General features: G+C 41.3%; 56 protein-coding genes (2 of these 56 only partly in view). 2 read left to right on the top strand and 54 right to left on the bottom strand.

Going from position 1 to position 57,671, the window contains the following annotated elements; all coding sequences use genetic code 11:
- From IQ10_RS01100 to prfA, 33 genes are all read right to left on the bottom strand, one after another.
- Nucleotides 1-1,153: the 5' portion of a sodium:solute symporter family protein gene (locus IQ10_RS01100; RefSeq protein ID WP_144448636.1), read on the bottom strand. The gene continues 509 nt to the left of window position 1, outside the view; the window shows 1,153 of its 1,662 coding nt (coding positions 1-1,153); its start codon is at nt 1,151-1,153; the stop codon falls past the left edge of the window.
- A 74-nt stretch (nt 1,154-1,227) separates the two neighbouring features.
- The gene (locus tag IQ10_RS01095) at nt 1,228-1,530 is read right to left on the bottom strand and encodes a DUF4212 domain-containing protein (protein ID WP_144448635.1); all 303 of its coding nucleotides are present in this window, start codon (nt 1,528-1,530) and stop codon (nt 1,228-1,230) included.
- A 400-nt stretch (nt 1,531-1,930) separates the two neighbouring features.
- Nucleotides 1,931-2,107, bottom strand: coding sequence for a hypothetical protein (locus IQ10_RS18110; protein WP_199757364.1), 177 nt, complete (start codon nt 2,105-2,107; stop codon nt 1,931-1,933).
- Nucleotides 2,108-2,501: 394 nt separating this feature from the next.
- The gene (locus IQ10_RS01090) at nt 2,502-3,314 is read right to left on the bottom strand and encodes an ABC transporter ATP-binding protein (RefSeq protein ID WP_144448634.1); all 813 of its coding nucleotides are present in this window, start codon (nt 3,312-3,314) and stop codon (nt 2,502-2,504) included.
- Nucleotides 3,315-3,405: 91 nt separating this feature from the next.
- Nucleotides 3,406-4,383: a nuclease-related domain-containing protein gene (locus tag IQ10_RS01085; RefSeq protein ID WP_144448633.1), complete on the bottom strand. Its 978-nt coding sequence runs from the start codon at nt 4,381-4,383 to the stop codon at nt 3,406-3,408.
- 245 nt (nt 4,384-4,628) lie between these two features.
- On the bottom strand, nt 4,629-5,549 hold the full coding sequence (gene spoIIQ, locus IQ10_RS01080; RefSeq protein ID WP_144448632.1) for a stage II sporulation protein SpoIIQ: 921 nt from the start codon (nt 5,547-5,549) through the stop codon (nt 4,629-4,631).
- Nucleotides 5,550-5,925: 376 nt separating this feature from the next.
- Entirely contained in the window at nt 5,926-6,954 is a 1,029-nt protein-coding gene (gene spoIID / locus IQ10_RS01075; protein WP_144448631.1) for a stage II sporulation protein D, read from the bottom strand.
- A 237-nt stretch (nt 6,955-7,191) separates the two neighbouring features.
- Nucleotides 7,192-8,517 carry a UDP-N-acetylglucosamine 1-carboxyvinyltransferase gene (gene murA, locus IQ10_RS01070; protein WP_144448630.1) on the bottom strand — a complete coding sequence of 442 codons (1,326 nt, stop codon included), beginning with the start codon at nt 8,515-8,517 and terminating at the stop codon, nt 7,192-7,194.
- Between the two features lie 42 nt (nt 8,518-8,559).
- Complete coding sequence (locus tag IQ10_RS01065; protein WP_158639948.1) at nt 8,560-9,333, bottom strand: YwmB family TATA-box binding protein; 774 nt, start codon at nt 9,331-9,333, stop codon at nt 8,560-8,562.
- 92 nt (nt 9,334-9,425) lie between these two features.
- Nucleotides 9,426-9,662, bottom strand: a complete 237-nt coding sequence (locus IQ10_RS01060) for a DUF1146 family protein (RefSeq protein ID WP_144448628.1) — start codon at nt 9,660-9,662, stop codon at nt 9,426-9,428.
- Nucleotides 9,663-9,882: 220 nt separating this feature from the next.
- Nucleotides 9,883-10,284 (bottom strand): F0F1 ATP synthase subunit epsilon, encoded by a 402-nt coding sequence (locus IQ10_RS01055; protein WP_144448627.1) that lies wholly within the window; start codon nt 10,282-10,284, stop codon nt 9,883-9,885.
- 96 nt (nt 10,285-10,380) lie between these two features.
- Nucleotides 10,381-11,796 (bottom strand): F0F1 ATP synthase subunit beta, encoded by a 1,416-nt coding sequence (atpD, locus tag IQ10_RS01050; RefSeq protein WP_144448626.1) that lies wholly within the window; start codon nt 11,794-11,796, stop codon nt 10,381-10,383.
- A 172-nt stretch (nt 11,797-11,968) separates the two neighbouring features.
- Entirely contained in the window at nt 11,969-12,826 is an 858-nt protein-coding gene (gene atpG / locus IQ10_RS01045; protein WP_144448625.1) for an ATP synthase F1 subunit gamma, read from the bottom strand.
- 99 nt (nt 12,827-12,925) lie between these two features.
- On the bottom strand, nt 12,926-14,437 hold the full coding sequence (atpA, locus tag IQ10_RS01040) for a F0F1 ATP synthase subunit alpha (protein WP_144448624.1): 1,512 nt from the start codon (nt 14,435-14,437) through the stop codon (nt 12,926-12,928).
- Between the two features lie 22 nt (nt 14,438-14,459).
- Nucleotides 14,460-15,008, bottom strand: coding sequence for a F0F1 ATP synthase subunit delta (locus IQ10_RS01035; RefSeq protein ID WP_144448623.1), 549 nt, complete (start codon nt 15,006-15,008; stop codon nt 14,460-14,462).
- Nucleotides 15,005-15,496, bottom strand: a complete 492-nt coding sequence (gene atpF / locus IQ10_RS01030) for a F0F1 ATP synthase subunit B (protein WP_144448622.1) — start codon at nt 15,494-15,496, stop codon at nt 15,005-15,007. Before atpF ends, IQ10_RS01035 begins: the two co-directional genes overlap by 4 nt.
- Nucleotides 15,497-15,687: 191 nt before the next feature.
- Nucleotides 15,688-15,903 carry a F0F1 ATP synthase subunit C gene (atpE, locus tag IQ10_RS01025; RefSeq protein WP_144448621.1) on the bottom strand — a complete coding sequence of 72 codons (216 nt, stop codon included), beginning with the start codon at nt 15,901-15,903 and terminating at the stop codon, nt 15,688-15,690.
- A gap of 75 nt (nt 15,904-15,978) precedes the next feature.
- On the bottom strand, nt 15,979-16,692 hold the full coding sequence (atpB, locus tag IQ10_RS01020) for a F0F1 ATP synthase subunit A (RefSeq protein ID WP_144448620.1): 714 nt from the start codon (nt 16,690-16,692) through the stop codon (nt 15,979-15,981).
- A 5-nt stretch (nt 16,693-16,697) separates the two neighbouring features.
- Nucleotides 16,698-17,090: an ATP synthase subunit I gene (locus IQ10_RS01015; protein WP_144448619.1), complete on the bottom strand. Its 393-nt coding sequence runs from the start codon at nt 17,088-17,090 to the stop codon at nt 16,698-16,700.
- Nucleotides 17,087-17,317, bottom strand: coding sequence for an AtpZ/AtpI family protein (locus tag IQ10_RS01010; RefSeq protein WP_144448618.1), 231 nt, complete (start codon nt 17,315-17,317; stop codon nt 17,087-17,089). Before IQ10_RS01010 ends, IQ10_RS01015 begins: the two co-directional genes overlap by 4 nt.
- Before the next feature lie 232 nt (nt 17,318-17,549).
- Complete coding sequence (locus IQ10_RS01005) at nt 17,550-19,814, bottom strand: S8 family serine peptidase (RefSeq protein ID WP_144448617.1); 2,265 nt, start codon at nt 19,812-19,814, stop codon at nt 17,550-17,552.
- A 191-nt stretch (nt 19,815-20,005) separates the two neighbouring features.
- Entirely contained in the window at nt 20,006-21,151 is a 1,146-nt protein-coding gene (wecB, locus tag IQ10_RS01000) for a non-hydrolyzing UDP-N-acetylglucosamine 2-epimerase (protein WP_144448616.1), read from the bottom strand.
- A gap of 24 nt (nt 21,152-21,175) precedes the next feature.
- The gene (gene upp, locus IQ10_RS00995) at nt 21,176-21,805 is read right to left on the bottom strand and encodes a uracil phosphoribosyltransferase (protein ID WP_144448615.1); all 630 of its coding nucleotides are present in this window, start codon (nt 21,803-21,805) and stop codon (nt 21,176-21,178) included.
- A gap of 377 nt (nt 21,806-22,182) precedes the next feature.
- Nucleotides 22,183-23,427: a serine hydroxymethyltransferase gene (glyA, locus tag IQ10_RS00990; protein ID WP_144448614.1), complete on the bottom strand. Its 1,245-nt coding sequence runs from the start codon at nt 23,425-23,427 to the stop codon at nt 22,183-22,185.
- A gap of 143 nt (nt 23,428-23,570) precedes the next feature.
- A complete protein-coding gene (locus IQ10_RS00985) occupies nt 23,571-24,125 on the bottom strand; it encodes a TIGR01440 family protein (protein WP_144448613.1) in 555 nt (184 codons plus the stop codon).
- Between the two features lie 16 nt (nt 24,126-24,141).
- Complete coding sequence (rpiB, locus tag IQ10_RS00980; RefSeq protein ID WP_144448612.1) at nt 24,142-24,579, bottom strand: ribose 5-phosphate isomerase B; 438 nt, start codon at nt 24,577-24,579, stop codon at nt 24,142-24,144.
- A gap of 90 nt (nt 24,580-24,669) precedes the next feature.
- Nucleotides 24,670-25,122, bottom strand: a complete 453-nt coding sequence (locus IQ10_RS00975; protein WP_199757363.1) for a low molecular weight protein arginine phosphatase — start codon at nt 25,120-25,122, stop codon at nt 24,670-24,672.
- A 125-nt stretch (nt 25,123-25,247) separates the two neighbouring features.
- Nucleotides 25,248-25,790, bottom strand: coding sequence for a manganese efflux pump MntP (locus IQ10_RS00970; protein ID WP_144448611.1), 543 nt, complete (start codon nt 25,788-25,790; stop codon nt 25,248-25,250).
- Between the two features lie 139 nt (nt 25,791-25,929).
- Nucleotides 25,930-26,970 (bottom strand): L-threonylcarbamoyladenylate synthase, encoded by a 1,041-nt coding sequence (locus IQ10_RS00965; RefSeq protein ID WP_144448610.1) that lies wholly within the window; start codon nt 26,968-26,970, stop codon nt 25,930-25,932.
- Nucleotides 26,971-27,178: 208 nt separating this feature from the next.
- Nucleotides 27,179-27,631 carry a GNAT family N-acetyltransferase gene (locus IQ10_RS00960; protein WP_144448609.1) on the bottom strand — a complete coding sequence of 151 codons (453 nt, stop codon included), beginning with the start codon at nt 27,629-27,631 and terminating at the stop codon, nt 27,179-27,181.
- A 57-nt stretch (nt 27,632-27,688) separates the two neighbouring features.
- Nucleotides 27,689-28,321 carry a stage II sporulation protein R gene (gene spoIIR / locus IQ10_RS00955; RefSeq protein WP_144448608.1) on the bottom strand — a complete coding sequence of 211 codons (633 nt, stop codon included), beginning with the start codon at nt 28,319-28,321 and terminating at the stop codon, nt 27,689-27,691.
- Between the two features lie 74 nt (nt 28,322-28,395).
- Entirely contained in the window at nt 28,396-29,265 is an 870-nt protein-coding gene (gene prmC / locus IQ10_RS00950; protein WP_144448607.1) for a peptide chain release factor N(5)-glutamine methyltransferase, read from the bottom strand.
- A gap of 1 nt (nt 29,266) precedes the next feature.
- A complete protein-coding gene (prfA, locus tag IQ10_RS00945) occupies nt 29,267-30,337 on the bottom strand; it encodes a peptide chain release factor 1 (RefSeq protein ID WP_144448606.1) in 1,071 nt (356 codons plus the stop codon).
- Nucleotides 30,338-30,514: 177 nt separating this feature from the next.
- Between prfA and IQ10_RS00940 the strand changes: the two genes are divergently transcribed.
- On the top strand, nt 30,515-31,825 hold the full coding sequence (locus IQ10_RS00940; RefSeq protein ID WP_144448605.1) for an FAD-dependent oxidoreductase: 1,311 nt from the start codon (nt 30,515-30,517) through the stop codon (nt 31,823-31,825).
- Nucleotides 31,826-31,972: 147 nt separating this feature from the next.
- Here IQ10_RS00940 and IQ10_RS00935 read toward each other — a convergent pair whose 3' ends face one another.
- From IQ10_RS00935 to IQ10_RS00885, 11 genes are all read right to left on the bottom strand, one after another.
- Nucleotides 31,973-32,443 carry a hypothetical protein gene (locus IQ10_RS00935; protein ID WP_144448604.1) on the bottom strand — a complete coding sequence of 157 codons (471 nt, stop codon included), beginning with the start codon at nt 32,441-32,443 and terminating at the stop codon, nt 31,973-31,975.
- Nucleotides 32,444-32,604: 161 nt separating this feature from the next.
- The gene (locus tag IQ10_RS00930; RefSeq protein WP_144448603.1) at nt 32,605-32,835 is read right to left on the bottom strand and encodes a hypothetical protein; all 231 of its coding nucleotides are present in this window, start codon (nt 32,833-32,835) and stop codon (nt 32,605-32,607) included.
- A 20-nt stretch (nt 32,836-32,855) separates the two neighbouring features.
- Complete coding sequence (locus IQ10_RS00925) at nt 32,856-34,367, bottom strand: sodium:solute symporter family protein (RefSeq protein ID WP_144448602.1); 1,512 nt, start codon at nt 34,365-34,367, stop codon at nt 32,856-32,858.
- Nucleotides 34,368-34,756: 389 nt separating this feature from the next.
- Entirely contained in the window at nt 34,757-35,374 is a 618-nt protein-coding gene (locus tag IQ10_RS00920) for a thymidine kinase (RefSeq protein WP_144448601.1), read from the bottom strand.
- A 205-nt stretch (nt 35,375-35,579) separates the two neighbouring features.
- Nucleotides 35,580-35,825, bottom strand: coding sequence for a type B 50S ribosomal protein L31 (locus IQ10_RS00915; protein WP_144448600.1), 246 nt, complete (start codon nt 35,823-35,825; stop codon nt 35,580-35,582).
- A gap of 135 nt (nt 35,826-35,960) precedes the next feature.
- The gene (gene rho, locus IQ10_RS00910; RefSeq protein ID WP_144448599.1) at nt 35,961-37,235 is read right to left on the bottom strand and encodes a transcription termination factor Rho; all 1,275 of its coding nucleotides are present in this window, start codon (nt 37,233-37,235) and stop codon (nt 35,961-35,963) included.
- A 476-nt stretch (nt 37,236-37,711) separates the two neighbouring features.
- A complete protein-coding gene (gene glpX / locus IQ10_RS00905) occupies nt 37,712-38,677 on the bottom strand; it encodes a class II fructose-bisphosphatase (protein WP_144448598.1) in 966 nt (321 codons plus the stop codon).
- A gap of 38 nt (nt 38,678-38,715) precedes the next feature.
- Nucleotides 38,716-39,999, bottom strand: a complete 1,284-nt coding sequence (murA, locus tag IQ10_RS00900) for a UDP-N-acetylglucosamine 1-carboxyvinyltransferase (RefSeq protein ID WP_144448597.1) — start codon at nt 39,997-39,999, stop codon at nt 38,716-38,718.
- A 159-nt stretch (nt 40,000-40,158) separates the two neighbouring features.
- Nucleotides 40,159-40,797, bottom strand: coding sequence for a fructose-6-phosphate aldolase (gene fsa / locus IQ10_RS00895; protein ID WP_144448596.1), 639 nt, complete (start codon nt 40,795-40,797; stop codon nt 40,159-40,161).
- A 146-nt stretch (nt 40,798-40,943) separates the two neighbouring features.
- Complete coding sequence (fba, locus tag IQ10_RS00890; RefSeq protein ID WP_144448595.1) at nt 40,944-41,807, bottom strand: class II fructose-1,6-bisphosphate aldolase; 864 nt, start codon at nt 41,805-41,807, stop codon at nt 40,944-40,946.
- A gap of 281 nt (nt 41,808-42,088) precedes the next feature.
- Nucleotides 42,089-42,448, bottom strand: coding sequence for a response regulator (locus IQ10_RS00885; protein ID WP_144448594.1), 360 nt, complete (start codon nt 42,446-42,448; stop codon nt 42,089-42,091).
- A gap of 268 nt (nt 42,449-42,716) precedes the next feature.
- On the opposite strand from IQ10_RS00885, the gene IQ10_RS00880 reads away from it, so the two are divergent.
- Complete coding sequence (locus tag IQ10_RS00880) at nt 42,717-43,244, top strand: DUF2529 family protein (RefSeq protein ID WP_144448593.1); 528 nt, start codon at nt 42,717-42,719, stop codon at nt 43,242-43,244.
- 90 nt (nt 43,245-43,334) lie between these two features.
- Here IQ10_RS00880 and pyrG read toward each other — a convergent pair whose 3' ends face one another.
- From pyrG to IQ10_RS00830, 10 genes are all read right to left on the bottom strand, one after another.
- Nucleotides 43,335-44,933, bottom strand: a complete 1,599-nt coding sequence (gene pyrG, locus IQ10_RS00875; RefSeq protein ID WP_144448592.1) for a CTP synthase — start codon at nt 44,931-44,933, stop codon at nt 43,335-43,337.
- Nucleotides 44,934-45,149: 216 nt separating this feature from the next.
- On the bottom strand, nt 45,150-45,668 hold the full coding sequence (rpoE, locus tag IQ10_RS00870; RefSeq protein WP_144448591.1) for a DNA-directed RNA polymerase subunit delta: 519 nt from the start codon (nt 45,666-45,668) through the stop codon (nt 45,150-45,152).
- Nucleotides 45,669-45,876: 208 nt separating this feature from the next.
- Nucleotides 45,877-46,932 carry an HD-GYP domain-containing protein gene (locus tag IQ10_RS00865; RefSeq protein WP_144448590.1) on the bottom strand — a complete coding sequence of 352 codons (1,056 nt, stop codon included), beginning with the start codon at nt 46,930-46,932 and terminating at the stop codon, nt 45,877-45,879.
- Between the two features lie 110 nt (nt 46,933-47,042).
- Nucleotides 47,043-50,306 (bottom strand): fused isobutyryl-CoA mutase/GTPase IcmF, encoded by a 3,264-nt coding sequence (gene icmF / locus IQ10_RS00860; protein ID WP_144448589.1) that lies wholly within the window; start codon nt 50,304-50,306, stop codon nt 47,043-47,045.
- A gap of 17 nt (nt 50,307-50,323) precedes the next feature.
- Entirely contained in the window at nt 50,324-50,923 is a 600-nt protein-coding gene (locus IQ10_RS00855) for a TetR/AcrR family transcriptional regulator (protein ID WP_144448928.1), read from the bottom strand.
- Nucleotides 50,924-51,025: 102 nt separating this feature from the next.
- Nucleotides 51,026-52,168: an acyl-CoA dehydrogenase gene (locus tag IQ10_RS00850; RefSeq protein WP_144448588.1), complete on the bottom strand. Its 1,143-nt coding sequence runs from the start codon at nt 52,166-52,168 to the stop codon at nt 51,026-51,028.
- Between the two features lie 14 nt (nt 52,169-52,182).
- Nucleotides 52,183-53,325 carry an acyl-CoA dehydrogenase gene (locus IQ10_RS00845; protein WP_144448587.1) on the bottom strand — a complete coding sequence of 381 codons (1,143 nt, stop codon included), beginning with the start codon at nt 53,323-53,325 and terminating at the stop codon, nt 52,183-52,185.
- 69 nt (nt 53,326-53,394) lie between these two features.
- Nucleotides 53,395-54,249 (bottom strand): 3-hydroxybutyryl-CoA dehydrogenase, encoded by an 855-nt coding sequence (locus IQ10_RS00840; RefSeq protein WP_144448586.1) that lies wholly within the window; start codon nt 54,247-54,249, stop codon nt 53,395-53,397.
- A 36-nt stretch (nt 54,250-54,285) separates the two neighbouring features.
- Entirely contained in the window at nt 54,286-55,464 is a 1,179-nt protein-coding gene (locus tag IQ10_RS00835; protein WP_144448585.1) for an acetyl-CoA C-acetyltransferase, read from the bottom strand.
- Nucleotides 55,465-55,633: 169 nt separating this feature from the next.
- On the bottom strand, nt 55,634-57,671 hold the 3' portion of the coding sequence (locus tag IQ10_RS00830; RefSeq protein ID WP_144448584.1) for a heterodisulfide reductase-related iron-sulfur binding cluster. Its footprint extends 65 nt past the window's final position; the window shows 2,038 of its 2,103 coding nt (coding positions 66-2,103); its start codon lies beyond the right edge, outside the window — the gene reads right to left on this strand; it ends in the stop codon at nt 55,634-55,636.

Below are 57,671 nucleotides of genomic sequence, written 5' to 3'. Positions count from 1 at the left end.
TAATAAGCAAGCCACCTGCTGTAGAAAGTGCTGCTGCCATCGCACCTGCTGCGACTAAACCGATAACAAATACACCAAGGTTAGCAATCTCTGGTGTTGCCATTACGACAATATCGTTCGAAATAACAATCTCTGCCCATTGAAGAATGCCGTCACCATTCGTATCAGCTACTTGAAGGCGACCGGTGTTAACCCATGTCTCTGTCCAAGCTGGAAGCTGATCAATTGGTTGTTCTGCTACTCGTGTCATAAGAATGAAGCGAGAGAACGCTGCATAAGCTGGAGCTGATAAATATAGAAGTGCAATAAAGATAAGTGCCCATGCGCCACTCCAACGAGCAGCCTTCATTGTTGCTACCGTATAAAAACGAACGATAACATGTGGAAGCGCCGCCGTACCCACCATGAGTGTGAACATTAAGGCAATAAATTGTATTTTTTCACTTTCTGCAAATGGCGCAAAATATTCAGTGAACCCGAGCTCTCTGTCTAATGCACCAATCTCATTTATAACATTTCCATAAGTTAACCATGGAAGAGGGTTATTCGTTATTTGAAGCGACATAAACACAATCGGAATAATATAAGCAACAATTAAAATGATGTATTGCGCTACCTGTGTCCATGTAATCCCTTTCATACCACCAAGCGTTGCATAGATGGCGATAACAAAAACACCGATCATCGTGCCATACATTGCTTCAATGTTAAGAATTCGGCCAATAACAACGCCTGTACCTGACAATTGGCCAATGATATAGGTGAAACTGATGATAATTGTAGCAATGGCAGAAATTAACCGAGCCGCATTACTATCAAATCGGTCACCGATAAATTCTGGTACAGTATAACGACCATATTTTCGAAGCTGTGGAGCAAGTAAAAAAGTAAGGAATAAATAACCTCCAGTCCAGCCCATAATATAAGCTAAACCGTCGTAACCTAAAAGCATAACTGTACCAGCCATCCCAATAAAGGATGCGGCACTCATCCAGTCACCACCAATTGCCATACCATTCCAAATTGGCGGCACTCCGCGACTAGCTACATAGAAATCAGATGTTGCCTTTGCTCGATTATAGACAGAAATAGCAATATAGAGTCCAAACGTTGCTAAAATAAGTAAGACGGATACGAGTGATTGTTGATCCATTTCGTGTGACCCCCTAACATGTCGTTGAATATTCTCGCTTACAGCTGATTCCTGAAATATTTATTTATCTTCTTTTAATGATCTAATACTTTTCCTGAGCTTACTCTCGCATTTTGTTCCTCATCAACTCCGAATTTCTTATCAATTTGATCACTAATGATTGCATTAGCAAAGAGTAAAGCAACGAAGGTAATCACTGCCCCTTGTGCCCCCATGTAATAATGTGCTGGCATTCCCAAAATGGTAAAAGTAGAGAAGGCTTCTGCAAATGCGACAACCCCAAACGAGACAAGTCCTCCAATAATAAGACAGACAACAACCAACGTGTTTCTGGCACGAAAGTACGCATCAGCTATACTTTTGTCAATTTTTCTCATGAGAATTTCCTCCTTTTTCATCATTAAAGCTACTTTCTAGCTTACAAATTATTCATTCGGGGCATCGCCTCCTTTACAGAGTTCCATTTTGTGAATGTTAAGCATGACGGTGATGTGTAGACATTTGAGGTCCAATATAGTGGCAAGAGTGACATTTACTTAGAGGTATACGCTTAGATGCAATTTTTACATTGACAAAAGCAATTAGTGGAATAAAGACTAGAAAAAAATTATGCACAGTGATTGCTAGGATGATTGCGACTAGCCAAGGTAGACTACTAACTAAAAAGACGTAGCGCCATTTCGGGATTGCCCTCCATTCTTTTTCATGACATTTAGGGCATACTGCCGAGTCGGTCTGTTTTTGTATAGGTGTTTTTTGCTTCATAACCAACATCCTTTAACGTAGTGAAAAGATAAAGCGAATCGTCTCAAAAAAGCCCAGTGGAACCATGGCAACCTGAATCATCATAAAGCCAAAGATTGCAACAAATGGAACAGACAACAGTAAAGGCTTTTTCAAACGAAAAGCGAATATAATCGAAAGCACTGTAATAGCCAAGAAGACATAGATCATTTTGCTCTCTCCTTTGTAAGCGTTATCATTTTTGTTAATGAATTATTTTGTTGAATTCTTAAACCATACGTATGTAGAGTCTTATTCAAACTATGCTATAAAAAGTAAAGCAGGAGGTGCTCAGAAAAAATTTCTTCATATTAAATCGTCGTTACAGTCCACATTATTTCAAATATTCAGATACATGTCAAGAGATTGACACATTATAAAAATTCATAATAAAAAGATACAAATCACCTTGACAAAAAAGAGGACAACTAATTCGATCTTCCCATATCTTTGGACTACAATATCCAGTACCTATGTTTCATTTTGACACAATACATAGTGTTCTTTAATTAAGAAGAGATTTTATTTGCTATCCTCTTTTTCCTTTTATATTCTTAAAAAATAGTTAATTTTTACTATGCTTAATTCGAATCCACGGCCGGTCGTCCTCCCATTGCAAAGCAATCGGAACGCGAAACGTCTCTGCTAACAATGGCTCTGTTAGCGTTGCCTTCTTTTCACCTGATCCAACGATATGACCCGAATGTAATAAAAATGTATGGCTAATAGATGGAACAATTTCTTCAATATGGTGAGTGACATATATTAATGTCGGTCCTTCCGTTGACTGATTCATCCGCTCAATTGTCGCCAGTAGTTCTTCTTTTGAATAAATATCAAGGCCATTACAAGGTTCATCAAGAATCAGAAGCTTAGGATTTGCCATTAATGCACGTGCAATCATCGCTTTTCTTTTCTCCCCTTGAGAAAGAGAAGGAAAGAACTGATTAGCAACATGAGTAATCTTAAATTGTTCGAGCAGCTGCTCTCCTCTTTTAATATCTGCATTTGTTATGTCTTCGTATATACCAACTGACGCATATTTTCCACTTAACACGATTTCGAGCGCCGTATCTCGCGGACGCGTTTGAAACCGTTCATCTAAAGCTGTGCTGACCCAACCGATGGATTTCCGCAGCTCTGGAATGTTTACTTGTCCGAACCGCTTTCCAAACACAGATACTTCTCCAGCACTTGGCCAGGCATATCCTGTAATCATTTTTAAAAGCGAGGTCTTGCCAGATCCATTTAACCCGAGTAAGGCCCAGTGCTGATTCTGTTCAACTTGCCATGAAACATCGCTGAGAATCTGCTTGCCACCTTGCTTCCAAACGATATCTTTCAGTTCAATTACCTGATTTGTTTTTTGTTGACTCATTTTTACACTCCTAACCTAAACGTCATTCAAAAAGATCTTGGTGTATAACTTATTTGCGATTTTTGTCTAAAGTCCTGCTTGAATACGTATATTACAAATCCTCCTCCTTAAATGAAAGTGAATAGACTCTTCCTTTATTCGTTCCAGAGTAAGTTATGTTTAATGATCGAAGCAATCTAGTTGTCGCTGCGGCATTATTCATGAGAAGGAACTTTCTTGTCTCTCCGTTCGTAATCGTTGGTTTAACGAGAAGTAAATAGTCTTTTAAAGCTGGAATATGAGCAGTTTTGTCTTTGATGTGACATGCGGAGCAAAACCATGTACCTTGAGTTCGAATCATAGGAAGATGGTTACATTTTGTGCAATAGACACCTTTTTGCAGTTGTTCTTGCATGATTTGATATTGCTTTAAGATAGGAGGGTTATACGAGGTATCATGTTTTTTTAGATGGCGTATCACTTTTTTCATTTCGTTAATAGAAAGAGCTTCATTATTATAGAGGCTTTCCAGCTGTTCCACTTTTAAAGGGAGGAAATCACGACGAATGACCTTTTTCGATAAATAGCGATTTTCGGAGGAGGTACGAATCACTGTCTTCGGATTACTGATCACAATTAACGAACATACGGGAATATTAGCTACTTTTTGCTTTACTAACCACTTTTCTAATTGCGACTGCTGACGCTGGATCTGGAGGAGGGGATCTGGAAAGGATTCTTCATAACCATTATGAGTTCGAATTAATTGATGAAATTGTTGGTCAAAAAAGATCGTTCCAGAAATATTTTTAATTTCGAGAATGAGAAAAAAGAATGGAGACAATATGAGCGTATCGATTTGAAAGTAATGTTGATTCAGTTGAAGCCTGAGGTCGTGAAAAATGAAGTACTGTTTCTCTGCAAGAAAGCTAAGTGGATAGTCCATTGATTGCTCCCCTTTGTAACCAGCAATGCTTTTTGCTAATTGCTCTTTGATAAGGGGGTATTTGAGGTGTTTTGGAGGCGTTCTCCGCAGTAATGCTTGTAGCTTTTGAAGATGGAGTGGTTTTTTTCGGGGTTTGACGATCAAATAATCACTTCCTATTATCGTTATGTCGCTTTTATTTCGAGATAAAGGGCTTAGATTCCTGCTAAGAGGGCATTTTTTCGTGTAGGCTCGGATTTATCATCCAAGTTCGAGGTTTTATCGACGTTTTTTTAAATATATCGACGTTTCCGAGCATTTTATCGACGTTTTTTCGAATATATCGACGTTTCGACACAACGCGACAAAAAGCCTAACCCATAAATGGAGCTAGACTTTGTAGACTGCTATTAGCTTTGTTCAGTTGCGCCTTCTTCAGGAGCGTCTTCCTTTGGCGCTTGTTCTTTTTCAGGAGCAGCTTCTTGGTCATCTTTAGGAGCCTGCTCTTCGTCAGTTGCTCCTTCTTGGCCTTCTTCTGGAGCCTGCTCTTCATCAGTTGCTCCTTCTTGGCCTTCTTCTCCTTCAGCTGGCTTCTCTTCCTCTTTTTTACCTGCGAGATCCTTTATGGAATCAATCGGCTGCTCTAAGACATCATTTGGATTCACAGGCACGCCATTTTGACGAACTTCAAAGTGAATATGAACACCCGCTTCTTCGTTATAGATGTTACGTCCTGCTTGCCCTAACACATCGCCTTGCTTTACAGTTGCGCCTTCTTCGACTTCAATTGATGCTAGGCTGTGGTAGTGTGTAACAACGCCGTTATCGTGATTAATTTCAACGACATAGCCAAGTAACGCATCTTTTTCTGCCTTTTCAATAGTACCACTAAGAGCAGCGGTTGCATTAAAGCTTTCTCCCTCTACCTGCGCTAAATCAATCCCTTTGTTCGGGTAGTACGTATTATTGTAGTAGACAAGAGCTTCTTGCTGTTCTTCGGCAGATGCATTCACATCATAAAAATGACCGATAATGCTAACATCACTTTCTTCTTCAACAGGCATTTTAACGACTTCTTGTGACGTAGTAACCTCAACTGCGTTCTCACCATACGGATCCATCGCTGTTCCGTGCTCAGACTCTGTGACTTCTACACCATCTTTTGGTGCCGACAACTCATCTTGTCCTTGCATCAAAAATACTGAACTTAAAATTCCAGCTGCCGCTATTAAGTATAGAGCAGGTAATAACCAGCGCTTACGTAATAGACGTTTCATTTTTAATGGACTTTCTTCAGATTTAGAAGAACGTTTATTTTCTTCTTCTCTCATTTCTCATCACCTCTGCAACCATTCTGATCAGAATAGCCAAAATGTATACATGAGGTGGAAATTTTTTTTAATTAGTTTTCGACAAAGACGGGTTTTTATGCATAAGAGAAGAAAAAAGTTCATGTAGGATGAGTTTCTCTTAAGATATTCTACCGAAATGGGTCGTTATTTAACGGTCAACTTATTTTAAAGCCTAGGTTTGTGATAATTCGGTCTAATGCAATGGTTTTTCGGTCTAACGCAGTGGTTTTTCGGTCTAACGCGGCAGTTTTTCGGTCTAACGCGGCTACTTATCGGCCAAACGACAGAATCCGCTAAACTTCGCCCTATCAAAAAGAAAACGCATGGCATCCCATGCGTTCTCTTCTTTATATCCTTACTCGTTTCTCGCGGTTAACTCTGCAACATATGGATCAAGGGCTTGAATGTCGATGCCGCGGTAATAATGACGGACAATCTCTTGATAGTTCTTTCCTTCTTTCGCCATACCATCTGCACCATATTGGCTCATTCCTACACCATGCCCCCATCCTCTTGTCTGGATCATCACTTGGTCTCCTTGACGCTGCCATTGGAAATCCGATGAATCGAGCTCTAGCTTATCTCGGACTTCACGACCGCTTAATTCCTTCCCATTTATATTCACTTTTGCTACCCGTCCGCCGTCCGTTCTCTTAGCAATGGTCCCAACTGAGCTGTTATCCGCTACTGTGACCCCTAACTTTTGCTCAAATTCAGTAATCGGCACCGCTTTTTCAGAAGTAAATCTTGGTGATGATTGATCCCAAGGGCTCGCAACACTTCTTAAGTAGGGAATTTCATTTTGCCAATAATCTTCTGAGTTCTCGGTATAGCCATTACTAGTCGAAAAAAATGATGCAGTAATCGGCTCACCTTCAAACGTTAAAACCTTCCCTTGAGTTGAGAGAACCGCTTCTTCAATTCGAGCCATCTTCCTCTCGTAATCAGCGCCCCATAGAGCTTTTAATTCGTCTTCATTGTGGTAAACCTGGTGCATAACAGAATCCGTTACCATTGCATCATCTGGCAGTTGAATGTCACCAGGGTGAAGCATCTGCTTGATTATGTAGGTTCTTGCTGTTAGAGATTGGGCTTTTAGTGCTTCCATTTCAAATTCGGCAGGCATCTCAGAAGCAACGACCCCTATTACATATCTTTCAAGAGGGACATGTTCAATTTGCTCTGTTTTACTACGAAACACACTGACAGTCACATCTTTTTCTGGATTGTAAGGCTTGTTTACTTGCTTTTCTTCGACATGCGGTGTGGTAGCTTGCATGGGCACTATGTCCTCACTCGGACCTGAAACAACGTGCACGAGCACTGTAGGTACGATAAGAACGATCGTACAAAGGAGAATTACTGCCATAATAAGTCGTTTCATGTCAAAGCCTCCATCAAATCATAGTCTTAACCATTGTATGAAGGCTTGGCGGACATTAGAACGTTTTCCAACTAGATGACTAAACCATACTTATCCATCGCCATGTTATCATGTCAAAAGCCCAAATGGCAGTTACACTTGGGACTTACATTTTTAACTACGTCGATACATCTTTATGATAAAAATGTAAAAAAGAAAAAAGCCCTATTTGGACTTTTTCTTAACAAATAATTATGATTAAACCAAATTAGAATCCAAACTAAGTGGAGCAGCAGATTTGATGTCTTCGATGTCTGTTTCAACTGTTTCCTTCACGCGTTCTACATCTGCACCAAGGGCTTGTAATTTACCCGCTAAGTCCACATACCCACGATCAATATGCTTTAATTCTGTCACGCGTGTGATCCCATCAGCAACGAGTCCTGCAATAATTAATGCAGCACCTGCTCTTAGATCTGTCGCAGCGACTTCAGCACCTTGAAGTGCATTTGGCCCTGTTATAATAGCTGAGCGTCCTTCTATCTTAATATTAGAGTTCATTCGACGGAATTCTTCGACATGCATAAAACGGTTTTCAAAAACCGTCTCCGTAATGACGCTCGTTCCTTCTGCTTGTAAAAGTAACGCCATCATCTGCGCTTGCATATCTGTAGGGAAACCTGGATGAGGCATCGTCTTGATATCAACTGGCTTTAACTTTTTCGGACCAATGACTCGAAGACCATTCTCCACTTCGGTAATGGTTACTCCCATTTCTTCCATTTTTGCAATAAGCGGGCGAAGATGCTCTGCTACCGCTCCTTCTACAACAACATCACCTTGTGTGATAGCAGCTGCAACCATGAAAGTACCTGCTTCAATACGATCTGGGATGACAGAGTGCTCTGAACCAATTAATTCTTCGACACCTTCGATACGGATAATACCTGTACCAGCACCGCGTACTTTTGCTCCCATTGCATTTAAATAGTTAGCTAAGCAAACAATCTCTGGCTCTTCAGCAGCATTTTCAATTACCGTTGTGCCATTTGCCATCGTGGCTGCCATCATAATATTTTGTGTGGCACCTACACTTGGGAAATCAAGATAAATCTTCGCACCTTGAAGTCTGTCTTTGATGCTGGCTTCAATAAACCCATTTCCGATCTCAACAGTTGCTCCCATCGCCTCAAAGCCCTTTAAGTGTTGATCAATAGGACGTGATCCGATCGCGCATCCACCTGGCAAGGCTATACGAGCTTTTCCAATTCTAGCAAGAAGTGGCCCCATGACAAGGAAAGATGCTCTCATTTTTCGAACATATTCAAATGGCGCTTCTGTCTTTAGTACACCTTCAGCGTTCACTTTAAATGTCCCGTCTTCATAATCAACCTTAATATTTAAATTACGTAAAACTTCTTTCATCGTGTATACATCTGCCAATGATGGCACATCATATATATGGCTCGTGCCACGGCTAGCTAAGATTGAAGCAGCAATAACAGGTAACACAGCATTTTTTGCACCTTCTACCTTAACATTGCCGCGTAGCTGATTGCCGCCCCGGACAATAATTTTCTCCAACGTATTCCCCTCCGCGTCTAAATTATAGTCTCTTCTCTATCATCAATATTCAGTCGTAATAATAGGCGTTCCTATTGTCACTGTTGTCCGACCGCCCATTCGTTCCTCTTGTCTTAAGGCCACTTGGACGTTCATCTTGTTTTCTTTTGTTTTTAGTACTGGTGACCAAGCAGGGTTATACGCTGAAACCGACACAAATGTCTCTTCATCAAGCGCTTCAACTGTCTTTGCACCAAGTGCTTTTATCCATTTTTCGGCGTATTCTATGTTGGATATTTGTTTTGTAACCACAGGTTGATGAGCAGCTTTAATCTGAACATAAACATCTGCGTTATTCAATCCTAAAAGCTGGGCACGTTCTTCCAACATATCGTACATTTTGTTAAATTCAAGCTCCGAAGTCATTAATCCAATAACCTCATACGTAATAAGGTACGTATAATCATCTTGACTCGGACTTAAATAAGCAAAAAGTTGTACAGATTCGGTTGTTTCGTGTGATAAGTTATCGTATGTAAATTGCACCACCCATTCGTTTCCCTTAAGAGAAACATCTGTCTTTTTCCAATCATGTAACTGTTTTGTCCATGAATCGACTAGTTGGGCAAACTCTTCTTTATTACGAATCGTATCTTTTCGTTCGTCCCTCATGCGTACTTGCCATTCATGTATAGCTAAATTTTCCTTCTCAGCTAATTGATACATATCTGTTAAAGATTGTTGGTAAGACTGGATATTGATTGCGTTGCTCTGTACATGCATATACCCTAACATCGATAAAACAAAACCTAATACAACAAATTTCCATGCAGCCATTTTTTCTCCTCCCCGAGAAAACCTACTTATTAACATTTTGACCCTAGGGAGGTTATACATACATGGAAGTTGTAGTCATCACTCGACAAGATTTATTCCCACATATATCTGAGCATCAGTGAAGAGTTTAAATAGTCGAGAAAAAATTGACTAACCAAATGAGCAATGGCAATTGTCACAAAAATCATCAAAACTTTTGCCTTTGGACCCTCTGGTTCTCTTACAAATAGATCAAATCGAAAAGATTGTAATGCCCACCACGTAATGGCTAGGAAAAAGACATTCACGACAATATGTATTGCGGCTTGTTGACCAAATCCCTCAAACACAGTCATTACCCCTTTTCATTGATAAGATCTTAAAATGGAATGCTAAATTATTTTTGTAATACTTATTAGATATAAAGCAATCCATTCTCCATAGTAACGGATTCTTTTAAAAAAATCTACAGCTAAATGGCAGAATTCTTCTAGTTGTTCGGACCTATTTTTTCAAAAAAAGACTCAATCCGACACTAAAAATGCAAAAAAATAAGGCGCAATATGCGCCTTATTTCCCTGTTACATCTAAACGATTGATCGCTCTTTTTAGAGCAAGTTCAGCTCGCTTTTGATCAATTCCATCTTTTTGTACTGCATTAAGACGTTGCTCTGCACGTTCTTTTGCTTGACGTGCACGATCAACATCAATCGCTGAAGGCAACTCAGCTGCCTCTGCCAAAATCGTCACCTGATCAGGACGAACTTCTACAAATCCGCCACTCACAGCTACCTTTTCCACAGTGGAGCCTTTTTTTAAGCGCACTGCTCCTACTGTTAATGGAGCAACTAACGGTATATGTCGTGGTAAAATACCTAGTTCGCCCTCTACGGTACGAACACTCACCATATCAACATCTCCGTCATACACCTTGCCATCAGGAGTAACAACATTTACATGAATCGTCGGCATGTGAAAACCCTCCCTAATAGCAATCCCGGGTTTTGAAAATAAGGACTTTTCTCTTTAAACTTATCACAGAACTTTTCCTCTATGATTTATAAAGATTTAAGCCATTTGCTTTGCTTTTTCAACTACTTCTTCAATACGACCAACAAGACGGAATGCATCTTCTGGAAGGTCATCGTGTGTTCCCGCTAAAATTTCCTTGAAGCCTTTAAGCGTTTCTTTAACTGGTACATAAGAACCAGGTTGACCAGTAAACTGCTCAGCTACGTGGAAGTTTTGAGATAAGAAGAACTGAATACGTCTTGCACGGTGTACGATAAGCTTATCTTCTTCAGATAATTCATCCATACCAAGGATTGCAATAATATCCTGAAGTTCTTTATACTTCTGAAGTGTTTGCTGAACTTGACGTGCAATGCTGTAATGCTCTTCTCCAACAATTTCAGGAGAAAGGGCACGTGAAGTTGAAGCAAGTGGATCTACCGCAGGGTAAATACCCATTTCAGATAATTTACGCTCAAGGTTTGTCGTTGCATCTAAGTGAGCAAACGTCGTCGCTGGAGCTGGATCAGTATAGTCATCGGCTGGTACATAGATCGCTTGGATCGATGTAACAGAACCAACCTTTGTCGATGTGATACGCTCTTGTAATTGACCCATTTCCGTTGCTAGTGTTGGTTGATAACCAACGGCAGATGGCATACGACCAAGTAGGGCAGATACCTCTGAACCAGCTTGTGTAAAGCGGAAAATGTTATCAATGAACAAAAGAACGTCTTGTCCATCACGATCACGGAAATGTTCAGCCATTGTCAAACCAGATAGGGCAACACGCATACGTGCTCCAGGTGGCTCGTTCATTTGACCAAATACCATTGCCGTCTTCTTAATAACGCCAGAATCCGTCATTTCATGGAAAAGGTCATTTCCTTCACGTGTACGCTCACCAACACCAGCGAATACTGAGATACCGCCGTGCTCTTGAGCAATGTTATTAATAAGCTCTTGAATAAGAACTGTTTTACCTACACCAGCTCCTCCAAAGAGACCGATCTTACCACCTTTGATATAAGGAGCAAGCAAGTCAACAACTTTAATACCCGTTTCTAGAATTTCAGTTGTTGTAGAAAGCTCTTCGAATTTTGGTGCTTCACGGTGAATTGGATCACGCTTAGCATCAGCTGGAATTGGGTCATTTAAATCGATTGCCTCACCAAGTACGTTAAATACACGTCCTAAAGTGACTTCACCAACAGGTACGGAAATTGGTGCTCCTGTATCAACAGCTGCTGTACCACGTACAAGACCGTCTGTTGAGTCCATTGCTACCGTACGAACTGAGTTGTCACCAAGGTGCAAGGCAACTTCAAGTGTAACGTTAACATCAACTGCATTTTTCTCCGATCCTACTTGTCGAACGACTAATGCGTTGTTGATTTCAGGTAACTGGCCGTTATCGAATTTTACGTCAACAACTGGACCCATTACTTGAGTAATACGACCTGTGTTATTCATTATATCCCTCCTATTGGCTATTCGCCGTATTCTGAGGATGTTTTAGCATCCATTCTTTGTTGATGTATTGGAGGAAAACCTTTTAGTGTTTCAAGGTAAAAGGGCCCCTCCTATTGGCTATTCGCCGTATTTTGAGGATGTTTTAGCATCCATTCTTTGTTATATCAATACGCTATTCAAGCGCTGCGGCACCGCCGACGATCTCGGTGATCTCTTGAGTGATCGCAGCTTGACGAGCTCGATTGTATTTCAATGTTAAATCATCGATGAGAGCAGATGCATTGTCTGTTGCTGAACTCATTGCCGTCATACGTGCACCGAATTCACTCGCTTTTGCATCAAGCAACGCGCCGAAAATAAGGCTTTCTGCATATTGTGGCAATAAACGTTCTAAAATGGCTTGCTCAGACGGTTCATATTCATAAGCGCTTGTATTTGTACCTTCTCCAACATCTGTTAGCGGCAAGAGCTTCATTTCTGTTACTTCTTGTGTAATCGGGCTAACAAAATGATTGTACCAGACGTATAGCTCATCAAAAACTTCATCGGCAAACATTTCAACTGTTGTTTTAGCAATATTTTTAATATCGTTAAACTCTGGTTGATCAGGAAGTCCGATAACCTCTTGGATGATTGGCAAATTACGCTTTTTGAATAAGTCACGCCCAATACGACCCATGACGACAATTCCATACTCATCTGGTGATTTGTGACGTTGTTTAATCGTTGTAAGAAGCGAGCGGACAAGACTAGCGTTGTAACCACCAGCTAATCCACGGTCAGACGTAATGACAATATAACCTGTCTTCTTTACTGGACGCTCTTGAAGCATCGGATGAGAAACTTCTGTCCCAGAAGACGCAATACTTGCCACAACCTCACGAATTTTATCCGTATAAGGTAAGAAAGACTGTGCATTTTGCTGTGCACGATTTAGCTTGGCAGCTGAAACCATTTGCATCGCCTTTGTAATCTGCTTTGTCTTCTTAGTCGACGTAATTCGCCCTTTTATATCTCGCAATGAAGCCATTTTCTTTCACCACCTTTTCGCAAAACTAGCAGAGGATATTCAAAAGCTCGATTTTCACAGCTGTTAGAATCGCTCTTTCTGAATACGCACTACTGGGCATTAGTTGCTAGATACGTTAAATCCTTTTTTGAATTCCTCAATTGTCTCCTTGAGCTCATCCTCATCTGGAAGGTTTCCAGTTGTACGGATATGGTCAAGTAAATGCTTCTTATTGTGGTCAAAGAATGTAAACATTTCTGACTCAAAACGAAGAACGTCTTGAACTGGGATATCATCTAAGAATCCTTTTGTTAACGCATAAATAATTGCAACTTGCTTCTCAACAGGTAGTGGTTGATGAAGGTCTTGCTTCAAGATTTCAACAGTACGCTGTCCACGATTTAATTTCGCTTGTGTCGCACGATCTAAGTCTGAACCAAATTGAGCAAATGCCTCAAGTTCACGATAAGCTGCTAAATCAAGACGCAATGTTCCAGCAACCTTCTTCATTGCTTTAATTTGCGCTGAACCACCAACACGAGATACAGATAGACCTGCGTTAACCGCTGGACGAACACCTGAATAGAACAAATCAGATTGTAAGAAGATTTGTCCATCTGTGATGGAAATAACGTTCGTTGGGATATAAGCTGATACGTCACCTGCTTGCGTTTCGATGAAAGGAAGTGCAGTAATTGAACCGCCACCCTTTGCATCACTTAGCTTTGCAGCACGTTCAAGTAAACGGGAGTGTAGGTAGAATACATCCCCTGGGAATGCCTCACGACCTGGAGGACGACGTAGCAATAGGGAAAGCTCACGATAAGCAGATGCTTGTTTTGATAAGTCATCATAGATAACAAGTACGTGCTTGCCGTTGTACATGAATTCTTCACCCATTGATACCCCTGCATAAGGTGCTAAGAAGAGCATCGGTGCTGGGTCAGATGCACTTGCAGAAACGATAATCGTATAATCAAGTGCTCCGCGTTGACGAAGTGTTTCAACAACACCTGCAACTGTTGAATCTTTCTGACCAATAGCAACATAAATACAAATCATATCTTGGTCTTTTTGGTTAATAATCGTATCAATCGCAATCGCCGTTTTACCTGTTTGACGGTCACCGATGATTAATTCACGTTGTCCACGACCAATTGGAACCATTGTGTCAATTGACTTGATACCTGTTTGTAGTGGTTCATGAACTGATTTACGATCCATAACGCCTGGTGCTTTATATTCAATTGGACGAGTCTTAGAAGTCGCAATTGGACCTAGTCCGTCAATCGGTTGTCCAAGTGAATTGACTACACGACCAAGTAATTCTTCCCCTACTGGAACTTCCATGATGCGACCAGTACGTTTAACCTCGTCACCTTCACGAATTTCCTTGTAAGGACCTAAAATAATGATACCGATGTTATTCTCCTCAAGGTTCTGAGCCATCCCCATTACCCCGTTTGAGAATTCAAGAAGTTCACCAGCCATGACATTTTCAAGACCATGAGCAAGTGCGATACCGTCACCAACGCGGATAACTGTACCTACATCTTGTACTTGAACATCAGACTGAAAATTTTCAATCTGCTGTTTAATGAGAGAGCTAATTTCCTCTGGTTTGATGCTCATTTTCATTCACCCCTATCTTCTACTAGCGTGTACCGGCAATAAGTTGACGCTCCATACGATCGAGCTGCGCCTTCACACTACCGTCATAAATGCGATCTCCGATGCGAATCTTAATCCCACCAATGATCTCTGGATTCACTACATTTTTTACAACAAGCTGAGATTTCCCTACTTTTTTAGCAAAAACCATCGCAATTTGTTGTTGTTCTTGCTCTGATAATGGCTGTGCTGAATATACTAAAGCTTCTGCCTTATCTTGAGCTTCGTATGCTAATGCTTGAAATTTATTAATCATTGGAATAAGAATATCCATGCGTTTACGGTCAACGAGTAAATAGAACGTATGTAGGCTCGTTTCACTTAAAGTTTGACCAAAACTCTTTTGAATAAATTCTTGTTTTTGTGCATTTGTTACCTTTGGATGCGTTAAGAATTGTGTAAACTCTGGAGTCGACTGTGCAACTTCCTTCGCAACTTGTAGTTCTTGATTGACATCCTCTAGGATATTTTTTTCCTTCGCAAGCTGAAAAAGGGCATCTGCATAGCGATTAGCTATTGCTTGGTTGCTCATAGCTCCTCGCCTACCTCTTTAAGATACTCTTGTACAAGCTTCTCTTGTTCCTTTGCATCAAGTTCTTTTTCAATCACCTTTGTTGCAATAAGAACTGAAAGACTTGCTACTTGCTCACGAAGCGAAGCAACAGCTTGTTCCTTCTCACGTTGAATTTCTGCAAGTGCAGAATCTTTTACACGTTCAGCACTTTCTCTAGCTTGCTGGATAATATCTTGACCTTGTTGCTCACTAAGCTTTTTCGCCTGTGCAATAATTTCTTGTGCTTCAAGGCGCGCTTTCTCTAACTCTTTACGTTGCTCAACAACAAAGGCTTCAGCCTCTTTGCTTTTTTGTTCAGCTTGATCAATTTGTTCATTGACCATTTGCTCACGCTTTTCCATGATACCCATTAAAGGTTTAAGGGCAACTCGCTTAAGGAAATAGAGTAGTACTAGAAATGCAACTAATTGATAAAGTGCAGATCCCCAGTTAATATCAAAACCCACGTGGATTCACTCCTTTCTTGGATGTGAAAATTAAAAACGTATGTTTATTTTCATACATAAATAGTTCCATTTGTGTTCAAGTCTTGCATACAATGCTTTTTAGCTAGTGATACATAAGGAATGGCGCAGGTTCGAAGCCGAACACTGTCGCCATTTTATGTATACATTTCTCGCACAAGGCGAGTGTTAAATTATTGTTGGAATAACAATAGGAAAGAAATAACGATCGCGATGATCGGCACGGCTTCCGCAAGAGGTACACCAATGAACATAAGTGTTTGTAAAGTACCGCGAAGTTCTGGTTGACGAGTTACACCTTCAAGAGTTGCTTTAACGATAAGTGCTACTGCAATCGATCCACCTACTGCTGCTAAACCTGCTGCAATTGCAGCTCCTAGTAATGACATGATTTAATTTCCTCCTTAAATGTATAGGTATAAGTTTTTTATATAATGTCCTAAGAAAGGACGGTGTTAACGGTATTAATGATGTTCAACTTTATGCGCCATGTAAACCATTGCGAGCATGGCAAAAATGTACGCTTGCAATGTTCCAATAAACATACCAAATGCTTGCCACACAATAAGCGGCAGGAAAGCTCCAAAGAAGCCTACTAAACCTGAGGTCCCAAGACCAACAAGTAAAATCATTAGGATTTCTTTTGCATATACGTTACCGAATAGACGCATACCAAGCGTTAACGTATTTGCAAATTCTTCAATAATCTTAAATGGTAATAGAAATGGTACTGGTCGGACATAGTCCTTAAAGTACTCGCCCACACCTCTAATTTTAATCCCATAATAGTGGGTCATAACAACGACAAGTGCAGCCATCGTTAATGCTAAGAGTGGATCTGAAGTTGGTGATTTCCACCATACCTCATGCGTTCCTGGATTATAAATTTCGAACGGAATTCCTAACATATTCGCCACAAAGACATAAAATAAGAGCGTAAACGCAAGGGCGGTAAACTGTCCACCCACTTTCCAGTCCATATTCGCCTTAATAATTCCGCGAATGAAATCAACTGCCCATTCAAGGAAATTTTGCAGACCAGTTGGTCGCATTGCGAGCTGACGAGTCCCAAAATAGCAAAGCAAGAACACGATTAAGCATGTAACAGTTGTCATTAGAACTGTAGACATGTTAAAACTCAGCCCCATAAACTTCCATATAGGTGCTATGTGATCCATTTGTTTCACCTCTTTCTAACAAATTGAACAAGCATATCTGCCATAATAATGGCATAAATCAGGGCAAACCCTGTAATGACTGAAATTAAATGTAGTTGATCTGGGAAGTTAAGTGCCAGCCATACACACGTAATGGCCATAGTGATTCGAATCACTACACCAAAGCCAGCAATAAAAAAAGAAAATAATGAGTAGTTCTTTACCTTCGTCGCAATATCTCCAACCGCCTTTGCTTTTTGAAAGGTTGTCCAAAGATTAAAAAAACTAAAGGCAAGTCCAACAATAAGACCGAGGAATTGCGGTTTGAACGGGCTAATAAGATAGCCTATAACAAAGAGCAAAATAAAAGTTGTTACAACAATTGCATAATGTTTCATTTTTCCTTCAAGTGAAGTCATTGCTCTTTACCGTCTCCTAGAAAAGGTTTGACAGATTTATAGACACCGTAAAACCCTGTGAAAAGTCCCAACAAAAGACAGCTGATTAGGAAAAATGGTTTGGCACCAAACTGATTACCGAGCCATAACCCAGTGAAAACACCACCTACAGCCCCTCCAACAACATAGGAAGAAATGATAGAAACCAATGCCATAGCGCGCCATGGACTTCGTTTTCCATCCGACATATAATCGTCTCCCCTCAACCTTTTGCTGAGCTTCAAAATCCTTACTTCTACATATGTAACCCTTATCATTATATCCTTTGTAATCGTACAATAGGGATACCCTTGTGTCAATGCGTTTTCTGACATATTCCGTTTAGATTATCTCACATAGTTTCTAAGTTCACATAACTGTCAAAAAAAATGTAAAAAAACCCTGCTTTATAACCTTTCATCATAAAGCAGGGATCAAGCATTAGTTGATTCCTTGATTTTCTGGAGGTAACACCTCACCGATCGTAATCCATGATTCAATTGTGTCTTCTTTTCCTTCTTGGCTGGCATACACTAATGCTTTATACGTTCCATCTGGCAAATCAAGATCCTTCCATTCTCCGCCGACCATTCCACGACCAATATTATGCTTTACATCGAGGAAGCGAATAAATTCAAAGGTGTCTGGATCATATAGGGCTATCCCCATTTCATCTGCTCCTCCTGGTAGATAAAGCTCATAGCGATATTCTCCAGGAGCATCACCATGCCCAAAATTAAAGGCCATGACACGAGGGTAATCTGGTTCTTCGATAAAGAAAACATATGGAACAACGATCTGTTCCTCCCCTCCATCAATCACAATATCACCATGATGAATTCCTTCATCTAATACAGCAGGAAAGAGATCTAAGCGAATGGTCATTTCCTTACTTTCGCCAGGTTCCAACCTTGTCGCAAATGGTACTTCCCATTGCAAGCCATCAGGTGCTGCAAAGGGTGGCACTACATGATATGTGCGAGTCCTTTGATCGTGATTTTCAATCGTGAAAGATACCTCTCTTATTTCCCTAGGGTCATTTTTCGACCATTTCCCAAACGTTAAAGCTCCTGGATAGGCTAGCGTTGTCGCATCGAGCGCTTTATCAATTTGCAAGCGTCCCGCCCCTTGTTCATATGGTAGGTAAGGCTCGCCATCATCTTTCACTAGCTTTTTAGCGGTATTCATTAGTGCCGCTTTAATTTGTTCTGGCGTCCAATCAGGATGAGCTTGTTTTATTAAAGCCGCAGCACCTGCTACGTGCGGAGCTGACATGCTCGTACCATTTAAACCCAAGTATCCTTTTGGCACTGTACTATCAATTGCAATCCCTGGAGCAACCAAGTCAGGCTTTACCTCCCACGTTTGTGTAACAGGGCCCCTTGAACTAAATGGCGCAATATAGTCTTCTTCATTTCGGTAAATCGTTCGAATAAATAGGTCATCTTTTGCAAGGTCAAGCTGTTCCTTCAGCCAATCTCCATCTTCTTTTGAAATACTAACAACCGGTAATTTCACACCAATCTCAGCTGCTCCGACAAAATCACCCGGTAAATTATTGTAAATAATCGCTGCCGTTGCTCCCGCTTCATATGCCAGTTTTGCCTTTTCTGAAAACGGAATAAGTCCCCTTTTTATGAGTACAATTTGACCATCTGCATTCACATTTTCCCAATCTTTTTCCACGCCGTATCCTACATCCATTAAAGCAAAGTCTCTTTTTAACGACCACGGCAACGTTCCTCCAATCGGAAACAATGTGACTTCACGATCTTGTCCAGCAACCGTCACATAGGGTGTCTTAATTGGTGGGGCCGATGCACCAACAGAAATCGCTTTTGTTGATGTACCAGGTGAGCCTACTGTCCACATTTCTGGTCCGCTATTTCCATTAGAAGTAACAGCAACAATTCCTTCTTCAACAGCACGATCAAGCGCAATACTCGTCGGCCAATCAGGCCCGTTAACTGTATTTCCTAAAGAAAGATTAATTACATCAGCCCCGTCCTCGATTGCTTTCTCAATGGCTTCAATAACTTGCTCTGTTGTCCCCTGCCCCCCTGGACCAAGTGCTCTATATGCATATAAACTAGCTTCTGGAGCAACACCTTTTACTTTTCCATTCGCTGCAATAATTCCAGCTACATGTGTACCATGCAAAGTTGGTGGACCTTGCGACGCAATCGTTTCCATCGGGTCATGGTCATAGTCGATCACATCATAGCCACCTTTGTAATTACGCTTTAAATCAGGATGACGATAATCAATCCCTGTATCAATGACTGCCACCTTCACACCTTTACCCGTCAGACGTTCGCCATTTCGATCGAGCATGCCTCTAACATCATCCCCTCCCACGAACGGTACGCTACCATCAAGGTTCGCCTTATAGTTCACTACTTTATCGACTCGTTCAATTTGATTTAGCGTTTTAAGCATTTCCACTTCGCTTTCCATTAATTCCATAGAAAAGCCGTTCAACGCCCTTGTAAACGTTTTTCTTATCTCCGAATGAGGGATTAGGGTTGTCACTTCTTCGACAGCACTTTCTATATCTCCAGTGGCTGTTACAATGACAATGACCTTTTGATCCTTGTCCATTTTACTTACTGGAATATCAGGATACGTCGCAGCTGTTACATTCAAGCTAAAACTTGCGCTACTGATAATCGCTATAATCCATAACACCACAAATACCTTTCTCATCTAAATCTCCCCCGCCATAGGTACATATGTATGTAGTATGAACAAGTCGACAAAAAAACATGTATCTTCACTTATCGTTTAGCTATGTCCGGCTAATTAACAGCTAATCAGCATAAAGTGATCTCAGTCTACAAAAAAAAGACTGTCGAGAATACGTTCTCAACAGCCAAAACCCCATTCAGGATGCTTTATTATGGAAGAAATGTCTCTGGTCTTGTTTCCTTATAACCGAAGTGATACAGTAACGCTTCAACAATTCTTGCCGAAGCTTGTCCGTCACCATAAGGGTTTGATGCTTTCGCCATCTTTTCGTACGCTTCTTTGCTTGTTAGTAACTCATGAGCCAATCTAAATATTTCATCCTCGTCTGTTCCCACTAATTTAAGTGTGCCAGCCTCAATTCCTTCTGGCCTCTCTGTTGTGTCACGAAGAACGAGTACAGGAGTGCCAAGTGAAGGAGCTTCCTCTTGGACCCCACCTGAATCAGTTAGGATGATTTCCGCTCTTTGGGCAAAGTTGTGAAAATCAACAACACCAAGAGGTTCAATAAGATGAACACGATCATGCTGACCAAGAATCTCTTGTGCAATTTCGCGAACAGCTGGGTTTAGATGAACAGGGTAAATAACATGCACATCTGCATGCTCTTCAACGAGTCGATATACTGCTCGGAAAATATTTTTCATCGGTTCTCCGAGGTTTTCTCGACGGTGAGCTGTCAACAATACCATACGCTGCCCATGGATTTTTTCTAAAATTTCATGGTGGTAGTCTTCGCTGACCGTTGTGCTAAGGGCATCAATGGCCGTGTTTCCTGTTATAAAAATAGAATCCTCTTTTTTATTTTCAGCGATTAAGTGCTCAGCGGCCTGTTGTGTTGGTGCAAAATGAAGGTCCGTTAACACGCCTGTCAATTGACGATTTGCCTCTTCTGGGAAAGGAGAATATTTATTAAACGTTCTTAGTCCCGCTTCTACATGACCAATAGCAATTTGATTATAAAAAGCAGCTAAGCTTGCTACAAATGTTGTTGTCGTATCTCCGTGAACGAGAACAACATCTGGCTGCAATTCTTTCATCGTTTGATCTAAACCAAGCAAAGCATTTGTCGTTACATCCGCAAGAGTTTGCCTAGCTTTCATGATATTTAAGTCAAAATCTGGTTCAACCCCGAAAATAGTCAACACTTGGTCGAGCATTTCACGATGCTGCCCAGTAACAGCTACAAAAGAATCAATTACATCCGGATGCTTTTTGAGCTCCAAAACAAGCGGAGACATTTTGATCGCTTCTGGTCTTGTTCCAAATACGGTTAATACCTTTAACTTTTTTTCCATTAGCTTATCCCCCAGTTGATGTAACTATTTCGTTCCAAACAAACGATCACCAGCATCGCCTAGACCTGGTACAATATATCCTTTTTCATTAAGCTTCTCATCAAGCGCAGCCAAATAAATATCAACGTCAGGATGCTCTTCCTTCACAATTTCGACGCCTTCTGGAGCGGCAACTAGACACATAAGCTTGATTGATTTCGCACCACGCTTCTTTAAGCTATTAATGGCCTCAACTGCAGATCCTCCTGTCGCAAGCATTGGATCGATGACAATAAACTCACGCTCTTCCACATCTGTAGGAAGCTTAACATAATATTCAACTGGCTTAAGTGTTTCAGGATCACGGTATAAGCCAACATGCCCTACTTTAGCCGCAGGAATCATACGTAAAATTCCGTCTACCATTCCAAGACCCGCACGTAAAATTGGGACAAGGCCTAATTTTTTACCAGCGATTAGCTTGGAATTAGCTTGTCCAACTGGTGTTTCAACCGTTACATCTTTCAACGGTAGGTCGCGCGTAATTTCAAAAGCCATTAATCCTGCAACCTCATCAACTAGCTCACGGAATTCCTTTGTCCCTGTTGATTTATCACGGATATACGTTAGTTTATGCTGAATTAAGGGGTGATCGAATACGAATACTTTGCTCATTACATTTTAGCTCCTTTTTTCTTCATACTTCATTCTTGAAGATGACTGTCTTTGCTCTTTGAAAATTCTACATAAAAAGCGAACCCCATTCAAGCCTAAGTAGCGAAATTACGTGAATTTTACTCAAATCCATTGAACAAAACACGAAGATACAGGCCAATTTCAGGCAGTTAGTCATGATTCTGCCCTCGTGACTGCTTTATCGACGTTTTTTGAGATATATCGATGAATTTTCAATTTTATCGACGATTTGGATTGTTTTATCGACGATTTTTCAAATATATCGACGTTTCGACACAATGCGACAATTCTCACTCTCATGCGAGTGGTTGGCCAAGTTTCCATACAAAAAAGCTGGACCAAAGTCCAGCTTTTCCTTATCCTAAATGAGGATACATTGGGAATTTCGCTGTTAATGCTGCAACGCGAGTGCGCACTTCTTCCAACTTCTCTTCATTCTCAACGTTTTTAAGTGTTGTTGCAATTAGAGAACCGATTTCATCCATCGCTTGTTCGTCAAGTCCTCTAGCTGTCACTGCCGCTGTACCAACACGAATACCGCTTGTTACAAATGGGCTTTCTGGATCGAATGGAATTGTGTTCTTGTTTGTTGTAATACCCACTTCATCTAACGCCTTCTCTGCTACTTTACCAGTTAGGCCAAGTGAACGAAGATCTAAAAGTAGTAAGTGGTTATCTGTACCGCCAGAAACGAGGTCAATTCCTTCGCTTTTAAGCTTCTCAGCTAGGCGTTTTGCATTTGTAATAATAGCTTGTCCATAAGTCTTGAATTCAGGAGCTAACGCTTCACCAAATGCAACAGCTTTTGCTGCGATGACGTGCATAAGCGGGCCACCTTGAATACCAGGGAAAATCGATTTATCAAGCTTCTTACCAAAGTCTTCATCATGACATAAGATCATTCCACCACGTGGTCCACGAAGCGTCTTATGTGTTGTTGTTGTAACAAAATGAGCATGTGGCACTGGGTTTGGATGTAAGCCAACCGCTACAAGACCAGCGATATGTGCCATATCAACCATTAGATATGCGCCTACTTCATCGGCAATTTCACGGAATTTCGCGAAATCGATTTCTCGTGGGTAAGCACTTGCACCTGCTACAATTAACTTTGGCTTGTGTTCTTTCGCAAGCTCACGAACGACATCATAATCAATGCGTTGTGTTTCTTTGTCAACTCCGTACGCAACAAAGTTGTATTGAACACCGCTGAAGTTAACTGGGCTACCATGAGTAAGGTGTCCACCATGTGATAGATCCATACCAAGAACCGTATCACCTGTATCTAAAATCGTAAAATATACAGCCATGTTTGCTTGTGCACCTGAGTGAGGCTGCACATTGACGTATTTTGCACCGAAAATCTCTTTCGCACGATCACGCGCAAGATCTTCGACAATATCAACATATTCACAACCGCCATAGTAACGACGGCCCGGATAACCTTCTGCATATTTGTTTGTTAAAACAGAACCTTGAGCCTCCATCACTGCTGGGCTAACAAAGTTTTCAGATGCAATTAGCTCGATCTTGTCACGTTGACGACCTAGCTCTTGCCCGATAGCTTCAAATACTTTTGGATCTTGATTTTGTAAAGACATTATTATTCCCCTTCCATCGCTCAACTTTCGGAATTAAACTTCACAACAAACTCTCTTTTTCTATCTTATCACATATTGATCTTTATTTCCGTACGAAATTATCTAAAATTCAATTTTTATTCATGTTCAGCTGTAATGGAAATTTAATCCATCGTATAAACAGCACGTACTCCACCAATTAACTTCGGGCGTGTAAGTGCCATCGTCAAATGAGCAGCACCAATTGATTTAACCGTGCTCCTAATTGGTATCGCCACTTTTTTTAGATGCATTCCTATTAGAGTATCACCAATATCGATACCTGCTTCACAGGTAATTTCTTCAACGAGCACAGGATCGCTTAGTTGGCTAAAGGCGTACGTTGCCATTGCACCACCCGCTTTTCGAACAGGAATTGCCGAGACGATCTCACAGCCGCGTTCTTTTGCTGTCGCTCGTTCCACAACAAGAGCCCTATTCAAATGCTCACAACATTGAAATGCCAACTGAACACCTGTTTGTTTCTGTTGATTGCTAAGCGCCGTATATATAGCTTCTGCCACTTCATGAGAGCCATTTGAGCCAATGTTTGAACCGATTACTTCACTGGTGCTTGTCCCAACAACGAGGAGAATCTCTTCTGTGAGTGGCATGGCTTGATCCAAGTCACTTAATGCTTGTTGTACCTGCTGTTCAATCATTTCTGTTGTCAGATCCATAATGGCCTCCTTGCTCTTACGCTTCGTATTTTGAGATCTTACTAACACGACGCTCGTGACGCCCGCCTTCAAATTCCGTCGTTAACCAGACACTCGCAATTTCCCGGGCAAGTCCTGCTCCAATTACACGCTCTCCCATCGCCAGGACGTTACTGTCATTATGTTGACGCGTTGCCTTTGCACTGAACGTATCATGAACGAGTGCACAGCGAATGCCCTTCACCTTATTCGCAGCAATTGACATGCCAATCCCAGTACCACAAATTAATATGCCGCGATCATACTCTCCGCTCGCAACCTTTTCAGCTACAGGGAGTGCGTAATCTGGGTAATCAACAGATGTATCACATTCGCATCCGAAATCATCATACTCGATCCCCATTTCATCCATTAACTGCTTTATTTCCTCGCGAATGGTTACACCACCATGATCTGAACCAATTGCTATTTTCACACGTATCACTCCACACGTTATATTTAAAATCTCCTCGTTAGTCTTCCCCTTTAACCAACTACTTGATTTTATCCCGATTAATTACTCTTGTTATGATTCAGCTAATTTACGCATTAATTCGTCTAGACAAGCTTCAATTTGCTCTGCTGTTTGCTGGTAAGCTTCAATCGGTCCACCAAACGGATCTACTATATCCTTGTCTTCAGTATTGGGATCAATAAACTCTTTTAAAGTGAAAGTATGTTCACTCATTTCTGGAAATAAGAGTTGAATCATATTTTTATGAGCATACGTCATCGTTAACACAACATCAGCCCACTCAAGTAATTCTTGTGACACCGACTGCGATTGATGATCATGTCCAATACCTTTTTCAGCTAAAACGGTTCTCGTCCCTTCGGAAGCAGGACTGTTAGGAAACGCTTGTACACCAGCTGACTTCACTTCAATATCTTCTTGGGTACGTGAACGCAATAACGCCTCAGCCATTGGACTTCGACACGTATTTCCTGTGCAGACAAATAACACTTTTTTTATCGCCATGACTAACTTCCTTTCCATCTTTTAAAGCTAGAACATTTACTTCCTTTTATCATATTTCATTTATTTTCTCAATCTCGTTCAATCTTATCATATCGGTATAACTTGGCAAAAGACAAATTACCTTTTTAATGAGGGAAAAATAGCTTGATACCAAAGCCGATTAAGATACAGCCTCCTAGTAATTCCCCGTAAGAACCGATATAACGTTGAAACTTCGCACCCATGATCAAACCCATCCATGATAGCACCATACTGACCATGCCGATCATTAAGACTGTTAAAGCCGTTTTTGCCCCGAGCATCCCAAGGCCAAGACCTGCTGAAAAGCTATCTAGGCTAACACTAATCGCAAATAGGAAGAGCCCCCAACCGATTGGACTGACAGACGAGCTTCGTTCCGAGTTAAAAGATGAAAGGACCATTTGTAAACCAATAATAAAGAGAAGACCGCCACCAATAAAAGTTGTGACCATACCAAAATAGGTGGAAAGGAATTTCCCTGCAATGATTCCTAAAAGCGGCATAATGATATGAAAAAGTCCAATAATAATGCCAATATGAAAGATTTTTCTTAATCGCAAGCCAAGCATCCCCATCCCTAATGCAACAGAGAAAGCGTCCATCCCTAGCGCGCTTGCCATGATGAATAATGTGAACCATTCACTCATTTTGCCACCACTCCTTGAACGTGCTACTCCAAATCTATGCACGTCCAAATCGAAATAGACATCCTATGCACTCCAGTGGCAGCAATAAGAAAAGCTTGAACCGAGACCAGACTCGAATCAAGCTTTGATAGTATCGTTATTACACTATTTTTCCACCGGCTGCTTTCTCAAGCCGGTTCATAATCGCAATACCAAGACCGCTGCATGGAAAACTTTCTGCATAGATAATCTCAGCTCCCTCGCGATCAAACAAGCGCAATCCATCATATAATGCATTCGCAACAGAAGACAGATTCTCACGGCGCCCGCAAGTAACGATTACATCCGCCTCATAACTCGTCGCATTCTCTTCGGTTGTTAATACGCCCACGCGTTTACCTTCAGCTTTAGCCTGTTTTACAAGCTGTCTGATTTGCTCACGCTCGCGAACAAGAAAGAGTGCTCCAGACGGGGCATAGTGCGTGTACTTCATACCCGGTGACATCGGCGCTTCATCAGGCGTCCGTAAAGCTGGATCGACTTTAACCTCGCCGATAACAGCTTCAATCTCTTCTTTCGTCACTCCACCAGGACGATAAAGCACTGGCACCTGCTTCGAGCAGTCTAAAACCGTTGATTCTAATCCAACACCCGTTTGCCCTCCGTCGACAACACCAACAATTCTACCATTTAAGTCGTGTAAAACATGCTCTGCGGAAGTTGGACTTGGCTTACCCGACAAATTAGCACTTGGTGCAGCGACAGGCACGGCACAAGCTTTGAGCAGTCGGCTTGCTACTGGATGATCTGGCATTCTCACCGCAACCGTATCAAGACCAGCCGTCACACTTTTTGCGACGGCTGCTTTTTTCTTAAAAATAAGCGTCAATGGCCCTGGCCAAAAGTGTTCAATTAATTTTTTTGCTAGCTCTGGTACTTCTGTGACGAGATCTGTCAGCTGACTTTGATCAGCAATGTGAACGATTAACGGATTATCGCTCGGACGACCTTTCGCCTCAAAAATTTTCCTAACAGCCTGTTCATCTAATGCATTGGCACCGAGTCCATACACAGTCTCTGTCGGAAAGGCAACTACCTCTCCTTTTGTTATCCACATCGCTGCTTCTTTTATCTGTGCGGAACTTTCTTTATTATCAACCTGCTTATCCACAGTCCAATATTTTGTCTGTTTATAACTCACGTCTCATCGCTCCTATCTTCTCCATTTTGCAAGGGATGTCTATTGATGTCAACATAAGACAAACATTTCGACAAAAAGCCTTATTTTATAAGGATATCTCCAATTTACAACTATCCTACGTCTTCTTTTTCAACATGTTTTTTTATTAACAACCAAAAACAGGTTATCCACACATGTGGATAACCTGTAGATAACTACCTGTTTAGTTTCAGTTATCAACATCTAATAAAGAACACGCCCACACTTTCGTTTCTACTTTCATGTTCTTTTGAAAATGAGGCGACATGCGAATCTTCTCTGGCACATTTTTCTCATGAACATGGCGAAAACCAAGCTGGTGAAATAATGAATTCGTCCCTTTTGAACATAAATAGATTGTTTCAATATCTTGCTCCTTGGCGTACGTTAGAGCAAGCTGTAAAAATTCTAAGCTGAGTCTTGCCGTCCACACAGGCGAGTCAAGGACAAGTGAACGAAGTAGCCCATCCTCTTCATACTTCTCTATTCCTACAGTACCAATGATTTTACTGTCTTCATCGCAGACAACGAGGAAGCGATCTATATGCTGTTCAATTCCGTCTTCACGTAGCCCAGCCTTAGCGACTAACCGCTGAAGAGACAATAAATCTTTCTCTTCAGCTTTTCGTACGACGATACTCATGCACTCCACCCTTTCGTCCAACCTACTTAGTGGATATATATGCCGAGCTTGTACGACTTAGACCTCTTCAGAAGAAAAAATCCGTTCAACCAGACTTTCAAAAAGCTCTACAACAAAGAAGGAAACCTCAACCTCATCATTCGCTGGTTGTTCTTCTGTTTCCGTTGACGTAGCACGATCCGCTTCTACCGCTTCCCCATTAGCCATTTCTAAAAAACATAATGGCGGGAACAAGACACACCACCAGTTCTCACCTTTCCCTTCACCAAGGGTAATTAAAACAGCATCATACATGCCCGCAGGATAAACTAGATTGCCATACAATTTTGTCGGGAATTGCACTTCCGAAAAACTGACTTCATATGTTTGATTGAGTCCTAGCTTTTTTAGTTCAACAGCTACAATTTCTTCAATAAGTGGAATGTTTGCTTTGATCGCCGTTTTTGCTTCTTCTAGATCGGTGATATCTGTGACCCATGTTGTGATCGCAGCATTTACTTCATCCCGAATTTCGCGTTTTACCGCTTGATCACTGACCGCATCACTATTTGCTAGTATACGGAGACGGATCGCTTCTTCTGTGCTCACTTCTTGATGAAGGGATGCAACAGCGACCGCACTTTGTTCTTCCCAGCTTACTAATAAAACGAATAAAGAGAATAATAGATAAATAATAACAGTTGGTTTCATTTTTTGGCACCGCCCTTTCACCACCTATTGTGGACAGGACGGTGCCTCTTTAAACCTACGAATCTTCGACAAAATCAAAGTCTTGTCATCTTCCCATATGCGAACACCATTCGTTCTTTACCACTGATGTCAAGTGAGATCTTCGTTTTTGCACAAGGAAAAGCGTTAGCTAACATCTCTTTTATCACCTCGGCCTGACCTACTCCTACTTCCAATGCGACAATCGCTTGGCCCTTTAAAACGAAAGGAAGCTGTTCTATCAAACGACGGTAGAGGACAAGACCATCTTCGCCACCAAATAACGCGAGGTGAGGTTCATGATCTCTCACATGAACGGCCAGTTCACCTGCATCTGTTAACGGAATATATGGAGGATTAGAAACGACGATTTCGACCTTTTTTCCTTGTTCAATTAAGGGCTCTAGTAAGTCTCCGTGTAAAAATGATACCTTTGCTGCAAAATTTTTAGCATTTTCCTTAGCAACGACTAATGCCTTCTCAGAAATATCGATTGCCAGTACGTCGAGTGTCTCATCTTCTAAAGATAGCGTGACAGAAATAGCACCACTGCCAGTGCCTACATCGACAAGCGTAACTCGTTCATCTCCAAAAAGCTGCTCTTTCATCTTTCCAACCTCTAAAACGAGTTCTTCCGTCTCAGGACGTGGAATGAGTACATCCTGATTCACGATGAAGCGCCGACCGTAAAACTCTTCATAACCGATCAAATGCTGCACAGGGATGCCACTGGCATGACGCTTTAGGTCTTCCTTCAATCTTCCCACAACTTCTTCTGCTATTGGATCATGCAACATCATTAACAGCTTTGAGCGGTCAACTTGCAAGTAGTGACGAAGCAGCCATTCAGCGACAGGCTGCTCAAGCTCTCGCTCTGCTAAAAAAGAAGAAGCCCAACGAAGGGCCTCATGAATCGTTTTACTCATCTTATTGCTCAGCTCTCTGCATTGCTTCTGCTTGCTCTTCTAAAATAAGAGCATCGATAATTTCATCGAGCTTCCCTTGCAAAATTTGCTCTAACTTTTGAATCGTTAACCCGATACGGTGATCCGTTACACGACTTTGCGGGAAGTTGTACGTACGAATTCGCTCAGAACGGTCACCTGTTCCAACAGCAAGCTTCCGATTTTCATCGTATTCTGCTTGAACTTCGCTTTGGATTTTATCATAGACACGTGCGCGAAGAACCTTCATCGCTTTTTCTTTGTTCTTAATTTGCGATTTCTCATCTTGACACGATACAACGGTGTTCGTAGGGATATGCGTTAAACGGACAGCAGACATGGTCGTGTTAACACTTTGTCCCCCAGGACCACTTGATGTAAATGTATCAACACGAACATCTTTATCGTGAATCTGAACCTCGACTTCCTCTGCTTCTGGCAAAACAGCAACGGTTGCTGTTGACGTATGAATGCGTCCACCTGATTCTGTTTGCGGGACACGTTGAACACGATGAGCACCATTTTCGTATTTTAATTTCGAGTAAGCCCCAGCACCATTTACCATAAAAATAATTTCTTTATAGCCACCAAGCTCGGTTGATGTCGCTTCAATAACTTCTGTACGCCACCCTTGCGCTTCTGCAAAACGGCTATACATTTTATAAAGATCTCCAGCAAATAGCTGTGCTTCATCCCCTCCAGCTGCACCGCGAATCTCAACAATAACGTTTTTATCATCGTTCGGGTTTTTTGGAAGAAGAAGAATCTTCAAACGCGCTTCAAGCTCTTCTTTTCGATCTGCTAGCTCTTCTAGTTCTTCTTTCACCATTGCATGCATGTCATCGTCGAGCTTTTCTTCAAGCATCGCGCGTGCATCCTTATGTTGCTGATTGACTTCTTTATACTCACGATACACTTGTACCGTTTCTTGAATATCTGATTGTTCCTTGGAATATTCACGTAGTTTCTTTGTGTCATTAATGACATCAGGATCACTAAGTAACTCATTTAATCGATCATAACGGTCTTCTACTGATTGTAAACGATCTAACACGGCTTTCACCTCATTAATATTTCCAGTCCTATAACAGTCTAATTATAGTATAGAGCGATTGCCTGGTCAATGTGAGCAAGGAGGCGATCTGAATAAAACAACTACCAAAACGTTTATGCGCTTAGTTTTTTTAAAAAAAGGGAATAACTGAAGAGAAAATGAATGAGGTGATCTAAAATGAGGTATGTCATTATAGGCGGGGATGCGGCTGGGATGAGCGCAGCGATGCAAATCGTTCGACAGGATCAGGAAGCTAAAGTCACGACACTTGAAATGGGTGTGATTTATTCTTATGCCCAGTGCGGCCTACCTTATCTTGTCGGTGGTATTGTTGATTCAAGTGATTCCTTAATTGCTCGCGATGTCGAGACATTTCGCAACAAATACGGGATTGATGCGCGGGTCAATCATGAGGTCAAGCATGTAGATACCGAACATAAGCGAGTGTCAGGTGATGACTTCGAAGTGGAATATGATAAGCTGCTAATCGCAACGGGAGCTAGTCCGATTATGCCTCCTTGGGATGGATCGGATTTAAAGGGAATTCATACGATCAAAACCATTCAAGATACAGAAGCTTTACTAGCTGATTTAACAGAGGATGTCAGACATGTTGTAGTGATTGGCGGTGGTTATATTGGGCTTGAGATGGTCGAGAATTTAGTTGAAATCAGCAAGCAAGTCACCCTTGTTCAGCGCGGCTCGCAGCTAGCAACCATTTTTGATGAAGATCTTGCTGAAAAAATTCATGATGAGGCCAAGTCCCATGGTGTCGAATTAAGATTAAACGAGTCGGTGAAAGGCTTTAAAGGAGAGAATTACGTCTCCCATGTCGTAACAGATAAAGGAAACATTAAAGCCGATGTCGTCATTGTGGCAACTGGGGTCAAACCAAATACCTCTTTTCTTCAAGATACAGGAATTCATCTTCATCCTAACGGTGCGATAAAGGTCAATCACTTCATGGAAACGAACATAGAAGATATTTATGCTGCGGGTGATTGCGCGACTCAGTATCACCGCGTGAAAAAGCGAGATGATTATATTCCCCTCGGTACTCATGCCAATAAGCAAGGGAGAATTGCAGGACTCGTAATGGTTGGCAAGCCCAAGCCGTTCCAAGGCGTTGTCGGTACTTCAATATTAAAATTTTTTAACTTAACACTTGCTCGCACTGGTTTATCGTCACGGGAAATTGAGAAGCAAGGGTATCCTTATCAAACAGTCACAATTGATAGTCGCGATATCGCGGGCTATTATCCCACACCTGAACAGATGACTATTCGTCTTTGTTATCATACCGAAACCGAGCAACTACTAGGAGGACAAATCATCGGTAAGGCTGGTGTTGATAAACGGATTGATGTTCTCGCAACCGCCCTTTTTCATGAAATGAGAATTGGCGAACTTGAAGATTTAGATTTAGCCTACGCCCCGCCCTATAACGGTGTATGGGATCCCATTCAACAAACAGCCCGCCGCAGGTAAACAAGACAGTTGAGCAAAATGCTCAACTGTCTTGTTGTGATTAAATCATTTTTCAGAGCGGAATAAGACTTTTTTAAGCCAAATAAGGAGTTTATGATCGGAAACAACTTGGCCTCCTCATGATTAGCCAAACTCCCTTTCGCGTTGCTATTCGTTCTTTTCCCTCACATGAATTCTATACCTCGGAACCTCTTGCAAAAGTGCTCGCTTCACTTTACCAAGCTTCTCTTGTTTCTCTTCTTCACTTAAGCCTTTTGGTAACGTAACATTCACGAATGCATGGCTCCCAGCAAGCATAACCATACCTGTCTCAAGCCCAAATTCATCATGAATAATATGATGAATAAGCTGTTGGTCGTTGCCAAGATGCCTTCGGTAGCGATTCATTGTTTTAAAGCTCGGACTTGTATTTTCTTCTCCACCAAAGCGATATCTCGGTTCCTTTCGAATGTTGCCATAATTTATTGGACCAGGACCAAGTAAGCCATAAGTGATTTGTTGTGCCTGTAACGGTTGGTCTCTTGAAGAAATACGTTGTCCTTCCATCGTAGACTGATCATTGCAGCCTGTAACAAGAAGCAAACCAATCAGCAAACTGCTTGTCCATTTTACGTTCAAGCTAAGCACCTCCATGCTGCCAAAATGGGGCTGCATGAATAGTATGCCCGAATGTTTAAACAGGCCAACTGTAAGTTTTCACCAGACCTCTCAAAAGATTTGCGAATATTCACAGACCACTCCTGAAAATAATAAGTGAAACGCCAACACATCAACGAAATTTATTTTTTAGAGTCCTTAAAAAACTCAATTAACGGTCTCGTTGTGATAAATAACGCAGCTATAACTAACCAGCTAAATGATAAGTAAAACCACCCCTTAAAAAATTGCAAGCTATAAACATAACCAGTCGAAAACATAATCCCTGGCCATATTACGACTAAAACAAGACTTAAACCAATAGCCCACCTCGTACATAACTTCGTGTCTTTCATTAGTTGTTTTTCATCCATGATTCTATCCCCCTCTAGCATTAAGCTGCGTGATCATCAAAGCTTTTAAATTTATCTTTTAACGATTCAAAATCAAATTCCTTAGAAGAAAGTAAACCATGTCCGATTGAAATAATTCCGCTAACAAGAAATACAGTCACATTTCCAAAAAGCATGGCATGAAGCTGACCTAATGACTCAACGTTAATTTGGCCTGATAATAAATAGGCAGTCAGATTCCAAACAACAATTCCACTGATCATGCCACATAAAGCACCGTAAAACGCCCCTTCATTCGTTGCACGTTTCCACATCAGCCCAAGCGTTACTGGAATAACAGCTCCACTTACAAAGATCCCCATTGCCATATAGACAAACCCAAGTCCAATACCAACAGAGAAAAGTAGAATCGAAAGTAATCCCATTGCTAACCCGAAGCTAAGAGTCACTTTACGAGACACACTAAGTAATTTTTCACTACTTGCCTTCGGATTAATCGATTGACGATAAATATCTGTCACAATAATATTTGTAATTGCCGTTAATTCAGCTGCCCCCGTAGACATAACAGCCATAAACAACATCGCTAAAAATAGGATTGAACCAACATCACCTAAAATATAAGCAGCCATAGCAGGTGCAATGGCATCTGGAGAGTTCACAGCAACCCCTAGACCAGCAGCACTCACCCCTAAAACCGTTGCAACCGCAAACGGAATAGAAAACCATGCAATCCCTCCATAGATGTAGGCTTTAGAAGCCGCACTATTCGTACTAGCAATCGCTCTTTGCCAGTAAGCTTGGTCAACAAACACCGTTCCAAAATTACCGATAATATTAATCATTCCAAATAGCAATCCAGGTATCGAAGCCATTGTTAACATTTGCGCTGATTCTGGCAACGCTTGTAACCCTTCATATATAGGTGTAATACCAAACTTATAATGAACCGCTACCGCAAAAATGATAAGGACAAGAAAGATCATAACCGTATTAAAATAATCTGCGATAAAGGATGCTTTTAATCCACCAATCATCGTGTAGATCGTAAACGTTAACGGAATAAGAAATGCTGCGATATAAATATTCATACCCGTCAATTGGTTTAACGCAATCGCTCCCCCAAGGATCACCATAGACGTTACGATAATATTCGTCATCAGTGCAAATACGAGCATTAGTTTATGATTTTTTTTATCAAAGCGTTGTCCGATAAATTCCAAAAATGTATGAGCGTGTGGTGCTTTTCTCTTTAAATGAATAGCGACAATTGCAAATAATAAGATTTGAATCGTAGCACCAGCAGCATACCAAAATGGACCACTAATCCCATATTGATATCCAGTTGAGGACGACATCATAAGTGTCGCAGCCCATGTCCAAGCCGCTATAATGGAGGCGCTAGCTAACCCAACACCTACACTTCTTCCAGCTGTACTAAATTGCTCTGCCGTCATCTTCGTTCCTTGACGACGTTGAATGGCAACTGTCACTCCAGTAAAAAAAACTCCAAAAATAAACAAAATAAGATATCCAACACTCGGCGTTAACATAGTATCCCCCACTCTATTTATCAAAAAATAATCGAATCTTTCATTTTATTTAATTTAAAACAAACCAATAGAAATTTAATATTTTCAATCTTCTGATTTTAATGCCCGTTCTTTACTACGGTGTGAAAAAAACCACCTTATCCTCTCTTTTAGTTATACTGTCTATATCCTTTTCTCAATGAACAAAGATTACCATTACCAAAAGCCATATTCTATCGACTTGTCAGATAGTCTAACAAATTTTTTTTGGTTAAAATATACAAAAGATATATAGTATTCATTTGTACTCGTTTTATATAAATACCAAAAAAGCCGAATGTCTTTTACTTTCATTAAGACATTCGGCTTTTTTATATTTTTTATGATAATAAACAAACGATCATTGAATATTAATTCATCTCACCAGATTGTATAGCAACAACAAGTTGCGGACGATTTGGGACATCATGACAATGACGACAGCGCGGCTCATATGATTCTGATGCACCAACTAAGATAATTGGATCCGTATAGGAAGCAGGTTTCCCGTCGATCAAACGCTGAGTTCGACTGGCTGGTGAACCACAGCAAGGGCAGACCGCTTGAAGCTTTGTCACTTCTTCTGCTAATGCCAGTAGCGGCTGAATTGGACCAAACGGTTCTCCGCGAAAATCTTGATCTAGTCCAGCACAAATAACTCGCTTTCCTCGATTAGCAAGCTCATCAACTACACCGACAATATCCTCATCGAAAAACTGTACCTCATCAACAGCTACAACTTCCGTGTCTTCCTCCACTAAATCAAGAATTTCAAGTGAAGTCTTTACAGGCGTCGCACAAACCTTCGTGCCATTATGAGAGACAACTTCTTCTTCACTGTAGCGGTTATCAATTGCTGGCTTAAATACTTGCACCGTCAGTTTACCGTAGCTCACACGACGCACTCGTCTAATGAGTTCTTCTGACTTTCCAGAGAACATGCTCCCACAAATGACTTCAAGCCAGCCTTCCTGCTTCATTCTATGCATTGCTATTCCCACCTTACCAAATAATCTAAAAACATCTATTTCCGTCCTTGATCAACGAGAGATGACAACTCCCTCATTGATCGATCATTTTATTATAAATGGATCATCACCATAAGTATTGTTCCTTATTTCCCATCTTACTAACGCATTTCTTTGCAAAAAAAACAGGCAAGAGCTGTGCGCTTGCCTGTTCGCTTATCCAATTTTACTGCATGTTGTACTTCTTCTTAAATTTATCAACACGTCCGCCAACATCGTTAAGCTTCTGCTTACCAGTGTAGAACGGGTGAGAATCCGCACTAATTTCAACTTTTAGAAGTGGGTAAGTGTTGCCATCTTCCCATTCAATTGTTTCATTAGAACCTTTTGTAGATCCGCTTAGAAATTTAAAGCCAGTGCTTGTATCTAAGAAAACTACTTTTTGGTAATTTGGATGGATTTCTTGTTTCATTACTTTCATCTCCTTTTGCCCTGAATCTTTTCGAAACAGAGTTATCTAATCACACATGTCGAAATTATAACAAGCAATAGGATGAAATGCAACTCCCTTTTCTGGAAAAACTGCATTTCATTTCTCTAGATCTTCTTATGAGCGCTTGCGACTTTGTCGATTCATTTCCTCTTCCATTGCTTCAAAGAAGTCAACATTTGTTTTCGTATCCTTGACGCGACGGATAAAGTGATCGACAAACTCAGGGGAATCATTCATTGTCTTACGAATAGCCCAAAGCTTCTCAAGTTGATTCTTTGGTAAGAGTAGTTCTTCTTTCCGTGTTCCAGAACGACGAATATCGATCGCAGGGAAAATACGACGTTCTGCCAATTTACGGTCAAGATGCAACTCCATGTTACCTGTTCCTTTAAATTCCTCGTAAATGACATCATCCATTCGTGAGCCCGTTTCAACAAGAGCCGTTGCTAGGATCGTTAAGCTTCCGCCCTCTTCAATATTACGAGCTGCCCCGAAAAATCGTTTTGGACGATGGAAGGCAGCGGGATCAATCCCCCCCGAAAGTGTTCGTCCACTCGGTGGAATCACAAGATTATACGCACGAGCGAGACGGGTAATACTATCCATCAGAATCACAACATCCTTACGATGCTCAACAAGTCTCATCGCCCGTTCTAACACAAGCTCTGCCACTTTTATATGATTCTCAGGTACTTCATCAAACGTTGAACTAACGACTTCTGCCTTTACAGAGCGCTCAATATCCGTTACTTCTTCTGGACGCTCATCAATCAAAAGGACAATAAGTTCGACATCAGGATGGTTCTCAGCAATACTATTTGCAACTTCTTTCATAAGCGATGTCTTACCTGCTTTTGGAGGCGCAACAATTAAACCACGCTGTCCAAACCCTACTGGTGAGACCATATCGATGATGCGTGAAGAAACGCGTCCTGGTGCTGTCTCTAACTCTATTTTCTGTTCAGGATAAAGTGGAGTAAGGGCAGGAAAATGAGGCCGTTCTCGAGATGTTTCTGGCGCGTCACCGTTCACTGCTTCTACGTGCAGTAGCCCATGATAACGCTCATTTTCTTTTGGAGGACGTACTTTACCTGAAACCTTATCACCATTACGCAAGTCAAAGCGACGAATTTGCGAAGCAGAAATATAAATGTCTTCTGAGCTTGGCATGTAATTAATCGGACGTAAGAAACCAAAACCTTCCGATTGAATGATTTCAAGCACACCTTCCATAAACATTAAACCATCCTGCTCTGCCTGTCCTTTTAAAATGGCAAATATTAGCTCTTTTTTCGTCAACTTGCTGTAATACGATATTTTGTATTCTCTAGCAAGTTCATAAAGCTCTTTTAGCTTCATATTTTCTAAATCTGAGATATGAACTCCCATTGTTACACCACGCTTCTATAATTAATAAATCGATCGACGCTTCTCGTAAAGTTCTTGATAAGCGCAATCAGATTGTTTTTGTTAAACTACATTGTATAGGAAACTCAATTCTTGCTTGAAAAAGATCGTATCTTTCTCGCTCTTTATAAAAAAAGACCTTTCTAAAGTGTAAAGGAAGAATGGAGGGTTCATGGAGATGAAAACGGTGAATATTACGATAAAAAACGAACGTACATACTATTTTCATTTTAACCATAATTCATTATAATATTCAAAGCGTATTTATGAAAGAGGGGATTATACCAATTATTTAAGAAAAAAAGAAAAAGCTGACTCAGCGTGTCTGACCAATTTCGAATGTCGCTACTACAATAGATCACCGAAAAGGCGATTACCCACCTAGATCTATTTGCGATTCTAGAGTTCTAAGGTCAGACTATCTCGCTATAAGTCAGCTAGAATGTTCAAAAAGTGTTTTAACGAATGACTAAATCTGGTTTCTTCTTCATGCTGTGCTTTCCATCAACAAATCGAACAGTTCCTGATTTTGCTCGCATAACGATCGATTGAGTCGTTGCAGTTGAACCGTTATAACGTACACCCTTCAGTAGTTCACCATCTGTTACACCTGTCGCCGCGAAAATACAATCATCACCTCGAACAAGGTCATCCATGTATAATACTTTATTGACATCCTCAATGCCCATTGCGATACAACGTTGTAATTCCTCATCATTTTGAGGTAGAAGCTTACCTTGAAGCTCTCCACCTAAGCATTTCAAGCCAACAGCCGCTAAAACGCCTTCAGGAGCACCACCAGAACCTAGAAGCATATCGACACCAGTATCTTCAAAGGCTGTATTGATAGCCGCTGCTACATCACCATCAGAAAGCAATTTGATACGTGCACCAGCTTGTCGAACTTCTTCAATGATCTTTTCATGACGCTTGCGGTTCAAAATGACAACGACAAGGTCTTCGATATCCTTGTTTTTCGCCTTTGCAACCGCTTTTAAGTTATCGATCACTGGGGCATTGATATCAACCTTACCAACAGCTTCTGGACCTACGGCGATCTTATCCATGTACATGTCTGGTGCATGAAGAAGGTTACCATGATCGGCAACAGCCAAAACAGCAAGAGCATTCCACTCTCCGTATGCGACGATATTTGTCCCTTCAAGCGGGTCAACCGCAACATCTAGTCTTGAGCCATAACCATTACCAAGCTTTTCACCAATATAGAGCATTGGCGCTTCATCCATTTCTCCTTCTCCAATGACAACAGTTCCTTTCATCGGAATGGTATCAAATACATCGCGCATCGCTTCTGTCGCAGCCCTGTCTGCCTCTTCTTTATTCCCGCGTCCCATCCAACGACCTGAAGCAAGAGCAGCAGCCTCTGTTACGCGGACTAGCTCCATTGATAGACTTCTTTCCATACTAACCTTCCCCCTCTACCCTTATTCTGTTATCGCTTCTAGTTCTTGACTTGATCTAACTCTTCTTCAGTCATCTTTTCACGCCATATTTTCGCACCAAGACCAATTAATTTTTCTTCTAAATTAGCATAGCCGCGATCAATATGCTCAAGACCTGAAATTTCGGTAATTCCATCAGCAAGGAGACCAGCAACAACAAGCGCTGCACCAGCACGTAAGTCACTAGCTCGCACTTTAGCTCCCTGCAGCTTCGTACTTCCGTTAATAATCGCTGAACGCCCTTCTACTTTTACATTTGCACCCATTCGTCTTAATTCATCAATATGCTTAAAGCGTGCGTTGTAAATTGTATCAGTGACAATACTTGTTCCCTCAGCCTGTGTTAACAGACTTGTGAGAGGTTGTTGGAGATCCGTCGGGAAACCAGGGTAGACAAGTGTCTTAACATCGATACCCTTTTTCTCACCACTGTTATGTATGAGCAAACGATCATCCTCTACTTCAATCGTCACACCCATCTCTCTCATCTTGGCAATCAGTGATTCGACATGGTACGGAATAATGTTATCAATGATCACTTTTTGTCCCATTGCAGCAGCTAAAATCATGTACGTACCCGCTTCAATCCGGTCTGGAATAATTGAGTGTCTGCATCCTTTTAAGGAATCGACACCATCGATCCGAATGACATTTGTCCCTGCCCCTTTAATCTTTGCACCCATACTTGTAAGCAAGGTTGCAACATCAATAATTTCTGGCTCTTTGGCTGCATTTTCAATGATCGTTTGACCTTTTGCTCTAACAGCTGCTAGCATAATATTAATCGTCGCCCCGACACTCACAACATCGAGATAAATTCTTGCACCTCGAAGCTCCTCAGCGCGCAAATAAATCGCGCCTTGCTCATTTGTTACTTGCGCACCAAGTGCTTCAAAGCCTTTAATATGTTGATCAATTGGTCTTGGACCCAGGTTACATCCACCCGGAAGTCCAATGACCGCTTTTTTAAATTTTCCAAGCATTGCGCCCATTAAGTAATAAGAGGCGCGTAACTTTTTTACTCGTCCATTTGGAAGAGGCATCGAAATCATTGTTGCTGGATTAACCGTAATTTCATGAGTTCCTAATTCTACCTCTCCCCCAATTTCTTTGAGCAATTCAGCTAATAACTGCACATCAGAAATTTCTGGTAAGTTATCAATTGTTACAATGGAGTCAGCGAGTATTGCAGCTGGAATAAGCGCAACTGCACTATTCTTTGCTCCACTTATTTGAACCGTTCCTTCTAACGGGTGTCCGCCTTCAATCATTAATTTATCCATAATCGCATCCCTTCCATTAGTGCTCATTCACTAAGACACGTTGATAGCTATTTCTATTCCCATTATAACCACAATAAGGAGAAAGTAACGAGCTTTTCTGTGTCTGAATTGTATAGAAAATGTTCACATGATTCCAAACAAGGGAGTTGAAAAGTGGATTTAACGATTATTCCAATCAGCTAAAAATTTCTCAATTCCTTGATCCGTTAATGGGTGCTTTGATAGTTGTTGAATAACATTAAATGGAATCGTTGCAATGTGCGCTCCTCTACGTGCAGCTTCGGTTACATGAACTGGGTGACGCACTGAAGCTGCAATGATTTCAGTCGGAATGCCATGAATAGCAAAGATTTCGGCGATTTCTGTAATAAGGTCTAAACCATTATGACCAATATCATCAAGACGGCCAAGGAATGGTGATACATATGTCGCTCCAGCACGTGCAGCAAGTAAAGCTTGAGTCGCTGAGAAAACAAGTGTCACATTCGTTTTAATTGATAGCTCTGAAAAAGCATGAACAGCCTTCAATCCTTCAGTCGTCATTGGAACCTTAACTGTAATATTTGGAGCGATTGCAGCAAGCTCCTTTCCTTCGCTAATCATTCCTTCAGCATCAAGCGCAATAACTTCTGCACTAACTGAGTCTGAGACAATATTCGTAATTTCGCGAAGTCGATCATGGAAATTGACACCTTCTTTTGCAACAAGTGATGGGTTCGTCGTTACTCCCGCCAGAATCCCTAATGCTTTCGCTTCTTTAATTTCGTCAATGTTTGCTGTATCAATAAAAAATTTCATCTTTCTTCACCTCATATATTTAATAAAATAATCGATTTTCGTCGTAGCGTTTACAAAATTGTATATTCAGAATACAAAATGTAAAATGAGCGTTAGAATGACATTAAAAGCAGTTCAAAAGAACTGCTTTTACGTCTGCGCAATCATTATGCTTTATTTGAAGAACCAAATTCTTGCATTTTGCCTTTCACGGTTGCTTTAATAGCATCACGTGCAGGTCCTAAATATTTACGTGGATCATATTGATTTGGATTTGCATCTAAAAACTCACGAACAGCTTTAGCAGAAGAAATCTGACTTTCAGTGTTTACGTTGATTTTTGCATGTCCAAATTCAATTGCTTTTTTAATATCTGAAGTCGGGATACCCGTACCACCGTGTAGTACAAGTGGAATTCCTACCAACCCATCAATTTCCTTCATGCGGTCAAACCCAAGATTCGGCTCACCTTTATAAGGTCCGTGAACAGAACCAAGTGCAGGAGCAAAGCAATCTACTCCAGTTGCTTCAACTAATTCTTTACACTCTGAAGGAATAGCATATGCTGCGTCTGCATCGTCAACAACAAGATCATCTTCTTGCCCGCCGATACGTCCAAGCTCAGCTTCAACAGATACACCAAGAGCATGTGCAACTGCAACAACTTGCTTAGTGATCGCAATGTTCTCTTCTAAAGGATGATGAGATCCATCAATCATAACAGAAGTAAATCCTGCGTGGATCGCTTCTACACACTTTTCGAAACTAGAACCATGGTCAAGGTGAATGGCCACAGGAACTGTTACTTTATACTCTTCCATAAGAGCTTCAACCATTTTAACAACTAGTTTGAAACCACCCATGTAACGAGCAGCACCTTCAGAAACACCAAGAATTACAGGTGATTTTTCCTCTTCTGCCGCTTGCAGTATTGCTTGTGTGAACTCAAGGTTATTAATGTTGAATTGACCAACTGCATAACCTTCTGCCTTTGCTTTGTTAAGCATGTCTTTCATTGATACTAAAGGCATTGAATTTCCTCCTTTATGTGTGAGCATTATCATAGATAACGAGCATTTCCTCATTAACTAGGTCATCGTATCCATTTAACAAGGTTCCCTTTTAAGCCAGTAAATATCCAAGTTATCTATGTATGAGAGACCCTAATAAATAAAGCCATATCTATAAAAGCTCCATTGATTGAACGTGTCCATTATAGCACACTCACTTAAAAAAACACGCCTTTGTGCAAGGAATCTTAAAGTTTTTTGTAAGTAAGCGCTTCACTTCAAAGAATAGACAGCGCGGGCGTTTAAACGGCTATACATTTCTTAATAACCTCTCTAATATCATCAATATCAAACGGTTTCGCAAAGTGAGTAATCGCACCTAAATTCATTGCTTCGTTAATTAAATTTAACTCTCCATAAGCCGTCATCATGATGACATTAATATGAGCATGGTCCTCTTTAATTCGTCTTAATATTTCGAGCCCGTCCATACCTGGAATTTTCATATCGAGCAAAACAAGATCAGGTTGTTCCTCTTCGACAATTTGCAAAGCCTTCACCCCATTTGCTGCCTCAAACATTTTGTAACCGTCCTTTTGAAGGATTTCACAAAGTAACACACGAATTCCATATTGGTCGTCTACGACAAGAATCTTCTGCATCTTAGCCACTCCTTTTTTATCTTTGCTGTTAATTCAAAAATTCTTCATGTATAAATATGACTACTAACAAAGACTCATTATTCCTCCACCAATCTCTATTCGTTACGCCTCTTCAAATTCCTGCCGATTATGATAAAGGAAAACGTAAAGTGTCCGACAATCATATCAATATTTGTCGAAACTAATTTATGCCAGACTTTGCCCCTTCATTTTTCTACGTTATAATGGCAGGTACTAGAACGAAACTTAAAAGGGGATTAGATTGGCCATGTTGAAAATGTTTACGACACAACTTATCGGACTACTGAAGGGCATTCAAGAACGAGAGGATTTAGCTATGGAGGATGCCGCTCGTCTGCTTAGTCAAGCACTTATCGGAGAAGGATACGTTTATCTATACGGAGCAGGTGAAATGAACGCCATTACCTCTGAAGCTCTTTATGGGAAGGAACGATTACCTAAATTTTTGTCCCTCTTTGATCAAGATAAAATGGTGGATCTGAACTCGACAGATCGCGTTCTTCTTCTGACAAGATCCTCAGCCGACAAAAATGTTCTTGCTTATGCAAAAGAAGTCGCACTCAAACAGATTCCAATTGTTGTCATTTCTTCTATCGATGAGCATGACCGCGAACTTGTTGATCTTGCAGATGTTCATCTTGACTTGAACCTTACAACAAGCCTTGTTCCAACCGAAACGGGCGAGCGTGTTGGCTACCCAGCATCATTGGCTGGTCTATATGTATATTTTTGTTTGTATTTACTAATCAATGATTTCCTAGAAGAGTATGAATAAGTAGAAACGAAAAGAGGCTGTCATTTGATCAGCCTCTTTTCGTTCGCTTTTCTTACAAATAGTCAAAAGTCGACCTTTGAAGACATCTTGTTATTTCTTTAATGAAGCGCCGATAAATTCTCTGAAAAGTGGTTGTGGGCGCGTTGGTCTTGAAGTGAATTCTGGATGAAACTGTGATGCGATGAAGAACGGATGATTATTTAACTCAATAATTTCTACGAGTCGACCATCTGGGCTCGTACCTGAGAAAATAAACCCTTTTTTCTCCATTTGCTCGCGGTATTCATTGTTGAACTCATAACGATGACGATGACGCTCATATACAATTTGCTCATTATATGAAGCCTCCGCAAGGGAACCTTCCGTAAGCTTACAAGGGAATAAGCCAAGACGAAGCGTTCCACCCATATCCTCGATATCCTTTTGCTCTGGAAGCAAATCAATAATTGGATATGGAGTTTCAGGATTTAATTCAGCAGAATGCGCACTTTCTAAACCAAGAACATTACGTGCATATTCAATTGATGCTAGCTGCATGCCAAGACAAATTCCAAGGAATGGCACATTGTTTTCTCGCGCGTAACGAATCGCGGAAATTTTCCCTTCAACACCACGATCTCCAAATCCTCCTGGAACAAGGATTCCGTCAGCAGACGCTAATATTTCAGCAACATTCTCATCCGTTACATCTTCAGCATTAATCCAATCGATTTCAATATCTGCATCAAATGCATAACCAGCATGACGAAGGGCCTCTGCTACTGATAGGTAAGCATCTGGCAACGCCACATATTTTCCGACTAAAGCAATTTTGACTTTTTCTGATAGGTTTTGTACTTTTTCAACAAGTGCTGTCCATTCTGTCATATCAGCTGTTTTGCAAGAAAGCTTCAAGTGATCACATACAATCTGATCAAGCTTCTGAGCTTGAAGATCAAGCGGTACTTGATAAAGTGTCTCTGCATCACGAGCTTCAATTACAGCATCTTTATGAATATCACAGAATAATGCAATCTTTTCCTTCATCTCTTGTGGTACTGGTCTTTCAGTACGGACGACAATAACGTTTGGTTGTATACCAAGACTTCTAAGCTCTTTTACACTATGTTGTGTCGGCTTAGACTTCATCTCCCCTGCAGCTGCAAGATAAGGAATAAGCGTACAGTGAACATACATCACATTGTCAAAGCCAACATCACTCTTAATTTGACGAATGGCTTCAAGAAACGGCAAGCTTTCAATGTCACCAACCGTTCCACCAATTTCAGTAATGACAACATCTGCATTAGTCTCGCGTCCAGCTCTAAACACTCGCTCTTTGATCTCATTGGTTACATGTGGAATAACTTGAACCGTACCACCTAAATAATCCCCACGACGCTCTTTTTTCAAAACCGTTGAGTAGATTTTACCCGTTGTCACATTGCTGTTCTGACTTAGATTGATGTCGATAAAGCGCTCATAGTGACCAAGATCTAGATCTGTTTCAGCCCCGTCATCTGTTACGAACACTTCCCCATGCTGATACGGACTCATTGTTCCTGGATCGACGTTAATGTAAGGATCAAATTTTTGAATCGTTACTTTTAACCCGCGATTTTTCAATAAACGTCCAAGCGATGCGGCTGTGATTCCCTTACCAAGCGATGACACAACGCCACCTGTTACAAAAATATACTTTGTCGCCATTTTATCGTCTCCCTTGATTTAAATAAATAATTATGAGGTCATGCGCTATTTAGAAAAGGTAACCTTCTTAAAGTATAAATAAAAAAACAAAAGTGACAGCTCACCCTAGAAAGGGGGCGCACTTTTGTCTCGTTCTATCTATTCGTTCATATCATTTTTCTAAAGCCCAAAAATGATTCTACCTAGAATGAGAGGAGAAGTCAAGGGATAGTTGAATTAGTTCAACTCTTCATCTTCTTCAAAATCATCATCTAGATCGTCATCTTCTGAATCTAAATCTTCGATATCTTCTTTATCTTCAAAATCATCATCATCATCATCATCTGAGTCTTCATCATTCGAAATCTCATCAAGTTCATCTTCAAGATCTTCGTACTCATCTTCATAATCATCGAAATCTTCCTCAAGATCGATATCATCGTCAAGAACTTTTGCCTTCTTACGCGGCTTTACTGGTGTTGTAATCTCTTCCTCTGCCTGCTCAAGCGCATACCAGCTCTTAAGTCCCCAACGATTATCTCCTAAAGAGTGAAAGCGCCCATCAATATTCATATCTGTATAAAGATTAGCAATACGTGCTTCCACTTCTTCTTTTGACATTCCTTTAATTGCAGCCACTTCTTCTACAAGATCGTAATAATCAAACGGCTCACGCTTTTCTTTCATCACTTCAAATGCAATTTCAACCATAGAAATCTCTTGAATTTCTTCCGGAGTCATCTCTTGAAAATTCATCCATTGCACGTCCCTTCAATCAATCTTCTATCTATTGTCCAATCGTTATTCGTCAAGGAGGATACTCAAGCACCCAAATCTCTTGATTTTCCTTATCCTCTTTTACATACGTACTATAGAAAGCATACTTTTCATTATAAACATATTTTTCATGAATATGCTAGCTGATCCAAAAGAAAAAATTGCTCAATTTCTAGCCTGCTTTTTCCTAGTCATTTTTCATATCGATCAGCTTTTTAATATACAGCTTGCTCCTCCTTAAATCAATTAACTCTTTATGAAAGCGAACGAGTGGATTAATCGGATCATCTTCAAACACAAAAACAATTTCAACATGCAAACCATTATTTAACTCAGCATAGTTTCCAATGGCCATTTCCATGAACCTTTTTATAAATAGTCCTACATGTGTCGGCTCCAGTTTCCTGAATGCATCATTCTTGATTTGCTTTAACACATCATACAGTGCAAACCCTTTACGGTAAACTCTATCCGATATCATCGCATGAAACACATCAGCAATGGCAATGATTTTTGAATAAGGATGAACAGTTTCAGCTGTCTTTCCGTCTGGATAACCAGATCCATCCTCTCTTTCATGATGCTCGAGTGCCATTAGACAAATGCCCTCAGAAAACCGTCCGTCATTGGTCAAGATTTCATAACCGTAGATTGCATGCATTTGCATGTGCTCATATTCTTCCTTCGTGAGCGCACCAGGCTTCATTAAGATGTGATCGTCAATCCGTAACTTGCCAATATCATGAAGTAATCCTCCAAGTGTAATAAGATGAATCTCTTCTTCTGTCATTTTCAGCCATTTCGCAAGTAATGAAGCAACAATCGCTACACCGATATTATGACGATACGTATAATCGTCTTTCCCTTGCATGCCATTTAGTAAAATGGTTAATCTATGTTCTTTAGCTAAGAGCTTCACTTTTGGTAAAATCAAGGTTTCCACTTGAGAAATAGCTAATGGATTTGTTTTTATCTCACTGAATATCTCTCTAATTTCTTCAACTGTACCAGTTAAAAGCTTATTGTATTCATTACTCGTATAAGGAATAGATCGCACAAATTCTTCCAATCTATCATCGTCCATTTTTAAACGCTTTAGCAGAGATTCTGTTAAAATAACTCCTTTTTTTAAAAGAAGCGTACCTTCTGAAGCATAGATATTTCGATTAAGCTTACAACCAACAAACCGCTTGCACCGTTCTTCAAGTATTTCACTTTCTTGAACCGTCATTACTGTTTCCACACCTACCTTCAACCGTTTCAGCTATTTCATGCTTTCATTATACAATAGCGATATATATCAGAAAATACATATTAAAGAAAAAAGCAGTCTCTAAAAGACTACTTTTTTTCCTACATATTCCTTCTATATTGACCACCAACTTGATAGAGCGAGGCCGTAATCTGACCAAGGCTAGCGACTTTCACGGTTTCCATTAATTCTTCAAAAATATTACCGCCTGTCGTTGCGATTTCTTGCAAACGTTTCAGCGCTTTTTCCGACTCATCTGCATGACTCTTTTGGAATGCTTTAAGGTTAGCAATTTGCTGCTCCTTCTCTTCCTTCGTTGCCCGTGCAAGCTCCATGTTGAAGTCTTCTTCCTCTTCTTGGTTTGGATTCATATACGTATTCACACCAATAATCGGTAGTTCACCCGTATGTTTTTTCATTTCATAGTACATGGACTCTTCTTGAATCTTGCTGCGTTGATACTGTGTTTCCATTGCACCTAACACACCACCGCGATCATTAATCCGCTCCAGCTCCGTTAAAACAGCCTCTTCTACTAAGTTAGTCAGCTCTTCGATAATGAATGAACCTTGTAAGGAGTTTTCATTCTTCGCTAGACCAAGCTCCTTTGTAATAATCATTTGAATCGCCATTGCTCGACGAACAGATTGCTCTGTTGGGGTTGTGATCGCTTCATCAAATGCATTCGTATGCAAGGAGTTACAGTTATCAGAGAGTGCCATTAATGCTTGCAACGTTGTGCGAATATCATTAAAGTCAATTTCCTGAGCATGCAAGGAGCGACCAGATGTCTGAACATGATACTTTAGCTTTTGACTTCGCTCATTTGCTTGATACTTATGCTTCATCACCGTTGCCCAAATGCGGCGAGCAACACGGCCAATCACCGTATATTCTGGGTCGAGTCCGTTGCTGAAGAAGAATGAGAGATTCGGTGCAAATTTGTTAATGTCCATTCCTCGACTGAGATAGTACTCAACATACGTAAACCCGTTTGCCAGTGTAAAGGCTAGCTGCGAAATCGGATTCGCTCCAGCTTCAGCAATATGATAACCAGAGATGGAGACGGAGTAATAATTACGAACATGATGGTTGATAAAATATTCTTGAATATCTCCCATCATTCGCAATGCAAATTCCGTAGAGAAAATACATGTATTCTGGCCTTGATCCTCTTTTAAAATATCTGCTTGAACAGTCCCTCTTACCGTTGAAAGCGTCATGGCACGAATGTCGGCATATTCTGTTGCCGTTGATTGACGTCCTTTTTCTAATTCAAAACGTTCTACCTGTTGTTCAATCGCTGTGTTCATGAACATGGCTAGAATAATTGGAGCTGGTCCGTTAATCGTCATCGAAACGGATGTGGAAGGAGCGCATAGATCAAAACCAGCATAGAGCTTTCTCATATCATCTAGTGTACAAATACTAACGCCGCTCTCTCCTACCTTTCCGTAAATATCCGGGCGATAATCAGGATCTTCTCCGTATAATGTTACGGAATCAAAGGCTGTACTTAAACGCTTTGCCGTATCATCCTTTGAGAGATAATGAAAACGACGATTCGTTCGCTCTGGCGTTCCTTCACCTGCAAATTGACGCTTCGGATCTTCTCCTGTTCGTTTAAACGAGAAAACACCTGCCGTATATGGAAATGAACCAGGAACATTTTCTTCCATAGACCAACGTAAAATTTCACCCCAGTCCTCGAACTTCGGCAATGATATTTTCGGAATTTTCAAGCCTGACAAGCTCTCTGTCGTAAGCTCTGTCACAATTTCCTTATCTCGCACTTTTGTGACATGCGTATCACCCTTATACGCTTCCTTAAGTGTTGGCCAATTGTCTAAAATGGCTATGCAAGCTGGATGAAGCTTCTGCTTATACATTTGCTTTGTTTGCTCAAGCTGTTCGATCAATTCAGCTGTCGCCATACCGTGCTGCTCTATCGCCTCAATTGTTCCCGTAATTTGAAAGAGCTTCCGTGCAACGTCAACTTGTTCCTCTGTTAAACGCTTGTAATTGCGAACCGTTAAGACAATGTCTCGCAAATATTGTGTTTGTTCAGGTGGAATGATGATATTTTGTTTTATAACCTCTGGACTCGTTTCGATTGTGGTTTGCCAGTCCTTCTTGCATTTTTTTGCGATCACTTCAATTAAAGCAGCAAACAATGTGTTTGTTCCAAGATCATTGAACTGACTCGCGATCGTTCCATATACAGGCATCGCTTCAGTTGGCTCTTCGAAGCGATTGCGACTGCGCTGATATTGCTTACGCACATGTCTCAAAGCATCTTCTGAACCTTTTCGATCAAATTTATTAATTGCGACCACATCAGCAAAATCAATCATATCAATTTTCTCAAGCTGTGATGGTGCTCCGTACTCACTTGTCATAACATAGAGGGAAACATCCGATATGTCCGCAATTTCAGCATCCCCTTGACCAATACCACTCGTTTCCACAATGATGAGATCATAGCCTGCTGCTTTGGCGACCGCAATGGCATCACGAATACTAGCAGAAATTTCTGTCCGAGACCCGCGCGTTGCCAGACTCCGCATGAAGACACGGCTATCATGAATCGCATTCATCCGAATACGGTCTCCAAGCAATGCCCCTCCCGTCTTTTGCTTCGTTGGATCAATCGAGAGAATCGCAATTGTTTTATCCTTAAACTCAAAAAGAAAACGACGAACAAGTTCATCTGTTAAAGAGCTTTTCCCAGCTCCCCCTGTTCCCGTTATCCCAAGAACAGGTACGTCTGTCGCCATTTCACGCAATTGCGTTAATGTCGCTTCAAGAGTTGCCGCTGATTCCTTTTGCATATCAGCATATTGCTCGGCAAGCGTCATACAACGTGCCACAGCTCGCGTATTTTTCTCCTTCAATTGCTCAATTTCTTCATTGATCTGATCAACGGTTGGGAAATCACATTCTTCAAGCATTTGATCAATCATACCTTGCAGACCATTTTTACGGCCATCTTCTGGTGAAAAAATCCGCGCAATCCCGTACTCATGCAGCTCACGAATTTCTGGAGGTGTAATCACTCCTCCGCCTCCACCATAAATACGAATATGCCCTGCTCCTTTTTCTTGCAATAAATCGTAGCAATATTTAAAAAATTCAACATGCCCGCCTTGATAAGAAGAAATCGCAATACCTTGTACATCCTCTTGAATGGCAGCGTTTACAATTTCATTAACAGAACGGTTGTGACCGAGGTGAATAACCTCAGCCCCACTCGCCTGTAAAATTCTTCTCATAATATTAATAGACGCATCATGACCATCAAATAAGCTCGATGCTGTGACAAAGCGAACATGATGCTGTGGACGATAGACTTTTGTTTCCCCCATACTATTTCCTCCTTTAATTAGGACGATCTAATACTTGCAAGCACTTGTTCAATTTGAAGCGTTGTGTACTCTTCAAGCGTAAAAAGCTTTTGAATCGACCAGCGACGAAATGTCCACATATGTCCTTGGACAAGAATGTTATGGGCAGTTAATTTAATTTCTGGTTCACTCAACTGAAAAACACCCTCTGCCACACAATCTCGAATAACTTTCTCAATCATTTCTGTCATTTCGAGTTCTTTTTGCAGCACATAAGGAAGCGCCTCTTTTGGCAAAGATTTTGCTTCCTGATACATAACAAGTACCTCATCCTGCATATCATTAACGACTTGAAAATACGCTGCAATCGCTAATTTCAAGCGCTCAATGCCTTTACTATTCGTATGAAGCTGCTGCGTTAGACGATCACTGACTTCATCATAAATCGCATCACAAACGAGGTAGAGGATATCTTCCTTTGAACCAATATATTCATAGAGTGTACCGATGCTAAAACCAGACTCCTTGGCGATTTCCCTCGTTGTTGTCCGGTGAAAGCCTTTCTCTGTAAACAAACGAACGGCACCTTTAATCATTTGTTCTCTGCGCTTTTTCACAAGCTGTGGATCTTTTACCATTGATGGGACTGATTTCTTCACTTTAGCCAACCTACTTTCATTAGTATCATTGTTGCTATAAGCATACTAAACTTCTAAGCAACGTTCCATAATGACGAGTAGTTAGTCAGCCAGCAACATCTTTGAAATAACTAAGCGCTGGATTTCATTTGTTCCTTCGTAAATTTGTGTAATTTTCGCATCACGCATAAAGCGTTCAACTGGGTATTCCTTCGTGTAGCCATAGCCACCAAAGACTTGAACGGCTTCTGTCGTCACTTCCATCGCTGTATCACCAGCAAATAGCTTCGACATCGCTGATTCCTTTCCGTAGGAGAGCCCTTCACTTTCCTTCCAAGCAGCTTGATACGTTAACAAACGACTTGCCTCAATTTTCGTCGCCATATCTGCCAGCTTAAAGGCAATTCCTTGTTGAGCACCAATCGATTTACCGAACTGCTTACGTGCTTTTGCGTATTCAACAGATGCGTCAAGAGCACCTTGAGCAATACCGACTGCTTGAGCAGCGATTCCATTACGGCCCCCGTCTAATGTCATCATCGCAATTTTAAAGCCTTCTCCTAAACGACCAAGCATATTTTCTTTCGGTACTCGGCAATCCTCAAAAATGATCTCCGTTGTCGGAGACGAGCGAATCCCTAGCTTTTTCTCCTTCTTGCCGACAGAAAAGCCTGGTGCATCTCCGTCGACGATGAATGCTGTTACCCCTTTGTGACGTAACTCAGGCTCTGTAACCGCAAAAACGACATAAATGTCAGCAATACCACCGTTTGTGATGAAAATTTTTGATCCATTAATGACATAATCGTCACCATCTAATACAGCTGTCGTTTTCATCGCAGCCGCATCCGAACCAGAACCCGGCTCTGTTAAGCCGTATGCACCGATTTTCGTTCCTTCTGCAAGCGCACGTAAATACGTCTGCTTCTGCTCCTCCGTACCAAACTTATAAATTGGCCAACCAGCAAGAGATGTATGCGCAGATAACGTTACCCCTACTGATGCACAGACACGCGATAATTCTTCAACGGCAATGACATAGCTCATATAATCTGCACCGATACCACCATATTCCTCTGGCCACGGAATCCCTGTTAACCCTAGCTCCGCCATCTTATCAAAAATTTCACGGTCAAAACGCTCCTCCTCATCACGTTCAGCTGCCGTTGGTTCGACTTCCTTCTTCGCAAAATCACGGACCATTTTTCGAATCATTTCTTGTTCTTCTGTTAGTAGAAAATTCATGCTAAATCCTCCTCTTAATCTGCTAATAGTTGCTTACTAATGACAAGTCTTTGAATCTCACTCGTTCCTTCATAGATTTCACACACTTTTGCATCTCGGAAAAAACGCTCAACAGGATACTCCTTCGTATAACCATAGCCACCAAATACTTGAACAGCTTCAATAGCGACCTCAACAGCTGTTCTCGAAGCAAATAGCTTAGCCATCGACGCTTCATGACCACAGCGTATGCCATTATCTTTTAGACTGGCCGCTCGATATGTGAGTAGCTTAGCCGCTTCCACCTTTGTCGCCATATCAGCTAGCTTGAAGCCAAGACCCTGCTGCTGACCAATTGCCCTTCCAAACTGCTTGCGTTCTTTCGCATAAGCGACAGCCGCTTCTAATGCCGCCTCAGCAATTCCAAGTGACTGCGCCGCAATCCCGATGCGACCATAATCGAGGTTAGACATCGCAATCTTAAATCCTTCTCCTTCTTGACCTAAAAGGTTACTAGCAGGCACAAGTGCATCAAAAAACACAAGCTCGGTCGTATTGGAGCCATGTAGCCCCATTTTCTTTTCTTTTTTTCCTACATGAAAGCCAGGCGTATCTTTTTCTACAATGAAAGCGGAAATGCCTTTTGAGCCTTTACTTGGATCAGTTGAAGCAAAGACAATATACGTATCTGCCTCACCGCCATTTGTGATGAAGACCTTCGAACCGTTTAGTCGGTAGACATCACCTTCTTTGACAGCCGTTGTCCTCAATCCTGCGGCATCTGACCCCGCACCAGGCTCTGTTAAGCCAAAAGCCCCTAAATATTTACCTGTTGCCAGTTGTGGTACGTATTTTTGTTTCTGTTCCTCTGTACCAAAATAAAGAATCGGATTTGTACCAACCGATGTATGAACGGATAAAATAACTCCAACCGTCGCACTTACCTTCGACAACTCATGAATCGCAATAATATAGGAGGTGAAATCCATCTCGGAACCACCATATTGTTCTGGGATCGGGATACCCATTAAGCCAAGCTCACTCATCTTATTGATAATCTCTCGTGGAAATGTTTCATTCTCTTCCATCTCTTCAATAAATGGTGTGATTTGTTCTTCCGCAAAAGCTCTGACCATTTTACGCATCATTTCCTGCTCGTCTGTAAACTGCAAGTTCATCCCTTTCACCCTCCTTTGAAGTCCATCTTGATGTCCTATATGATACATTCCCTTACGTATGTGCGTTACCTATGCTTCGTACGTATAGAAGCCACGTCCTGATTTTTTCCCAAGCCAGCCAGCTTTAACATATTTACGAAGCAATGGACACGGACGGTATTTATCATCTCCAAAGCCTTCATGTAACGTCTCCATAATATAAAGGCACGTATCAAGACCAATGAAGTCAGCCAAAGTCAATGGCCCCATCGGATGATTCATCCCAAGCTTCATCACTTCATCTACCGCTTCTGGTGACGCAACACCTTCAAACACGGTATAAATCGCTTCATTAATCATCGGCATTAAAATTCGATTGGACACGAATCCTGGGAAATCATTGACTTCAACAGGTGTTTTTTCAAGCTTCAGGCTAAGATCTTTAATCGCTTGATACACTTTTTCGCTTGTCGCAAGCCCGCGAATAATTTCAACCAGCTTCATTACTGGAACTGGATTCATAAAGTGCATGCCGATCACTTGCTCTGGACGCTTGGTCGCTGCTGCAATTTCTGTAATCGGAAGAGAGGACGTATTCGTAGCTAGGATGGCATGAGCTGGCGCAATTTGATCAAGCTCAGCAAACAAAGCTGTTTTAATGTCCATATTTTCAACTGCCGCTTCAATGACGACATCGACATCACTTGCATTTGTTAAATCTGTTGATGTGCTTATACGGCTAAGAATACTTTCCTTATCTGCTTCACTTATTCGACCCTTTTCAACTTGGCGTAGAAGGTTCTTTGTCATTGTTGACATTCCACGTTCTACAAATTCGGACTTTAAGTCATGCAAGACAACATCAAGACCTGCCATAGCATGCACTTGTGCAATCCCTGACCCCATTTGTCCTGCACCAATGACCATTACTTTTTTTATCTCCATCCTTCTCTCCCTTTCAGTGTTTTTCATTTTAAAACCTTACTTTACTTCGATTAAAATAGCATCCCCTTGCCCACCACCACTGCAAATGGAGGCAATACCTAAGCCGCCGCCTCGTCTTTTTAATTCATAAGCAAGTGTTAAAATAATCCGCGTTCCACTTGCTCCAATTGGATGACCGAGAGCAACCGCCCCACCATTCACATTGATTTTTTCTGGATCAAGATCAGCAAGTTGCCTGCTAGCAAGCGCGACTGCCGCAAACGCTTCATTAATTTCAAAAAGATCAATGTCTGATGCTTTAAGGTTTGTTTTATCTAAGAGTTGATTAATCACAAGGCCTGGAGTCTTTGGAAAATCTTCAGGCTTTGTGGCAAGAGCCGTATGAGCGATAATTGTTGCCAGTGGCGAGAGTCCTTCTTGCTTAGCCTTTTCCTCGGACATAAGCAAAAGGGCTGCTGCACCGTCGTTTACCCCTGGCGCATTTCCAGCTGTGATCGTTCCATCCTTATCAAAAGCCGGTTTCAGTTTTGCCAGTGATTCAAGCGACGTATCTTTGCGCGGCGCCTCATCTTCACGAACGAGTACAGCATCTCCTTTACGTTGCGGAATGGAGACGGCGACGATTTCGTCAGCAAATGTACCTGATTCTATTGCTTTTGCAGCACGCATTTGACTGCGATATGCCCACTCATCCTGCGCCTTGCGAGATAGCTTAAGCTCCTGCGCCACACCATTTCCATACGTGCCCATATGGACATTTTCAAATGAGCACGTCAAGCCATCGTACACCATTCCGTCAATCATTTCCGAATGACCCATTCTCGCTCCCCAGCGCGCTTTTGGAAGATAGTAAGGCGCATTACTCATGGATTCCATTCCACCAGCCACAACAACGTTCGCGTCTCCTAAACGAATCAACTGATCAGCCATCGTGACACTTCTCATGCCTGATGCACATACTTTATTGATCGTTTCCGTTTGAACAGTCCAAGGTAAGCCCGCTGCATGTGCTGCTTGACGAGACGGAATTTGACCTTGCCCAGCTTGAAGAACATTTCCAATGATGAGCTCATCAACTTGTTTTCCAGACCAATTCGCTCGTGCTAATGTCTCTCTAATCGCAATTCCGCCAAGCTTTGCAGCACTCAAGCTACTTAAGGCCCCACCGAACTTAGCAAAAGGCGTTCTAGCTCCACTGACAATAACCGTCTTCATACGAATCTCTCCTTTTAAAAATTTTACTAATACCGACCGAACGCTCGCTCGGAATTAGAACAAACATCTATCCTGCTTTATGACAAAGCAGGACGAGATAGTTTTATCTTCCATATTGTTTTTATTTAGCTAGTATAGAAGTCTTTGAAAGCCCTTACTTTAATTTATTCTAGTGAACGAGCTCATTCTCCTTCTTAAAAAGTGATTTTTCTAAAATTTCTACAATGTCTAACGTTTGAACGTCTTCCTCGACTTCTTTCGCCTTCGTCCCATCACTAAGCATGGTTAGGCAGTAAGGACATCCACTTCCGATCATAGATGGCTTGACTTCAAGAGCCTGTTCTGTCCGAGCAACATTGACACGTTGACCAGCATCTTCTTCCATCCACATCATGCCTCCACCAGCACCACAGCACATTCCGTTTTCTCTGTTGCGCTCCATTTCGGTTAGCTTTACGCCTGGAATTGCTTTTAAGATTTCACGCGGCGGCTCGTAAACCTCGTTGTAACGACCAAGATAACAGGAGTCATGATAAACAATCGTTTCATTTACTTCATATTTCGGCTTAATACGGCCTTCTGCTATCAGCTTCGCTAGCAATTCGGTATGGTGATAGACTTCCACATCTTCAAGACCGAATTCAGGGTACTCATTTTTAAACGTATTGTAGGCATGCGGATCAATCGTCACGATTTTCTTGACACCATGCTTTTGGAATAATTCAATATTGGCTGTCGCAAGCTCTTGGAAAAGAAATTCGTTTCCGAGTCTGCGTGGTGTATCACCAGAATTCTTTTCTTTGTTCCCAATGATCGCAAATGAAACACCTGCTTCATTTAGCACTTTCGCAAACGATTGGGCAATCTTTTGACTACGCTTATCATATGAACCCATTGAACCAGCAAAGAAAAGATATTCAAATTCCTCGCCTGCTTTTTCCATCTCTTTGACTGTTGGTACGTGAATATCCTCACGTCCCTCGCGCCAGTTTTCACGCTCCTTACGGCTAATACCCCAAGGATTGCCTTGACGTTCGATGTTTGTCATCGCACGCTGCGCATCAGCATCCATCTTTCCTTCTGTTAGCACGAGATAACGACGCAAATCGATAATTTTATCAACGTGCTCATTCATGACTGGGCATTGATCTTCACAGTTACGGCACGTTGTACAGGCCCAAATTTCTTCCTCTGTAATGACGTCACCAATTAAGCTTACATCATAGCCAGCTGCCGCTTCGGATCCACCAGCACCCGCCATCGCTAGTTGGTTTGCTTTTGTATTCGAAAAAGCAAATGCAGGTAGCCATGCTGATTTTGACGTTACAGCTGCGCCTTTTTCTGTTAAGTGATCACGCATTTTCACAATCAGATCCATTGGTGAGAGCATCTTTCCTGTGCTGGTTGCTGGACACATGTTCGTACAGCGCCCGCACTCCACACAGGCATACAAATCAACTAATTGCTTTTGATTAAAATCTTCAATCTTATTAACACCGAATACTTCTTGGCTTTCATCTTCAAAGTTGATCGATGAAAGGCGTCCAACCTTGTGCGTACGACCAAGAAAGACATTAATTGGACCCGCAATTAAATGGGCATGCTTTGATTGAGGCACATAAACAAGGAAAGTGAGTAAGAATAATAAATGCATCCACCAGAAGACAAAGAATAGGCTGCCTGCCACTGCAGGTGATACGAAGCTAAAGACAGCTGCAATACCTGAGGCAATCGGTTCAAAGCCACTAAGTGGTTTTCCAAGCCAAATAATCTCCATTCCTTTTGCAATCAGCTTTGATGTCATCAAACCACCAATGAAAATGAGGACAAGCCCTGATTTCCAGCCCCGCTTCAGACGGACAAGCTTCTCAATGTAACGACGATAGAAAGCCCACACAACCGCCACTAAAATCATGATTACGACGATTTCTTGGAAAAAGGTAAAGTACGGATAAAGCGGGCCTAATGGTAAGTGCGAGCCAATCGCAAGCCCTTTCCAAATCAAATCGATTGCCCCGAGTTGAACCATCAAAAATCCATAGAAGAACATAAGATGGATGATCCCACTTTTCTTATCCTTAAGGAGTTTCTTCTGTCCAAACACATTGATCCAAACCGCATCAAGGCGTTCCTTCATCGTATGATTAAACTCAGCTTTTTTACCGAGCTTAATGTATTCATACCTTGTTCTGACTAGCGTAACGAAC

The sequence above is a fragment of the Halalkalibacter nanhaiisediminis genome (assembly GCF_007830185.1).
Lineage (GTDB): Bacteria > Bacillota > Bacilli > Bacillales > Bacillaceae_D > Halalkalibacter > Halalkalibacter nanhaiisediminis.
The sequence above is the reverse complement of the archived record's forward strand: the minus strand, read 5'-3'. Positions and strand labels throughout refer to the sequence as shown.

Excerpts from the sequence above, each read along its gene's own strand:
- IQ10_RS00985 (WP_144448613.1), bottom strand. The coding sequence starts at position 24,125 with ATGGATCTGACAACAGAAATGATTGAACAGCAGGTACAACAAGCATTA.
- IQ10_RS00845 (WP_144448587.1), bottom strand. The coding sequence starts at position 53,325 with ATGAACTTGCAGTTTACAGACGAGCAGGAAATGATGCGTAAAATGGTC.
- spoIIQ (WP_144448632.1), bottom strand. The coding sequence starts at position 5,549 with ATGAGAGAAGAAGAAAATAAACGTTCTTCTAAATCTGAAGAAAGTCCA.
- atpE (WP_144448621.1), bottom strand. The coding sequence starts at position 15,903 with ATGTCATTACTAGGAGCTGCAATTGCAGCAGGTTTAGCAGCAGTAGGT.
- IQ10_RS00975 (WP_199757363.1), bottom strand. The coding sequence starts at position 25,122 with ATGGCGATAAAAAAAGTGTTATTTGTCTGCACAGGAAATACGTGTCGA.
- IQ10_RS00915 (WP_144448600.1), bottom strand. The coding sequence starts at position 35,825 with ATGAAACAAGAAATCCATCCAAATTACCAAAAAGTAGTTTTCTTAGAT.
- icmF (WP_144448589.1), bottom strand. The coding sequence starts at position 50,306 with ATGGGGGAAACAAAAGTCTATCGTCCACAGCATCATGTTCGCTTTGTC.
- spoIID (WP_144448631.1), bottom strand. The coding sequence starts at position 6,954 with ATGAAACGACTTATTATGGCAGTAATTCTCCTTTGTACGATCGTTCTT.
- atpB (WP_144448620.1), bottom strand. The coding sequence starts at position 16,692 with ATGGATCACATAGCACCTATATGGAAGTTTATGGGGCTGAGTTTTAAC.
- IQ10_RS00885 (WP_144448594.1), bottom strand. The coding sequence starts at position 42,448 with ATGCAGAAGATTCTTGTCGTAGACGACCAATATGGAATTCGTGTGTTA.
- fba (WP_144448595.1), bottom strand. The coding sequence starts at position 41,807 with ATGCCTTTAGTATCAATGAAAGACATGCTTAACAAAGCAAAGGCAGAA.
- glyA (WP_144448614.1), bottom strand. The coding sequence starts at position 23,427 with ATGTCTTTACAAAATCAAGATCCAAAAGTATTTGAAGCTATCGGGCAA.
- IQ10_RS00850 (WP_144448588.1), bottom strand. The coding sequence starts at position 52,168 with ATGAATTTTCTACTAACAGAAGAACAAGAAATGATTCGAAAAATGGTC.
- pyrG (WP_144448592.1), bottom strand. The coding sequence starts at position 44,933 with ATGGCGACAAAGTATATTTTTGTAACAGGTGGCGTTGTGTCATCGCTT.
- IQ10_RS00840 (WP_144448586.1), bottom strand. The coding sequence starts at position 54,249 with ATGGAGATAAAAAAAGTAATGGTCATTGGTGCAGGACAAATGGGGTCA.
- murA (WP_144448597.1), bottom strand. The coding sequence starts at position 39,999 with ATGGATAAATTAATGATTGAAGGCGGACACCCGTTAGAAGGAACGGTT.
- IQ10_RS01035 (WP_144448623.1), bottom strand. The coding sequence starts at position 15,008 with ATGAGCAACCAAGCAATAGCTAATCGCTATGCAGATGCCCTTTTTCAG.
- IQ10_RS01090 (WP_144448634.1), bottom strand. The coding sequence starts at position 3,314 with ATGAGTCAACAAAAAACAAATCAGGTAATTGAACTGAAAGATATCGTT.
- IQ10_RS00835 (WP_144448585.1), bottom strand. The coding sequence starts at position 55,464 with ATGAAGACGGTTATTGTCAGTGGAGCTAGAACGCCTTTTGCTAAGTTC.
- rpoE (WP_144448591.1), bottom strand. The coding sequence starts at position 45,668 with ATGAATTTTCAAGAGATGACTCCGGAAGAAATTCAAGAGATTTCTATG.
- IQ10_RS00920 (WP_144448601.1), bottom strand. The coding sequence starts at position 35,374 with ATGCATAGAATGAAGCAGGAAGGCTGGCTTGAAGTCATTTGTGGGAGC.
- spoIIR (WP_144448608.1), bottom strand. The coding sequence starts at position 28,321 with ATGAAACCAACTGTTATTATTTATCTATTATTCTCTTTATTCGTTTTA.
- IQ10_RS00925 (WP_144448602.1), bottom strand. The coding sequence starts at position 34,367 with ATGTTAACGCCGAGTGTTGGATATCTTATTTTGTTTATTTTTGGAGTT.
- atpA (WP_144448624.1), bottom strand. The coding sequence starts at position 14,437 with ATGAGCATCAAACCAGAGGAAATTAGCTCTCTCATTAAACAGCAGATT.
- prmC (WP_144448607.1), bottom strand. The coding sequence starts at position 29,265 with ATGAGTAAAACGATTCATGAGGCCCTTCGTTGGGCTTCTTCTTTTTTA.
- IQ10_RS01095 (WP_144448635.1), bottom strand. The coding sequence starts at position 1,530 with ATGAGAAAAATTGACAAAAGTATAGCTGATGCGTACTTTCGTGCCAGA.
- IQ10_RS00960 (WP_144448609.1), bottom strand. The coding sequence starts at position 27,631 with ATGAGTATCGTCGTACGAAAAGCTGAAGAGAAAGATTTATTGTCTCTT.
- IQ10_RS01055 (WP_144448627.1), bottom strand. The coding sequence starts at position 10,284 with ATGCCGACGATTCATGTAAATGTTGTTACTCCTGATGGCAAGGTGTAT.
- IQ10_RS18110 (WP_199757364.1), bottom strand. The coding sequence starts at position 2,107 with ATGATCTATGTCTTCTTGGCTATTACAGTGCTTTCGATTATATTCGCT.
- IQ10_RS00855 (WP_144448928.1), bottom strand. The coding sequence starts at position 50,923 with ATGGTAAAAGATCCACAGCTTGTGAAAAAGCGCAGAGAACAAATGATT.
- IQ10_RS00930 (WP_144448603.1), bottom strand. The coding sequence starts at position 32,835 with ATGGATGAAAAACAACTAATGAAAGACACGAAGTTATGTACGAGGTGG.
- upp (WP_144448615.1), bottom strand. The coding sequence starts at position 21,805 with ATGAGCAAAGTATTCGTATTCGATCACCCCTTAATTCAGCATAAACTA.
- atpG (WP_144448625.1), bottom strand. The coding sequence starts at position 12,826 with ATGGCTTCATTGCGAGATATAAAAGGGCGAATTACGTCGACTAAGAAG.
- atpD (WP_144448626.1), bottom strand. The coding sequence starts at position 11,796 with ATGAATAACACAGGTCGTATTACTCAAGTAATGGGTCCAGTTGTTGAC.
- IQ10_RS00970 (WP_144448611.1), bottom strand. The coding sequence starts at position 25,790 with ATGAGTGAATGGTTCACATTATTCATCATGGCAAGCGCGCTAGGGATG.
- IQ10_RS01065 (WP_158639948.1), bottom strand. The coding sequence starts at position 9,333 with ATGGCTGCATGGAAATTTGTTGTATTAGGTTTTGTTTTATCGATGTTA.
- IQ10_RS01010 (WP_144448618.1), bottom strand. The coding sequence starts at position 17,317 with ATGTCGGATGGAAAACGAAGTCCATGGCGCGCTATGGCATTGGTTTCT.
- IQ10_RS00940 (WP_144448605.1), top strand. The coding sequence starts at position 30,515 with ATGAGGTATGTCATTATAGGCGGGGATGCGGCTGGGATGAGCGCAGCG.
- IQ10_RS01005 (WP_144448617.1), bottom strand. The coding sequence starts at position 19,814 with ATGAGAAAGGTATTTGTGGTGTTATGGATTATAGCGATTATCAGTAGC.
- rho (WP_144448599.1), bottom strand. The coding sequence starts at position 37,235 with ATGGGAGTTCATATCTCAGATTTAGAAAATATGAAGCTAAAAGAGCTT.
- fsa (WP_144448596.1), bottom strand. The coding sequence starts at position 40,797 with ATGAAATTTTTTATTGATACAGCAAACATTGACGAAATTAAAGAAGCG.
- IQ10_RS01015 (WP_144448619.1), bottom strand. The coding sequence starts at position 17,090 with ATGACTTCACTTGAAGGAAAAATGAAACATTATGCAATTGTTGTAACA.
- IQ10_RS00880 (WP_144448593.1), top strand. The coding sequence starts at position 42,717 with ATGTTGAAAATGTTTACGACACAACTTATCGGACTACTGAAGGGCATT.
- wecB (WP_144448616.1), bottom strand. The coding sequence starts at position 21,151 with ATGGAAAAAAAGTTAAAGGTATTAACCGTATTTGGAACAAGACCAGAA.
- glpX (WP_144448598.1), bottom strand. The coding sequence starts at position 38,677 with ATGGAAAGAAGTCTATCAATGGAGCTAGTCCGCGTAACAGAGGCTGCT.